The 57,671-nt window shown below is 72.3% G+C and carries 47 protein-coding genes (2 of these 47 running past the window's edge); 22 read left to right on the top strand and 25 right to left on the bottom strand.

All coding sequences use genetic code 11. The features are described from left to right. On the bottom strand, positions 1–38 hold the 5' portion of the coding sequence (locus ACZ6AA_RS18315; protein ID WP_471458918.1) for an Fpg/Nei family DNA glycosylase. Its footprint begins 793 nt before the window's first position; 38 of the gene's 831 nt are visible here — the first part of the coding sequence; it begins with the start codon at positions 36–38; its stop codon lies off the left edge, out of view. Positions 39–304: 266 nt separating this feature from the next. After that, positions 305–793, bottom strand: coding sequence for a ribose-5-phosphate isomerase (locus ACZ6AA_RS18310; RefSeq protein WP_471458916.1), 489 nt, complete (start codon positions 791–793; stop codon positions 305–307). Between the two features lie 225 nt (positions 794–1,018). Here ACZ6AA_RS18310 and ACZ6AA_RS18305 point away from each other — a divergent pair, with 225 nt between their 5' ends. Next, positions 1,019–2,500 (top strand): amino acid permease, encoded by a 1,482-nt coding sequence (locus ACZ6AA_RS18305; RefSeq protein WP_468449736.1) that lies wholly within the window; start codon positions 1,019–1,021, stop codon positions 2,498–2,500. A 201-nt stretch (positions 2,501–2,701) separates the two neighbouring features. Beyond that, the gene (locus tag ACZ6AA_RS18300) at positions 2,702–4,057 is read left to right on the top strand and encodes an FAD-binding oxidoreductase (RefSeq protein WP_471458914.1); all 1,356 of its coding nucleotides are present in this window, start codon (positions 2,702–2,704) and stop codon (positions 4,055–4,057) included. 57 nt (positions 4,058–4,114) lie between these two features. Here ACZ6AA_RS18300 and ACZ6AA_RS18295 read toward each other — a convergent pair whose 3' ends face one another. Then, on the bottom strand, positions 4,115–4,696 hold the full coding sequence (locus tag ACZ6AA_RS18295) for a biotin transporter BioY (protein ID WP_468449738.1): 582 nt from the start codon (positions 4,694–4,696) through the stop codon (positions 4,115–4,117). Between the two features lie 295 nt (positions 4,697–4,991). Between ACZ6AA_RS18295 and ACZ6AA_RS18290 the strand changes: the two genes are divergently transcribed. From ACZ6AA_RS18290 to ACZ6AA_RS18275, 4 genes are all read left to right on the top strand, one after another. Beyond that, complete coding sequence (locus ACZ6AA_RS18290; RefSeq protein ID WP_471458912.1) at positions 4,992–6,440, top strand: amino acid permease; 1,449 nt, start codon at positions 4,992–4,994, stop codon at positions 6,438–6,440. Between the two features lie 180 nt (positions 6,441–6,620). Then, entirely contained in the window at positions 6,621–8,030 is a 1,410-nt protein-coding gene (locus ACZ6AA_RS18285) for an amino acid permease (protein ID WP_468449740.1), read from the top strand. A 246-nt stretch (positions 8,031–8,276) separates the two neighbouring features. Further along, on the top strand, positions 8,277–8,927 hold the full coding sequence (locus ACZ6AA_RS18280) for a superoxide dismutase (protein WP_164325020.1): 651 nt from the start codon (positions 8,277–8,279) through the stop codon (positions 8,925–8,927). Between the two features lie 155 nt (positions 8,928–9,082). After that, on the top strand, positions 9,083–9,310 hold the full coding sequence (locus ACZ6AA_RS18275) for a hypothetical protein (protein WP_468449741.1): 228 nt from the start codon (positions 9,083–9,085) through the stop codon (positions 9,308–9,310). A 14-nt stretch (positions 9,311–9,324) separates the two neighbouring features. Here ACZ6AA_RS18275 and ACZ6AA_RS18270 read toward each other — a convergent pair whose 3' ends face one another. Beyond that, on the bottom strand, positions 9,325–9,981 hold the full coding sequence (locus ACZ6AA_RS18270; protein ID WP_468449742.1) for a mycothiol-dependent nitroreductase Rv2466c family protein: 657 nt from the start codon (positions 9,979–9,981) through the stop codon (positions 9,325–9,327). A gap of 144 nt (positions 9,982–10,125) precedes the next feature. On the opposite strand from ACZ6AA_RS18270, the gene pepN (ACZ6AA_RS18265) reads away from it, so the two are divergent. Beyond that, on the top strand, positions 10,126–12,741 hold the full coding sequence (gene pepN / locus ACZ6AA_RS18265) for an aminopeptidase N (protein WP_471458909.1): 2,616 nt from the start codon (positions 10,126–10,128) through the stop codon (positions 12,739–12,741). A gap of 216 nt (positions 12,742–12,957) precedes the next feature. On the opposite strand, the gene ACZ6AA_RS18260 is transcribed toward pepN (ACZ6AA_RS18265), so the two are convergent. Next, complete coding sequence (locus ACZ6AA_RS18260) at positions 12,958–14,034, bottom strand: S1 family peptidase (protein ID WP_471458907.1); 1,077 nt, start codon at positions 14,032–14,034, stop codon at positions 12,958–12,960. 320 nt (positions 14,035–14,354) lie between these two features. On the opposite strand from ACZ6AA_RS18260, the gene ACZ6AA_RS18255 reads away from it, so the two are divergent. Beyond that, positions 14,355–15,437, top strand: a complete 1,083-nt coding sequence (locus ACZ6AA_RS18255; RefSeq protein ID WP_471458905.1) for a hypothetical protein — start codon at positions 14,355–14,357, stop codon at positions 15,435–15,437. Positions 15,438–15,543: 106 nt separating this feature from the next. Here the strand turns inward: ACZ6AA_RS18255 and ACZ6AA_RS18250 are convergent, their stop codons facing one another. The 3 genes from ACZ6AA_RS18250 to ACZ6AA_RS18240 form a co-directional block, all read right to left on the bottom strand. Continuing rightward, positions 15,544–16,722 (bottom strand): serine hydrolase domain-containing protein, encoded by a 1,179-nt coding sequence (locus ACZ6AA_RS18250; protein ID WP_468449746.1) that lies wholly within the window; start codon positions 16,720–16,722, stop codon positions 15,544–15,546. A 53-nt stretch (positions 16,723–16,775) separates the two neighbouring features. Then, positions 16,776–18,572: a TIGR03767 family metallophosphoesterase gene (locus ACZ6AA_RS18245; protein WP_471458903.1), complete on the bottom strand. Its 1,797-nt coding sequence runs from the start codon at positions 18,570–18,572 to the stop codon at positions 16,776–16,778. 450 nt (positions 18,573–19,022) lie between these two features. Next, positions 19,023–19,469: an NUDIX hydrolase gene (locus tag ACZ6AA_RS18240; RefSeq protein WP_468449748.1), complete on the bottom strand. Its 447-nt coding sequence runs from the start codon at positions 19,467–19,469 to the stop codon at positions 19,023–19,025. A gap of 140 nt (positions 19,470–19,609) precedes the next feature. Here ACZ6AA_RS18240 and ACZ6AA_RS18235 point away from each other — a divergent pair, with 140 nt between their 5' ends. Then, entirely contained in the window at positions 19,610–20,194 is a 585-nt protein-coding gene (locus ACZ6AA_RS18235; RefSeq protein ID WP_468449749.1) for a CGNR zinc finger domain-containing protein, read from the top strand. A gap of 222 nt (positions 20,195–20,416) precedes the next feature. After that, positions 20,417–23,749 (top strand): S8 family serine peptidase, encoded by a 3,333-nt coding sequence (locus ACZ6AA_RS18230; RefSeq protein WP_471458901.1) that lies wholly within the window; start codon positions 20,417–20,419, stop codon positions 23,747–23,749. Between the two features lie 103 nt (positions 23,750–23,852). Here ACZ6AA_RS18230 and ACZ6AA_RS18225 read toward each other — a convergent pair whose 3' ends face one another. From ACZ6AA_RS18225 to ACZ6AA_RS18215, 3 genes are all read right to left on the bottom strand, one after another. Continuing rightward, positions 23,853–25,352 (bottom strand): M28 family metallopeptidase, encoded by a 1,500-nt coding sequence (locus tag ACZ6AA_RS18225; protein ID WP_468449751.1) that lies wholly within the window; start codon positions 25,350–25,352, stop codon positions 23,853–23,855. Positions 25,353–25,629: 277 nt separating this feature from the next. Beyond that, on the bottom strand, positions 25,630–26,544 hold the full coding sequence (locus ACZ6AA_RS18220) for a hypothetical protein (RefSeq protein ID WP_471458899.1): 915 nt from the start codon (positions 26,542–26,544) through the stop codon (positions 25,630–25,632). Continuing rightward, the gene (locus ACZ6AA_RS18215) at positions 26,541–27,074 is read right to left on the bottom strand and encodes an RNA polymerase sigma factor (protein ID WP_468449753.1); all 534 of its coding nucleotides are present in this window, start codon (positions 27,072–27,074) and stop codon (positions 26,541–26,543) included. Before ACZ6AA_RS18215 ends, ACZ6AA_RS18220 begins: the two co-directional genes overlap by 4 nt. A gap of 235 nt (positions 27,075–27,309) precedes the next feature. Here ACZ6AA_RS18215 and ACZ6AA_RS18210 point away from each other — a divergent pair, with 235 nt between their 5' ends. Both ACZ6AA_RS18210 and ACZ6AA_RS18205 read left to right on the top strand, forming a co-directional pair. Further along, complete coding sequence (locus ACZ6AA_RS18210; protein WP_468449754.1) at positions 27,310–28,329, top strand: aspartate-semialdehyde dehydrogenase; 1,020 nt, start codon at positions 27,310–27,312, stop codon at positions 28,327–28,329. 185 nt (positions 28,330–28,514) lie between these two features. Then, positions 28,515–28,712, top strand: coding sequence for a hypothetical protein (locus ACZ6AA_RS18205; RefSeq protein WP_468449755.1), 198 nt, complete (start codon positions 28,515–28,517; stop codon positions 28,710–28,712). Between the two features lie 78 nt (positions 28,713–28,790). Here the strand turns inward: ACZ6AA_RS18205 and ACZ6AA_RS18200 are convergent, their stop codons facing one another. Next, positions 28,791–29,975: an MFS transporter gene (locus ACZ6AA_RS18200; protein WP_471458897.1), complete on the bottom strand. Its 1,185-nt coding sequence runs from the start codon at positions 29,973–29,975 to the stop codon at positions 28,791–28,793. 98 nt (positions 29,976–30,073) lie between these two features. On the opposite strand from ACZ6AA_RS18200, the gene ACZ6AA_RS18195 reads away from it, so the two are divergent. Then, the gene (locus tag ACZ6AA_RS18195) at positions 30,074–30,967 is read left to right on the top strand and encodes a LysR family transcriptional regulator (RefSeq protein WP_471458895.1); all 894 of its coding nucleotides are present in this window, start codon (positions 30,074–30,076) and stop codon (positions 30,965–30,967) included. 17 nt (positions 30,968–30,984) lie between these two features. On the opposite strand, the gene ACZ6AA_RS18190 is transcribed toward ACZ6AA_RS18195, so the two are convergent. The 6 genes from ACZ6AA_RS18190 to ACZ6AA_RS18165 all read right to left on the bottom strand — a co-directional run bounded on the left by ACZ6AA_RS18190 (position 30,985) and on the right by ACZ6AA_RS18165 (position 37,059). Continuing rightward, complete coding sequence (locus ACZ6AA_RS18190) at positions 30,985–31,497, bottom strand: DUF1203 domain-containing protein (RefSeq protein ID WP_471458893.1); 513 nt, start codon at positions 31,495–31,497, stop codon at positions 30,985–30,987. Positions 31,498–31,863: 366 nt separating this feature from the next. Then, positions 31,864–33,156 carry a flavin-dependent oxidoreductase gene (locus ACZ6AA_RS18185; protein ID WP_468449759.1) on the bottom strand — a complete coding sequence of 431 codons (1,293 nt, stop codon included), beginning with the start codon at positions 33,154–33,156 and terminating at the stop codon, positions 31,864–31,866. After that, positions 33,153–33,980, bottom strand: a complete 828-nt coding sequence (locus tag ACZ6AA_RS18180; protein ID WP_471458891.1) for an ABC transporter ATP-binding protein — start codon at positions 33,978–33,980, stop codon at positions 33,153–33,155. Before ACZ6AA_RS18180 ends, ACZ6AA_RS18185 begins: the two co-directional genes overlap by 4 nt. A gap of 133 nt (positions 33,981–34,113) precedes the next feature. Next, positions 34,114–34,950, bottom strand: coding sequence for an ABC transporter permease (locus ACZ6AA_RS18175; protein ID WP_471458889.1), 837 nt, complete (start codon positions 34,948–34,950; stop codon positions 34,114–34,116). Continuing rightward, the gene (locus ACZ6AA_RS18170; protein WP_471458887.1) at positions 34,947–35,918 is read right to left on the bottom strand and encodes an ABC transporter permease; all 972 of its coding nucleotides are present in this window, start codon (positions 35,916–35,918) and stop codon (positions 34,947–34,949) included. The genes ACZ6AA_RS18175 and ACZ6AA_RS18170 overlap by 4 nt, the downstream gene beginning before the upstream one ends. Positions 35,919–36,018: 100 nt before the next feature. Then, positions 36,019–37,059, bottom strand: coding sequence for an ABC transporter substrate-binding protein (locus tag ACZ6AA_RS18165; protein ID WP_471458885.1), 1,041 nt, complete (start codon positions 37,057–37,059; stop codon positions 36,019–36,021). Between the two features lie 189 nt (positions 37,060–37,248). Here ACZ6AA_RS18165 and pepN (ACZ6AA_RS18160) point away from each other — a divergent pair, with 189 nt between their 5' ends. After that, positions 37,249–39,876, top strand: a complete 2,628-nt coding sequence (gene pepN / locus ACZ6AA_RS18160; protein ID WP_468449764.1) for an aminopeptidase N — start codon at positions 37,249–37,251, stop codon at positions 39,874–39,876. 319 nt (positions 39,877–40,195) lie between these two features. Here the strand turns inward: pepN (ACZ6AA_RS18160) and ACZ6AA_RS18155 are convergent, their stop codons facing one another. The 3 genes from ACZ6AA_RS18155 to ACZ6AA_RS18145 form a co-directional block, all read right to left on the bottom strand. Next, positions 40,196–41,098, bottom strand: a complete 903-nt coding sequence (locus ACZ6AA_RS18155; protein WP_471458883.1) for a LysR family transcriptional regulator — start codon at positions 41,096–41,098, stop codon at positions 40,196–40,198. 27 nt (positions 41,099–41,125) lie between these two features. Further along, the gene (locus ACZ6AA_RS18150) at positions 41,126–42,028 is read right to left on the bottom strand and encodes a DMT family transporter (RefSeq protein ID WP_468450197.1); all 903 of its coding nucleotides are present in this window, start codon (positions 42,026–42,028) and stop codon (positions 41,126–41,128) included. A gap of 114 nt (positions 42,029–42,142) precedes the next feature. Beyond that, the gene (locus ACZ6AA_RS18145; RefSeq protein WP_471458881.1) at positions 42,143–43,102 is read right to left on the bottom strand and encodes an EamA family transporter; all 960 of its coding nucleotides are present in this window, start codon (positions 43,100–43,102) and stop codon (positions 42,143–42,145) included. Positions 43,103–43,266: 164 nt separating this feature from the next. Here ACZ6AA_RS18145 and ACZ6AA_RS18140 point away from each other — a divergent pair, with 164 nt between their 5' ends. Then, complete coding sequence (locus tag ACZ6AA_RS18140) at positions 43,267–43,818, top strand: MarR family winged helix-turn-helix transcriptional regulator (RefSeq protein ID WP_468450199.1); 552 nt, start codon at positions 43,267–43,269, stop codon at positions 43,816–43,818. Positions 43,819–43,953: 135 nt separating this feature from the next. Here ACZ6AA_RS18140 and ACZ6AA_RS18135 read toward each other — a convergent pair whose 3' ends face one another. The 3 genes from ACZ6AA_RS18135 to ACZ6AA_RS18125 all read right to left on the bottom strand — a co-directional run bounded on the left by ACZ6AA_RS18135 (position 43,954) and on the right by ACZ6AA_RS18125 (position 46,970). Then, on the bottom strand, positions 43,954–44,193 hold the full coding sequence (locus ACZ6AA_RS18135) for a hypothetical protein (RefSeq protein ID WP_030363363.1): 240 nt from the start codon (positions 44,191–44,193) through the stop codon (positions 43,954–43,956). 83 nt (positions 44,194–44,276) lie between these two features. Beyond that, a complete protein-coding gene (gene malQ, locus ACZ6AA_RS18130) occupies positions 44,277–46,733 on the bottom strand; it encodes a 4-alpha-glucanotransferase (protein ID WP_471458879.1) in 2,457 nt (818 codons plus the stop codon). Further along, positions 46,734–46,970: a hypothetical protein gene (locus ACZ6AA_RS18125; protein WP_466260013.1), complete on the bottom strand. Its 237-nt coding sequence runs from the start codon at positions 46,968–46,970 to the stop codon at positions 46,734–46,736. Positions 46,971–47,514: 544 nt separating this feature from the next. On the opposite strand from ACZ6AA_RS18125, the gene ACZ6AA_RS18120 reads away from it, so the two are divergent. Then, positions 47,515–50,526, top strand: a complete 3,012-nt coding sequence (locus tag ACZ6AA_RS18120; RefSeq protein WP_471458877.1) for a beta-N-acetylglucosaminidase domain-containing protein — start codon at positions 47,515–47,517, stop codon at positions 50,524–50,526. Positions 50,527–50,610: 84 nt separating this feature from the next. Here ACZ6AA_RS18120 and ACZ6AA_RS18115 read toward each other — a convergent pair whose 3' ends face one another. Beyond that, positions 50,611–51,147 (bottom strand): HNH endonuclease, encoded by a 537-nt coding sequence (locus ACZ6AA_RS18115; RefSeq protein WP_468449769.1) that lies wholly within the window; start codon positions 51,145–51,147, stop codon positions 50,611–50,613. 267 nt (positions 51,148–51,414) lie between these two features. Here ACZ6AA_RS18115 and ACZ6AA_RS18110 point away from each other — a divergent pair, with 267 nt between their 5' ends. The 6 genes from ACZ6AA_RS18110 to ACZ6AA_RS18085 all read left to right on the top strand — a co-directional run. After that, on the top strand, positions 51,415–52,509 hold the full coding sequence (locus tag ACZ6AA_RS18110) for a mechanosensitive ion channel family protein (RefSeq protein WP_468449770.1): 1,095 nt from the start codon (positions 51,415–51,417) through the stop codon (positions 52,507–52,509). A 174-nt stretch (positions 52,510–52,683) separates the two neighbouring features. Then, a complete protein-coding gene (locus ACZ6AA_RS18105) occupies positions 52,684–53,874 on the top strand; it encodes an ROK family transcriptional regulator (RefSeq protein ID WP_471458875.1) in 1,191 nt (396 codons plus the stop codon). Between the two features lie 123 nt (positions 53,875–53,997). Next, a complete protein-coding gene (locus tag ACZ6AA_RS18100; RefSeq protein ID WP_471458873.1) occupies positions 53,998–55,338 on the top strand; it encodes an ABC transporter substrate-binding protein in 1,341 nt (446 codons plus the stop codon). Between the two features lie 13 nt (positions 55,339–55,351). Next, positions 55,352–56,287: a carbohydrate ABC transporter permease gene (locus ACZ6AA_RS18095; protein ID WP_468449773.1), complete on the top strand. Its 936-nt coding sequence runs from the start codon at positions 55,352–55,354 to the stop codon at positions 56,285–56,287. A gap of 6 nt (positions 56,288–56,293) precedes the next feature. After that, entirely contained in the window at positions 56,294–57,205 is a 912-nt protein-coding gene (locus tag ACZ6AA_RS18090; RefSeq protein WP_468449774.1) for a carbohydrate ABC transporter permease, read from the top strand. 8 nt (positions 57,206–57,213) lie between these two features. Continuing rightward, positions 57,214–57,671: the start of a 6-phospho-beta-glucosidase gene (locus tag ACZ6AA_RS18085; RefSeq protein ID WP_471458871.1), read on the top strand. Its footprint extends 808 nt past the window's final position; 458 of the gene's 1,266 nt are visible here — the first part of the coding sequence; its start codon is at positions 57,214–57,216; its stop codon lies off the right edge, out of view.

Here is a 57,671-nt window from a genome sequence, read left to right as displayed (position 1 = left end):
TCGGCCGCGAGCCGGTGGATCGTGTGGCCTTCCGGCACGGGGTGCTCCTTGTTGCGGAGGGGGTGGGCGGGGCCCTGCCGGGGGCTCCCCAACCCCGCCCCTTCCCGAAACCGGGGGCTGCCGCCCCCAGACCCCCGCTATCGGCGCTCCGCGCCTCGTCCTCGAACGCCGGACGGGCTAGAACCTTGCCGCAGCGGCGAGATATACAGCCCCTCCGGCGTTTGAGGAGCGGGGGTCTGGGGGCAGCGCCCCCAGTTACGGGAAGGGGCGGGATCGGGGAGAGCCCCCGGCAGGGCACCCCACCTCAGCCCTGCTGCGGGTGATGCGCCGGGATGGCCGGCAGCTCGCCGGTGCTCTCGTAGCGGGAGAGCATCTCGATGCGACGGGTGTGGCGGGACTCGCCGGAGTACGGCGTGGCAAGGAAGATCTCGACGAACTTCGTGGCCTCGTCCTGGCTGTGCATCCGCCCACCGATGGAGATCACGTTGGCGTCGTTGTGCTCCCGCCCGAGCGCGGCCGTCTGGTCACTCCAGGCGAGAGCGGCCCGCACCCCCTTCACCTTGTTCGCCGCGATCTGCTCCCCGTTCCCGGAGCCACCGATGACGATGCCGAGGGACTCGGGGTCCGCGGCGGTCTTCTCCGCGGCACGCAGGCAGAACGGCGGGTAGTCGTCCTGGGCGTCGTAGATGTGGGGCCCGCAGTCGACGGGCTCGTGCCCGTGCGCCTTGAGCCATTCGACGAGGTGGTTCTTCAGTTCGTAGCCGGCATGATCCGAGCCGAGGTACACGCGCATGGAGCGAAGTCTGGCATGCACGGCGGCGTGCGGCCGCCGTGGGGCGGCGGGGCACCCCTCCGGGCACCCATTGGTGCAGGCCAATCCCCTGGCCGGTCATCGTGCGTAAGCGCCCGTTCACTCAGCATTCCGCGGAATACAACGATCCGGAGACGGGCCTTTCGTCCCGTACACCCCGGCGCTTTTAATGCGGGGGCTCGTCCCCGCGAACCAAAGGATCTGCCTATGACCTCGCAACCGTCCCTTGCGAAGGAAGACAGCAAGCCCGAAGGGCCCGATGATTCCCAGTCGGGCAAGGCGGGCAACGGCCACGGGCAGGGCGGCGACGGCCTGCAGGCCGGGCTGAAGAACCGCCATCTGTCGATGATCGCCATCGGCGGCGTGATCGGTGCGGGTCTGTTCGTCGGTTCCGCGTCCGGCATCAAGGCCGCGGGCCCGGCGATCCTCGTGTCGTACGCCCTCGTCGGCACGATGGTCGTGCTCGTGATGCGGATGCTCGGCGAGATGGCCGCGGCCCGGCCGACGTCCGGCTCCTTCTCCGCGTACGCCGATCAGGCGCTCGGCCGCTGGGCGGGCTTCTCCATCGGCTGGCTGTACTGGTTCTTCTGGGTCGTCGTGCTGGCGGTGGAGGCCACCGCGGGCGCCGTGATCCTGGAAGGGTGGATACCCGCGATCCCGCAGTGGGGCTGGGCGCTCATCGTGATGGTGGTGCTCACCGCCACGAACCTGGTCTCGGTCGGCTCCTACGGCGAGTTCGAGTTCTGGTTCGCCGGGATCAAGGTCGTCGCGATCGGCGCGTTCGTGCTCATCGGCCTGCTCGCCGTCTTCGGTGTGCTGCCGGGCTCGGACAACCCGGGTGACGGCTTCGCGCATCTGACGGACGCGGGCGGCTTCATGCCCAACGGGGCGGGCGCCATCCTCACGGGTGTCCTGATGGTGGTCTTCTCCTTCATGGGCTCGGAGATCGTCACGCTCGCCGCCGGTGAGTCGGAGGACCCGCAGCGCGCCGTCACCAAGGCCACGAACAGCGTCATCTGGCGCATCGGCGTCTTCTACCTCGGTTCGATCTTCGTGGTCGTGACGCTGCTGCCCTGGAACGACAAGTCCATCGAGAAGGACGGTTCGTACGTCGCCGCGCTGAACTCGATCGGCATTCCGCACGCCGGTCAGGTGATGAACGTGATCGTGCTCACCGCGGTGCTCTCCTGCCTCAACTCCGGCCTCTACACGGCCTCCCGCATGGCGTTCTCGCTCGGCCAGCGCGGGGACGCGCCGAAGGCCTTCGCGCGCACCGACTCCAACGGCGTGCCGCGCGCGGCGATCCTCGGCTCGGTCGTCTTCGGCTTCGCCGCCGTCTGGTTCAACTACCAGTGGCCGGAGACCGTCTTCGACTTCCTGCTCAACTCCTCCGGCGCGGTCGCGCTGTTCGTCTGGCTCGTCATCTGCTTCACGCAGCTGAAGATGCGCGGCATCATCCTGCGCGAGCAGCCGGAGAAGCTGGTCGTGAAGATGTGGCTGTTCCCGTATCTGACCTGGGTCACCATCGGGATGATCTCGTTCGTGATCGTCTACATGCTGTACGACGACGCCGGGCGCAAGCAGATGGTGCTCTCGCTGCTCGTGGCGGCCCTCGTGCTCGGCTTCTCGCTGGTGCGCGAGAAGGTGCGGCCGCGGACCGCCGAGGAGGCGGCCGAGGTCGAGTCCTGAGCCGAGGCTGAGGTCTGTTCGAGGCTGAGGTCTGTTCGAGCGCGGCGGGGTGGTTCCGGGGGTCCGGAGCCACCCCGCCGTCGTGTGCGCGGCGCGGAAAACCTGACGGAAGCTGTCAAGTTATGCGGGCAGGGTGGGCCCGGCAAGGACAAGATCCTCGGCGCCGCGCACCCCGCCGCGCCCGCATGACGGAGGCAGCCCGTGAACGACACCGCCCACCCCGCGCAGCCGCTCACCTTCCGGCCGGGCCAGGACGGCTACGACGACGAGATCGCCGGATTCCAGACGGGGTACGCCCAGCGCCCCGACGTCGTCTTCGCGGCCACGAGCACCGACGACGTGGTCGCGGCCGTGGCGTACGCCGCCGACGCGGGCCTGCCGGTCGGGGTGCAGGCGACCGGGCACGGCCTGCCGGACGCCTCGCACGGCGGCGTGCTGATCAGCACCCGGCGCCTGGACGAGGTCGTCGTGGACCCCACGACGCGCACCGCGCGGATCGGGGCGGGCGTCCGCTGGGGGCAGGTCGTCGCGGCCGCCGCGGAGCACGGCCTGGCGCCCCTGAACGGCTCGGCGCCGTCCGTGGGCGCCGTGTCGTACACGCTGGGCGGCGGGCTCGGCGTCCTGGCGCGGGAGTTCGGGTACGCGGCCGACCATGTGCGGTCCCTGGACGTGGTCACGGCCGACGGCGCCGTGCGGCACGTGACGGCCGGGGGCGAGCCTGAGCTGTTCTGGGGGCTGCTCGGCGGCGGCGCGAACCTCGGCGTCGTGACGGCCCTGGAGATCGGCCTGGTGCCCGTGGTGCGGCTGTACGGGGGCGCGCTCGCCTTCGACGGGCGCGAGGTCGACCCGGCGGCGGTCCTGCGCGCGTACACGGCCTGGACGGAGACGGTGCCCGACGAGGTCACCTCGTCCCTCGCGGCGCTGGTCTACCCGGATCTGCCGATGCTCCCGGAGGCGCTTCGGGGCCGCTATCTGGTGACCGTGCGCGTCGCGTACACCGGCACCGCGGAGGAGGGCGAGCGGCTCGTGGCGCCGCTGCGCGCGATCGGGCCCGCGCACGAGGACTCCCTGCGCGAACTGCCGTACACCGAGAGCCACACCATCCACAGCGACCCCGACTTCCCGCACGCCTACTACGGGGAGAGCCGCATGCTGGACGGCCTGGACGGCGAGGGCCTGGAGCGGATCCTCACGCTCACCGGGCCCGCCGCCGACCGCATGCACGTGGTGCAGCTCAACCACCTGGGCGGCGCCCTCGCCCGGCCCGCCGCGAACGCCGTGCCGCACCGGGACGCGCGCTGGCTGCTGCGGATCCTGTCGCCCCTGAACGGCACCGACAGCACCGACGGGGCCGACCGGGCGAGCCTGCGGGAGCTGTACGCGGGCGCGTTCGGGGAGGTGGCGCCCCGGGTCCTCGGGCAGTCCCTGAACTTCACCTTCGCCGGTGGCGACCGGCCCGAGGGGCTGTACGACGCCGAGACGCACAAGAGGCTCGCCGGTCTCAAGGCCACGTACGACCCGGCGAACCTCTTCAGGCGGAACTACAGCGTCCGTTGACGTCGACGGGCCGGCGCCCGTACGGCACCGGCCCTCATGTCGGACGTGCGTGGCGCGTCAGCGCTTGTCGTGGAGGTACTTCCACGCCAGCGGCACCGCGCCCATCGCGAGCGCCGCCTTGAGCGCGTCGCCGATGAGGAACGGCGTGAGTCCGGCCGCGACCGCCTCGGTGAGCGACATGCCGGTCGAGGCAGCCAGGTACGGCACGCCGACGGCGTAGATGATCGCGGAGCCGAGGACCATCGTCCCGGCCATGCGCACCACGTTCCGGTCGGCGCCGCGGCGGGCGAGGGCGCCCACGACCATCGCGGCGAGCAGCATGCCGAAGACGTAGCCGAGGCTCGGCATGCCCATGCCCGCCTTGCCCTGCGCGAACCAGGGCATGCCCGCCATGCCGACGAGCGCGTACACCGCGAGCGAGGCCGCGCCGCGGTAGGCGCCGAGCGAGGTGCCGACGAGCAGGGCCGCGAAGGTCTGGCCCGTGACCGGGACCGGGGAGCCGGGGACCGGGACGGCGATCTGGGCCGCGATGCCGGTGAGGGCGGCGCCGCCGAGGACCAGGGTCACGTCGCGCAGGCGGGTGGCGGGGATCAGGTCGGCCAGGACCTGACCCGGACGGGAGAGGGCGGCTGTGCTCATCGGGACTCCGTGATTCTGGGGGCCATGAGGGGGCAGGCAAGCGGGACGCTGTGACCCTATCCCCGGCGGGCGCGGCGTATCAGGGGGTGCCGGTGACAAAGGCAGCGGCCCGGCCTTGGTGGGCTTCGCACAAAGAGACCGGGGCACACCTGGTTCGGCGTGACGCTCGTCACTGAGGTCAGTGCCGTGGGGGCCCCGGTTGCTTCCCGGGACGTCCAGCGGCGACACTGTGGATACCCGCCAAACCCCTTGAGCACGTCCCGCCGTACTCCTTGAGCACGAGAGCCGACGACACGTGAAGCACGACTCCCTGCCGTCCCGGTCTGCGGTGCCTCCCACGGGAGCGACGGCGGTCGACACGCCCGCCGCCACGGACACGGGGCCCGAACCCCTCGGCGCCGGCCTCAAGCAGCGCCACCTCACCATGCTCGGCCTCGGCGGCGTCATCGGCGCCGGACTCTTCGTGGGGTCGGGGGCCGGGATCGAGGTCGCGGGGCCCGGCATCGTCCTCTCCTATCTGATCGCGGGCGCGCTCGCGATGTGCGTGATGCGGATGCTCGGCGAGATGTCCGCCGCGATGCCCGCCTCCGGCGCGTTCTCCGTGCACGCGGAGCGGGCGCTCGGGCGCTGGGCCGGGTTCTCGGTGGGCTGGCTGTACTGGTTCCTGCTCGTCGTGGTGCTCGCGGTGGAGGCGACCGGCGCGGCCCGCATCGCGGGCGAGTGGGTGCCCGGGGTGCCGCAGTGGGCGTGGGTGCTCGTCTTCATGGTGTTCTTCACCGGCGCCAACCTCGCGGCCGTGAAGAACTTCGGCGAGTTCGAGTTCTGGTTCGCCGCCCTGAAGGTCTTCGCGATCGGCGCGTTCCTCGTGCTCGGGCTGCTCGCGATCTTCGGGGTGCTTCCCGACACCGACCCGGTGGGCCTCACGCATCTGACCGGCGACGGCGGCTTCCTGCCGCACGGCTGGGACGGGGTGGTCTCCGGGGTGGTCGTGGTGCTCTTCGCGTTCGGCGGTCTGGAGATCGTGACGATCGCGGCGGCGGAGTCCGACGACCCGGTGCGCTCGGTGGCGCGGGCGGTGCGCAGCGCGGTGTACCGCATCCTCTTCTTCTATGTCGGCTCGATGCTGGTCATCGTGACGGTGCTGCCGTGGACGGCGCAGCAGGCGGGTTTCAGCCCGTATGTCACGGTCCTGGACTCCATCGGCGTCCCGTCGGCCGGGACTCTCATGAACATCGTGGTGTTCGTGGCGCTCCTGTCGTCCCTGAACGCCAATCTGTACGGCTCCTCGCGCATGATCTTCTCGCTCGCCGAGCGCGGCGAGGCGCCGAAGGCGCTGCTTCGGGTGTCGGGCGGCGGGGTGCCGCGCCGGGCCGTGCTCGCCTCGGTGGCCTTCGGCTTCGTGTCCGTCCTGCTGAATCTGAAGTGGCCCGAGTCCGTCTTCCTCTACATGCTCAACTCGGTCGGCGCGGCGCTGCTGTTCGTCTGGGCGCTGATCGCGCTCTCGCAGCTGCGGCTGCGGCGGCGCATCGAGCGCGAGGCTCCCGAGCGCCTGACCCTGCGCATGTGGTTCTTCCCCTGGCTGACGTGGGCCGCGCTCGCGGCGATGGCCGTGGTGATCCTGCTGATGCTCCGGGACGACGGGGCGCGGCCGCAGCTGCTGTGGTCGGCGGGCGCGACGGCGCTGGTGATCGCGGTGGCGTGGGCCCGGGAGTGGTGGCAGCGGCGCCTGCGCACGCATTCATGACGCTTATGTGTTCGTGATGTGAACAAACCTTCACCATGTGTGAGCGTCGTGTCCGTATACCGGTCAACTGTTCCCTGTGAGCGGTACGCACGCTCAGACTGTGGCGCACTTCGCTCCCCCGCTCTGCCACTGACCCGTCTCTGCCACTGACCCGTCTCTGCTACTGAACAGGGCACGCCCATGTCTCGGACGTCCTTGCAGGACGCACCACCCAAAGCCGACGCGCCGCTCGGTCACGGACTCAAGCAGCGCCATCTGTCGATGATCGCCCTCGGCGGCGTGATCGGCGCCGGGCTCTTCGTGGGCTCCGGCACCGCCATCGCCGCGGCCGGGCCCTCGATCATCCTGGCGTACGCGATCTCCGGCGCCCTGGTCATGCTCGTCATGCGCATGCTGGGCGAGATGGCCGCGGCCAACCCCGCGTCCGGCTCCTTCTCCGTGCACGCCGAGCGGGCGATGGGCCCGTGGGCCGGGTTCACCGCGGGCTGGTCGTTCTGGTTCCTGCTGTGCGTGGCCGTCGGCCTGGAGGGCATCGGCGCCGCGAAGATCGTGCACGGCTGGGTGCCGGGGGTCCCGGAGTGGGCCTGGGTCGCCCTGTTCATGCTGGCGTTCTGCGGCACGAACCTCGCGGCCGTGAAGAACTTCGGCGAGTTCGAGTTCTGGTTCGCCGCCCTGAAGGTCGGCGCGATCGTCCTCTTCCTCGGCATCGGCGTGCTCGCGATCTTCGGCTGGCTGCCCGACACCGAGGCGCCCGGCATGACCAACCTCACCGGGCAGGGCGGGTTCATGCCCAACGGCGTGGACGGCCTGATCGTCGGACTGCTCGCCTCCGTGTTCGCGTACGGAGGCCTGGAGACCGTCACCATCGCGGCGGCCGAGTCCGAGCACCCCGTGCAGGGCGTGGCCAAGGCCGTCCGGACGGCGATGTGGCGGATCGCCCTCTTCTACGTCGGCTCGATGGCCGTCGTCGTGACGCTGCTGCCCTGGACGAAGGAAGAGGTAGCGACGAAGGGTCCCTACGTCGCCACCCTCGACCACCTCGGCATCGACGGTGCCGGCCAGATCATGAACGTCGTCGTCCTCATCGCCCTGCTCTCCGCGATGAACGCCAACATCTACGGCGCCTCGCGCATGGCCAACTCGCTGGTGCAGCGCGGCCAGGGCCCCAAGGCCCTCGGCCGGATGTTCGACGGCGTGCCCCGCATCGCCGTCCTGACCTCGTCGGCCTTCGGCTTCCTGTGCGTCCTGCTCAGCTACTGGCGGCCCGACGACATCTTCCAGTGGCTCCTGAACACCATCGGCGCGATCATCCTCGTGGTGTGGTTCTTCATCGCCACGGCCCAGCTGCGGCTGCGCTCCAAGCTGGAGCGCGAGTCGCCGGAGAAGCTGGTGGTGAAGATGTGGCTCTTCCCCTGGCTCACCTACGCGGCCCTCGCCGGGATGATCACGGTGTTCGTCCTGATGGCCCGCGAGTCGGAGACCCGCACCCAGCTCTTCTACTCGGGCGGACTGACCCTGATCCTCATGGCGATCGGCTACGCCCGCCAGAAGGTCATGGAGAACCGGGGCGCCGACGCGCCGCGCCCCTGAGACCGACAGCACCCCGAAGGCCCCGCTCCCCCCTGTGGAGCGGGGCCTTCGGCCGTCCGCGGCACGGGCGCCGGATCTCCGGCCCCCGGGTCTCCGGGGCTCCAGGCCTAGGACGAAGGGCTGATCAACTTCACCGTACTCCTGCTGCTAGCCTGCAGTTGCACATAGGTCGCAATAAAGAGGTGCGAGGCGGCGCCGCGCGACACGGCGCGGCACAGCACGCAGAGCACGTCGGAGGGCTCACTCATGGCCATTTACACGCTTCCTGAACTTCCGTACGACTACGCGGCGCTGGAGCCGGTGATCAACCCGCAGATCATCGAGCTCCACCACGACAAGCACCACGCCGCGTACGTGAAGGGTGCGAACGACACCCTGGAGCAGTTGGCGGAGGCCCGCGACAAGGAGTCGTGGGGCGCCATCAACGGCCTGGAGAAGAACCTGGCCTTCCACCTCTCCGGGCACATCCTGCACAGCATCTACTGGCACAACATGAACGGCCCGAAGGACGGCGGCGGCGGCGAGCCCACGGCCGCCGACGGTGTCGGCGAGCTCGCGGACGCCATCACCGAGTCCTTCGGCTCCTTCGCCAAGTTCAAGGCCCAGCTGACGAAGGCCTCCGCGACGACCCAGGGTTCGGGCTGGGGCGTGCTCGCCTACGAGCCGCTCAGCAACCGCCTGATCGTCGAGCAGATCTACGACCACCAGGGCAACGTCGGCCAGGGCTCGACCCCGATCCTGGTCTTCGACGCCTGGGAGCACGCCTTCTACCTGCAGTACAAGAACCAGAAGGTGGACTTCATCGAGGCCATGTGGCAGGTCGTGAACTGGCAGGACGTGGCGAAGCGTTACGAGGCCGCCAAGCAGCGCGTGAACAGCCTGCTGCTGGCTCCCTGATCTCTGGCTCGGGGGCTCCCGGGCCCCGGTGAACGTCCTGCCTCGTGATCGTCTTCTCAACCTTCATGACGGCAGGCGGATAGAGGAAAGGCCCCCGCGAGGACGTGACTCGCGGGGGCCTTTCGGTATGCCGGGTTCCGGCAGACAGTGGCTCCATGCCGCAACCTACAGAGCTGTCCTGCTGGACATGCCCGACCAGCGAGCTGCAGTTGCACCGTCCGTTGACCGAGGCGCAGAAGGTCTGGCTGCGCGCCAAGATCGACGAGACCTACGTGGAGCACTACTGGATGTGCGCCAAACCCGGCTGCCGGAACGTACGCACCTACATGACCGAGCGGAGCTTCCGGGGGACGCCCGTGAAAATACCGCCGGGCATCGACTGAGCGCCCGTCGACGGTCAGTCGAAGATCGGGCCCTGCGTCCTCGTCCTCTTGATCTCGTAGAAGCCCGGCGTGGACGCCACCAGGAGCGTGCCGTCCCACAGGCGGGCCGCTGCCTCGCCCTTGGGGGCGGGGGTGACGACCGGGCCGAAGAAGGCGACCTGTTCGCCGTCGGGGCCGGGGACGGCGATGACGGGGGTGCCCACCTCCTGGCCGACCTTGTCGATGCCCTCGTTGTGGGAGGCGCGCAGCTCGGCCTCGTAAGGCGTCGAGTCCCAGTGGTCAAGGAGCGACTCGGGCAGGCCGACCTCCTTCAGGGCACCGGCGACGGCCTCCTTCGTGGGGCCCTCGCCCTGGTTGTGAATGCGAGTCCCGAGCGCGGTGTAGAGGTCGCCGAGGACCTCCGCGCCGTGCTCCTGCTGGGCCGCGATCACGACGCGGACGGGGCCCCAGGCGTGGGTCGCGAGCATCTCGCGGTACTCCTCGGGCAGCTCGTCCAGCTTGTTCTCGTTGAGGACGGCGAGGCTCATGAGATGCCAGCGGACCTCGATGTCGCGGACCTTCTCCACTTCGAGGACCCAGCGCGAGGTCATCCAGGCCCAGGGACACAGCGGGTCGAACCAGAAGTCGACCGGGGTCTTGCCGTTGGCGGTCTGTGCGACGTTCTCAGCCATGTCTCTCCCTAAGGGATCCGTTCGGGGACTGGCAGCGGAACGTCGGGGGTGTACCGGGGCATTCCCGGATGTCCGCCGAAGGAGCCGCGTGCGAGGATCAGAGGCATTCGAACGAATCATGCGAGCCACAAGGGAGTGCCGCCCGTGCCCGGTGAGAATCTGTCCCGCGACGAGGCCCAGGAGCGGGCCGCGCTGTTGTCCGTCGAGGGGTACGAGGTCTTCCTCGACCTGCGCTCGGCGGTGGGCGACAGCGACGGCGACGCGAGCGCGCCGCGCACGTTCCGATCGGTGACGACGCTGCGCTTCCGGTGCGCCGAGCCGGGCGCCACGAGCTTCGCGGACCTGATCGCGCCGAGCGTGACAGCCGTGTCCCTCAACGGCAAGGACCTGGACCCCTCGGAGGTCTTCGACGGCTCCCGCATCGCGCTCGAGGACCTGCGCGAGGAGAACGAGCTGGTGGTGGACGCCCAGTGCGCCTACAGCCGCACCGGCGAGGGCATGCACCGCTTCGTCGACCCCGAGGACGGCGAGGTCTATCTCTACACGCAGTACGAGCCCGCGGACTCCCGCCGGGTCTTCGCCAACTTCGAGCAGCCCGACCTCAAGGCCCCCTTCCGCTTCTCCGCACAGGCGCCCGAGGGCTGGACGGTGTGGAGCAACGGGGTCGGTGAACTGGCCGACGGGGTGTGGAAGTTCGCCGAGACCAAGCCGATCTCGACGTACATCACGGCGGTCGTCGCGGGGCCCTATCACTACGTGACCGACTCCTACGAGCGCGTCTTCGAGGACGGCACGCGCCTGGAGATCCCGCTCGGCGCGATGTGCCGCAAGGGCCTCGCCAAGCACTTCGACGCGGACGACGTCTTCCTCGTCACCAAGCAGGGCCTGGACTTCTTCCACGACCACTTCGACTACCCGTACCCCTTCGGGAAGTACGACCAGGCGTTCGTCCCGGAGTACAACCTCGGGGCGATGGAGAACCCGGGCTGTGTCACCTTCCGCGAGGAGTTCATCTTCCGCGGCAAGGTCACCCAGGCGTCCTATGAACGCCGGGCCAACGTCATCCTGCACGAGATGGCGCACATGTGGTTCGGCGACCTCGTGACCATGCAGTGGTGGGACGACCTGTGGCTCAAGGAGTCCTTCGCCGACTTCATGGGCTCCTTCTCCATGGTCGAGGCGACGCGCTTCACCAGCGGCTGGATCACCTTCGCCAACAACCGCAAGGCCTGGGCGTACCGCGCCGACCAGCTCCCCTCCACCCACCCCGTCACGGCCGACATCCGCGACCTGGAGGACGCCAAGCTCAACTTCGACGGGATCACGTACGCCAAGGGCGCATCCGTCCTCAAGCAGCTCGTGGCCTACGCCGGCCGTGACGCCTTCCTTGAGGGCGCCCGGCGCTACTTCAAGCGGCACGCGTACGGCAACACCCGCCTCGGCGACCTGCTCTCCGTCCTGGAGGAGACCAGTGGCCGGGACATGACCGCCTGGTCGCGGGCGTGGCTGCAGACGGCGGGCGTCAACTCCCTCACCCCGCAGGTGACCCTGAACGCCGAGGGCCGCGTCACCGAGCTGGCCGTCGTGCAGGAGGCCGCCGCCCCCGCTCATCAGTCGGCTCCGCCGACGGGCACCCTGGAGCTGCGCCCGCACCGCGTGGCCGTCGGCCTGTACCGCAGGGAGGCGGGCGGCGACCTCGTGCGGTACGCCCGCGCGGAGGTGGACGTCGAGGGCCCCCGCACCACGGTCGCCGAGCTGGCCGGGGCCGAGGCGCCGGAGCTGGTCCTGGTCAACGACGACGACCTGACGTACTGCAAGATCCGCTTCGACGAGACGTCCCTCGCCACGCTCCGCGACCACCTCGGGGACATCACGGACCCGCTGGCCCGTGCCCTTTGCTGGTCGGCCCTGTGGAGCCTCACGCGGGACGCGCTCATGCCCGCGCGGGACTTCATCGGCCTGGTCCTTCGCTTCGCCGGGCAGGAGTCCGACATCGGCGTCCTGCAGATGCTGCACGCCTGGGCCAACACCGCCCGCACGCACTACGCCGCGCCCGACTGGCGCGAGGAGGGCGGCCGGGCGCTCGCCGAGGGCGCCCTGCGGGAGCTGCGCGTGGCCGAGCCGGGCAGCCAGCACCAGCTGACGTGGGCGCGGTTCTTCGCGTCGGTGGCGTCGTCCGAGGCCGACCTCCAGCTGCTCCAGGGCCTGTTGGACGGCACGGCCAAGGTCGACGGGCTCGATGTGGACCAGGAGCTGCGCTGGGCGTTCCTCGGCGCGCTCGCGGTGAGCGGCGCGGCGGACGAGCAGGCGCTCGCGGCCGAGCTGGCCCGCGACGACACGGCGTCCGGCAAGCGGCACCAGGTCCGCTGTCTGGCCGCGCGCCCCTCGGCGGCGGTGAAGGCGCAGGCGTGGGCCGCCGTGGTGGAGTCGGACGCGCTGTCCAACGCCCTGGTGGAGGCGACGATCGCGGGGTTCCAGCAGCCCTCGCAGCGCGAGCTGACCACGGCGTACGCGCCGGAGTACTTCGAGGTGATCGAGCGGGTGTGGGCCGAGCGGTCCATCCAGATCGGCATGGACGTGGTGCGGGGCCTGTTCCCGCACTTCCAGGACCGCCAGGAGACGCTGGACGCGGCGGACGCGTGGCTCACCGGCCACGAGCAGGCGCCGCCCGCGCTGCGCCGTCTGGTCCTTGAGGCCACGGACGATCTGGCGCGGTCGTTGCGGGCGCAGGCCTGTGATGGGGCCGCGGGCCCCGTCTGAGGGGCGTAGGTGGGCCCGGGGGCGCCGCCCCGGGTGGTGGCCCCGGGGCGGCATCCCCGGGGCCCGATCGTCGCGCTGCGCGGGTTTCCTTCGTCTTTCGCTGCGCTGTGCTTGGTGTCAGGGCATCGCGCTGCGCGCTCGTCCTCAAACGCCGGACGGGCTGTTGTGGGCCCGCCCGGCGTTTGGGGTTGCGCCCGTGGGGGGGGTGACGGTGCGTCAGCCGATCTGTGCCCCGTAGCGGGACAGGGCGTCGGTGACCGGGGCGAAGAACGTCTGGCCGCCGCTGGAGCAGTTGCCGCTGCCACCCGAGGTCAGACCGAGGGCGCTGGTGCCGGCGAACATGGCGCCGCCGCTGTCACCGGGCTCCGCGCAGACGTTGGTCTGGATGAGGCCGTTGACGGTGCCCTGCGGGTAGCTCACGGAGACGTTCAGGGCCTGGACCGAGCCGCCGTGCAGTCTGGTGGTGCTGCCGCTGCGCTGCACCTGCTCGCCGACGACGGCCGTGCGGGCGCCGGTGATCTGCTGGGCGCCGCCGTTGTAGAGGTTGACCTCGCTCGGGTGGGCCGTGTTGGCGGTGTACTTCACGATGGCGTCGTCACGGCCGGGGAAGCCGTAGTCCTCGACGGTGCCGATGGCGGAGCCGCCCTGGGTCTCCGACCAGGTGGTCCCGGCGAGCGCGGCGCAGTGGCCCGCGGTGAGGAAGTACGGCTGGCCGTTCTTCACCACGTTGAAGCCGAGCGAGCAGCGGCCGCCCGAGCTGTAGATGGCGTCGCCGCCGCGGATGAGGGGCTGGAACTTCCCCGCGGTGCGCTTGAGCACGGCCTTGCCGTCCTGGGCGGCGACGTCGGCGCGCAGCCGCTTCAGGGCCGCGCCCTTGACCGTGCTGTCGGCGGTGACGACGACCTTGTTGGCGACCGGGTCGACGGCGCGGGACGTGCCGGGGACGGCACGCTCGCCCAGCGTCTTCTGCACGGAGTTCAGCTGGGCCCGGGAGTTCTCGACGAGCCTGGCCTCGGCGCCGGCCGCGCGGGCCCTGTCGGCGGCCGCGCTGTCGAGCACGCTGACGACGAGCTTCTTGGCCGCGGCGTCGTAGTGCGTGCCCGCCAGGTCGCTCTTCAGGTCGGTGGCGAGGGAGTTCGCGAGCTTGCCCGCCGCGGTCGCGGTGAGGGTGTCCGGGGTGGGGGCGGGTGCCGCGGCGCTGGTGTTCGCCATCGTCAGGGTGCCCGCGACCAGCGCGGCGACCCCGACTCCGGTGATGGTCAGACGTCGCCTGCTCGCTCGTTGGGTGTTCACGCAGTACCTCCATGGGGGGATGGACCGCTCAAGTGGGGGGCGGTCATCGGGAGTTACCGGTGCCTGGCGCGGGCGCGCCTCAGGGATGGCCCGAATTACGTCGCGTCCATGCCAAACATCGCGCCGAGTATGACAACGGTGTCCGCCGCCCACAAGAGGGCATCACACCGCCCCGCACGCCCCCCGCATCACCGGAGCGCCCCTGGAACCGGCCATTTTCGGCTCTCGAACGCCCGTACTTTAGGACGGGGTTGTCCGGTTTTGTCGACGGGACTGTAACAGCGGTTAGCGGGCCGTCCGGGCGCGGGAAAGGCCCCGTCATGAACCACAACACCCCGCTCTCCCCCCGCCCCCTGTGCCACCTCACCGCCGTCCAGCGCCGCGTCATGAGCTCCGCGCAACTGCGCGAGCACGGCGTCTCCGGCGCCGACACCAGCGCCCACTGCCGCCCCGGCGGCCCCTGGCAGCAGTTCCTGCCCGGCGTCTTCCTGCTCCACCCGGGACCGCCCACCAGCGAGGAGCGGCTGCACGGCGTGCTCCTGTACGCGGGCCGCCCGCCCGCCAAGGAGGCCAGGTCCGTCCCCGCGCAGCCCGGCCCCGGCGAACCGCACGCCGCGTACGCGGACGCGATGATCACCGGGCTCGCCGCGCTCGCGCTGCACCGCTTCTCCTCGGCTCCCCCGCTGCTCTCCCTGGACCGCATCGACGTGCTCGTGCCCCGCACCCGGCGGCTGCGCTCCACCGGCTGCGCCCGCCTCGTCCGCGCCAACGGCCTGCCGACTCCCCAGCAGATCACCGGACTTCCCGTCGCCCCCGTGCCGCGCGCGCTCGCCGACGCCGTGGCGCAGCTCGCCGAGGCGGGCGCGGTACGGCGGCTGCTCACCGAGGCGGTGCGCGGCGGGCACTGCGAACCGGCGGCGGTGGTGCGGGAGTTGAACAACGCCCGGCTGCTCACCCGGCCGCACGTGGTGGACGCGGTGGACTCGCTCCTGGCCGAGGGCCGGGCCCTGGCGGAGGACCGGCTGTACGCGCTGGTACGGGACTTCGGCCTGCCCGACCCGCTGTGGAACGTCGACCTGCGGCTGCCCGGCGGCCCGCACCTGGGCGGCGTCGACGCCTACTGGCCCGAGCACGCCGTCGCCGTGGAGCTGGACACCCGGGCGCCGCGCCAGGGCGAGGACGGCCCCGGCTCCTCCCTCACCGAGCGCAGCCAGGAGCTCGGCGAGTGGTCCGAGTACACCCGCAAGCGCGACCACTTGGAGCGCCTCGGCATCACCGTCGTCCATGTCACCCCGAAGAAGCTGCGGGACACGGCGGAGCAGCAGGCCACGGTCGTGCGCACGGCGCTGATGGCGGCCGTCGACCGGGATCCTGCGGCGTATGTCGTGGTGCTGCCCAGATAGGCAGTCCACGGCGGACCCGCAGGAGGGGAGTGCGGGGGCGGAACTCCTGGACGGCGGGGTTCCGCCCCCGTACGCATGCCCGGCACGGGCGGCGGGCCCACGCGGGCTACTCCGCGCAGAACTCCGCCTCGACGACCGGCTTCAGCTCGCCCGTCCAGTCGCCGTTGAAGTTGAACGCCAGGGCGCGGCGGCCGTCGCCGGTGGCCATCGCCTCGGACTGGGAGCCCTGGATGCCGCCGCCGTGGCCCCACACGGCCGTTCCGCAGGAGAGGCGCACGCGCATCAGGCCCAGGCCGTAGCCGACGTCGGGGCCCAGGGCCTTCGCCGGGACCGTCTCCTTCATCTGGGCGAGCTGCTCGTCCGGCAGGAGGCGTCCGGTGAGGAGTGCCCGGTAGAAGCGGTTGAGGTCCGCCGAGCTTGAGATCATCTCGCCCGCGGCGCCCGCCTCGGACGGGTTCAGCTCGGTCACGTCGTACGTCGTGGACCGTGACCTCGACTCGACGAACAGCTTGGAGTAGGCCCGGGAGCCGGGCTGCGGCAGGGTCGGCCGGGTGCCGGGCACGGAGGTGTGCCGCAGGCCGAGGGGTTCGATGACGCGGGCGTGGATCTCGTCTCCGTAGGGGCGGCCGGTCGCCCGCTCCACGATCATTCCGGCGAGCAGGTAGTTGGTGTTGGAGTAGCCCCAGCCCGTGCCGGGGCGGAACTGCGGCCGGTGGCTCATGGCCATGCGCACCCAGTGCTCCGGGGGCCGGGTGTCGAAGCGGTGCTTCATGAACTCCGGGGTGAAGTAGGCGCGGTGGAAGCGGGGGTCGGCGAGGTAGTCGTACACGCCGCTGGTGTGGTTGAGGAGCTGCCGGACGGTGATCCTGTCGCCGTCGTGGCCGTTGCCCTCGACCACGCCCGGCAGCCACTCCCCCACGGTGTCGTCGAGGTCGAGCCTGCCCTCCGCCGCGAGCTGGAGCAGCACCACGGCGGTGAACGTCTTCGTGATGCTGCCGACGCGGAAGTGGTCGTACGCGCCGCGCGGGGTCCGCGCGCCCAGGTCGCCGAGGCCCGAGGTGCCGGTCCACGTCCCGTGCGGGTCGACGGCCTGGCCGGTGACGCCGGGGACGCCCGCCGTGACGGCCCGGTCCATGGCGCGCTGGGTGGCGCGGTGGCCGTGGTCGGCGCCGGGCGCGCCGGGCCTCGTGGGCGCGGCGGGTGCGGCGGACACCGCGGGTGCCGCGAGGACGCCCGCCGCCGCCATCACCGCGGCCACCCCCATGAACCGCTTGCGTACTGACATGCCTCGTCCCTTCTCCAGGCCGCGACCGTAGCGCAGCGGAGCAGGGCCGGGAGTCACCCCTTGCGCAGGACGAGTTCCGTGTTGCGGTCGCCGGGTTCGCCGCCGAGCGTGGGCTTCGCGCCGGGGGCGTTGAACGACAGCTCCCGGTACAGCGCGGCGAGGCCCGTCTGCGACAGGTCGGCGAAGTCGGTGCGGTGCGGGGCGGCGGACTCGATGAGGGTGGTGAACAGCGACAGCGTCCCGTCGTGGTTGTCGACCAGCTCCACGATCCGGGCGAGCTGCGGGAAGTCGATGTGGGACGCGGTGGAGACCTCCCAGAACGAGCCGTGCTCCGAGCGGTGGGGGGTGATGGCGTTCTTGTGGCTGTGGCCGTTCACCCAGGCGAGCACCGGGCGGTGCCGCCCGAGCAGCGCCGCGACCTCGTCGCCGCCGTGCCGGGACTCGCGCGGGTGGTTGGGGTCGGTGCGCAGGTTCCGCATGGACTTGCTGGTGTGGTGGCTGAAGACGATGACGTACGAGGCGTCGCCGCTCTTCTCCACCTCCGTCAGCTTCCCCTCCAGCCACCGCAGTTGGGCCGTGCCGAGGGAGCCCTCGTAGTGGCCGCCCGGGTCGGTGGTGTCCAGGCTGATGCCGAGGACGTCGTCGGTGATGCGGAAGGAGTAGTACTGGGTGCGCTCCGCCAGGTTCTCCTGGGTGTAGCCGTGGCCGACCGGGCCCCGGCCGGCGTGCGCCGGGTCCAGGTGGGCCTTGACGTACTCGGCGGGGGTGAAGGGGGCACGGGACTCGTCCGGCGTGACCGAACGCATGTGCCGGGCCTCGGACTTGAGCAGGTCGCGGAAGGCGGCGCCCTTCGGGTCGTGCCCCTTCTTGACGTTCTTCCACAGGGCCGCGCCGCGCGCCTCGTCCAGGGACATCAGCTTCCTGCCGCCGACGGCGAACTCGGTGAAGTACGAGTCGCCGGGGGCGTAGCAGCCGCCGGGCAGGCCGTCGTGGTTGCCGACCGTGGAGTACCACGGCAGGTTCAGGCCCGGGCTGTTGACCTCGCGGATCGCGGCGTCCAGGAAGCCGTCCAGGCGAGGGAAGCCGACGCCCTTGTCGGCGTCGCGCAGGGCCGCTTCCGGGTGCCAGTAGAGCTTCAGACCGCTGTCCTGTACGCCCTCGTAGCGGCGCGGGTCGCCGGAGTTCGGCCGGACGCGGCCGCCGCTCATCACCTTCAGGAACCAGTCCAGCTCGTTGCGGGAGTTGTTGTCCGTGTTGTCGCCCGTCGTCATCACGAAGTGCAGCGGCGCGCCGGTGGCGGGCGCCCCGCGCAGGCCGTTGACCTGCTCGACCAGCGAGACGGCTCCGGCCACGGACAGCGCCTCCTGCGGGCGCCAGGCGCTGGCCGTCTGCGCCCGCAGGTACTCGTAGCGCAGCGGGTGTTGTACGTCCACCAGATGCAGGTCGGTGAACTGGACGAACGCCGCCAGCGGGGTGCGGCGGGACTCGCGGCCCCGCTCCGCCGGGGCCAGGTCCGTACGGACGACGCGGTCCCAGGCCGGGCCGTCGCCGAGGCGGCGGTAGCCGGAGGTGCCGCGGGGCGCCGAGACCGTGGCCAGGGTGGTGCCCGAGCGGTACGGGGCCAGGGGGGCGGACGGGGCCCTGCGGGACATCGGCACCGGGGCCGCGGCCGCGGGGGCCGCCGAGCCGGAGCCCGCTCCCGGGCCCAGGGCGTACCCGATGCCCGCCGAGAGGGAGACGGCGCCCGTCGCCGCGAGGAACGCGCGGCGGTTCACCGTGGAGACGACGGACGTGGTGGCGGAGGCGGTGGCGGTGGCGGCCGTGGTGGCGACAGAGCGTATGCGCGACATGGCGCGGTCTCCCCGAGTGCGAACGCGTCGGCAGTGGTCGCGGGAGGTCCGGGCTCTTTCGCCGGCGGACTTCCCGCTCGTACTGGATCGTTGGCAGTGGGGGTGGCCTGCGCGTTAACGTCGCCACAACGCGCAGCGCCGATCACCGTAAGTGGATCTGGGCGTACTTTGCGTGTGCACGGGGTGCTCGTTGGGGGGTGGGGTGGGGGTTACTCCGTGTTCATCTGCGGGGGAAGGTGGGGCCTTGCCGGGGGCTCCCCAATCCCACCCCTTCCCGGAACTGGGGCTCCGCCCCAGACCCCGCTCCTCAAACGCCGGAGGGGCTGAAATACAACAGCAGCACATATCCAGCCCGTCCGGCGATTGAGGACGAGGCGCGAAGCGCCGACAGCGGGGGTCCGGGGGCGCAGCCCCCGGGTTCGGGAAGGGGTGGGATTGGGGAGCCTCCGGCTACGGCAAGTGCCCGTCCGCCGGGCGCCTGTGCCAGAGCGTGAGGCCGATGTCGACCAGGCTCACGCGGTCGAGGGCGGCGACGTCGTCCAGGGGATGCCACGCCGCCAGGTCCGTCGACCCCGACGTCTCGTGGCGGAGGGACCCCCCGGTGACCCGCGCCTCGTACACGATCCGCACCCCGTGGAAGTCCGCCACCGCCCCGAGCCGCCTCGGATAGCGACGCCGCAGCGAGTCCACCCCGAGCAGAGCGACCGGCTCCACGGTGTACCCGGTCTCCTCGTCGGCCTCCCGGATCACCGTGTCGTACGGATCCTCGCCGTGGTCCATGCCACCCCCGGGCAGCGTCCAGCGCTTGCTGCCGTCGCCCGCCACCCAGCGGGCGAGCAGCACGGACCCGTCGCGTACGCATACGGCGTAGGCCGCCACCCGCAGTTCTTTGTGCACGGGCCGACGTTAGACCCCGTACACCGGATAGGCACGTCCCGTTCCCCGATGTCCCGGCCCGCTCCAGGGAACCGGTCACGTACGCTTGAGGGGTTAGTGAGCCGCCGCGGCACCGGCCCCGGTACCGAAGGGAGCCCCCCTTGCCCACCCCCACCGCACCGCCCGACCCCCGCCCCCTCACCGGCGAACCCCTCTCCCTGGACCTGCTCAACACCCGGTGGGTCCAGGACGGCGTGCGCGCGGACCTGCTCGCCGGCGCGGGCGGGCTCACCGACGCCGAAGGGCTCGCCGTCTGGCTCGGGGCGAACGGGCTCGACGGGCGGTTCGCCGCCGACCGCCGCACCCTGGAGCGGCTGCTGCGGGCCCGCGACGCCCTCGCCGGGCTCGTCGACCTGCCGGGCAAGCCGGGTGGCGCCCCGGACGCCGTGGCCCGCGTCGACGCGGTCCTCGCGCACGGCCGTGTCCGGGCGACGCTGACGCCGGACGGGCCGGGCGAGGAGGCCGAGTTCGAGGATCCGGCGTGGGGGCCCGCGTGGCTGGCCGCGCGGGACTACCTGGAGCTGCTCACCGCCGCCCCGGACCGGATCCGCGGCTGCGCCCACGAGGCGTGCGTCCTGCACTTCTTCGACACCTCACGCAACGGCACCCGGCGCTGGTGCTCGATGGCCGTGTGCGGCAACCGCGCGAAGGCGTCCCGTCACTACGCGCGTTCGCGGGACAGCTAGCGGGGGTCGCGGAGGACGCCCGGCCGCGCCCGCCCGGGCGTCAGATCCCGTTATGCGGCGCCTTGTTCCCGATGGCGTATGGCGGAAGTACGCCACCGGGCATTCCAGCCCCGGGCAACTCTCCCCAAACAGGCACCCCTTACGTAAAGCTGAGCGGTCATCCGGCCCCGTATTCCGGACTCTCACTGCACCGGCTCGACCAGCCGGTCTTTACGTACAGGGATGCTGATGACCCTCGATTCACACGGCGCGCCCGAGCAGGGCGCGAGACGTGGCGACCGCGCAAGACGCACGGCCCGCCTCGCCACCGCGATAGGCGTGGCCGCCGCTCTCTGCGCGGCGGCCCCGCTCCCCCTCGCCCTCGCCGCCGACGGCCCCTCCCCCGCCCCGGCCGCCCCCGCGCCCAAGGACGCCGCCGCGAAGCTCGGCGCCCAGGACGCCGAACTGCTCGCCGACGCCAAGGCGGAGGGCGAGAAGACCGTCACGATGATGGTCGCCACCGCGCCCGGCGCGACCGAGCAGGTCGCCAAGGAGCTGGACGCCGTCAAGGGCGGCTCCGTCGGCCGCACCTACGACAAGCTCGGCTACGTCCGCGCCGCCGTCCCGACCGCGCGCGCCGACGCCGCGATCAAGGCCGCGTCGAAGCTGACCTCCGTGCACGCCATCGACCTGCGGCACGAGATCGAACTCGACGACCCGAAGCCGCAGAGCCCCAAGGGCGCCAAGGGCCCGCAGGGCCGGGCCGCGTACCCGGCGCCGGACAAGAACACGCCCGCCAAGAACCCGTACAACCCGTCCTTCGAGACGGGCGCCGTCGACTTCGTGAAGAAGAACCCGAAGGCGGACGGCCGCGGCATCACCATCGGCATCCTCGACTCGGGCGTCGACCTCGGCCACCCGGCGCTGCAGAAGACCACGACCGGCGAGCGCAAGATCACCGACTGGGTGACGGCGACCGACCCGATCGTCGACGCCGACGCGACCTGGCGCCGGATGACCAACCCGGTGTCCGGGCCCACGTTCACCTTCGACGGCGACTCCTGGAAGGCCCCTTCGGGCTCGTACCAGATCAGCCGCTTCCGCGAGGCCGCGACGACCGGTGGCGACGCCAAGGGCGACCTCAACCGGGACGGCGACACCACCGACACCTGGGGCGTCCTCTACGACCCGGCCGCCGGGACCGTCCGCGTCGACCTGAACGACAACAAGGACTTCGGCGACGACGCGCCGATGAAGCCCTACGGCAAGAACCACCAGGTCGGCTACTTCGGCAAGGACGACCCCGCGACCGACGTCGCCGAGCGCGTGCCGTTCGTCGTCGAGATCCGCAAGGACGTCCCGACGGACCCCTACGGCGGCGACTGGGTCGGCAAGAAGGCCGACTTCGTGAACATCGGCCTCATCGAGTCCGAGCACGGCACGCACGTCGCGGGCATCACGGCCGCCAACAAGCTGTTCGGCGGCAAGATGAACGGCGCCGCCCCCGGCGCCAAGCTGGTGTCCTCGCGCGCCTGCACCTGGACCGGCGGCTGCACCAACGTCGCGCTCACCGAGGGCATGATCGACCTCGTGACGAAGCGCGGCGTCGACATCGTCAACATGTCGATCGGCGGCCTGCCCGCGCTCAACGACGGCAACAACGCGCGCGCCGAGCTGTACAAGCGCCTCATCGACACCTACGGCGTACAGCTGGTGATCTCCGCGGGCAACTCAGGACCCGGCGCCAACACCATCGGCGACCCCTCCCTCGCCGACCACGTCGTCTCCGTGGGCGCCTCGGTCTCCAAGGAGACCTGGGCCGCCAACTACGGCTCCGAGGTGACGAAGAAGAACGCCATGTTCAACTTCTCCTCGCGCGGCCCGCGTGAGGACGGCGGCTTCCAGCCCCTGGTGACCGCGCCGGGCTCGGCCATCAACACCACGCAGACCTGGCTGCCGGGCGGCCCCGCCGCCGAGGCCGGGTACCAGCTGCCCGCCGGTTACTCGATGCTGCAGGGTACGTCGATGGCGTCGCCGCAGGCCGCGGGCGCCTCCGCGCTCCTGCTGAGCGCCGCCAAGCAGCAGCGCGTCGACCTCACCCCGGCGAAGCTGCGCACCGCGCTCACCTCGACCACCCACCGCATCCCGGGTGTGCAGGCCTACGCGCAGGGCACCGGCCTGATCGACGTCGTGGACGCCTGGAGCGCGATCAAGGGCGGCGCCAAGGCCCATGAGTACACGGTCAAGGCGCCCGTCGACACGGCCCTGGAGCAGGAGCTGAAGAAGCCCGGCACCGGCCTGTACGACCGTGAGGGCGGCCTGAAGAAGGGCCAGAAGAAGACGTACAGCGTCACCATCAAGCGGACGACGGGCCCGGCCCGTCCCGTGCTGCACAAGCTGGCGTTCGCCAACAACCACGGCGGCACCTTCCGCCTGGTCGGCGACGACGACGTGCTGCTGCCCCTGAACACGGCCGTGACCGTGAAGGTGCAGGCCAAGCCGGAGTCCTACGGCGTCTCCAGCGCCGTGCTCACCGTGAACGACAAGCGCACCCGCGGCATCGACCACCAGATCATGACGACGGTCGTCGTGGCCAAGGACCTCGCCAAGCCCTCCTTCACCACCTCGTCGAGCAGCTCGGTGCAGCGCAACGGCACCAAGTCCCTCTTCGTGACGGTGCCGAAGGGCGCCAAGACCCTGGAGGTCGCGCTCGGCGGCCTGAAGGACAAGAGCCAGACGCGGTTCATCGCCATCCACCCGTACGGCGTCCCGGTCGAGTCGACGTCCTCGCTCGTCTGCTACCCGGACTTCCCGAACCCGGACAACACCTGCCGCCCCGACCTGCGTTCGTACGCGAACCCGACGCCGGGCGTCTGGGAGATCGAGATCGAGTCCCGCCGTACGTCGCCGGTGCTCGACAACCCGTACAAGCTGAGCGTCGCCGCGCTCGGCGTGTCCTTCGCCCCGGCGCCGCAGAAGCTCGCTGAGGCCAAGTCCGGTCAGGCCACGCCCGTCACCTGGAAGGCGACGAACAACTACGCCGCCGTCGAGGGCAAGCTGAAGGGCAGCACGCTCGGCTCGGCCGCTACCACGCGTCCCACCATCAAGCAGGGTGAGAAGCAGACCACGACGGTCGAGGTGCCCGCGGGCGCCGAGCGGCTCGACGTGGCGATCGGCGGCACCGCCGACGCCGCCGCCGACCTGGACCTGGCGGTCCTCAAGGACGGCGTGCCGGTGGGCAGTTCGGCGGACGGCGACTCCGAGGAGTCGGTGAGCCTGACCAAGCCCGCCGCGGGCAAGTACACCATCGAGGTCGCGGGCTACTCCATCCCGTCGGGCTCGACCGCGTACGACTACCGTGACGTGTTCTTCTCCGGCTCGCTCGGCCAGATCAAGGTCGACGAGACGAAGGCGGTCAAGCTCGCGAACGGGGCGACCGCGGACGTCTCCGCCGAGGTCGTCGCGAGCGGGCCCGCGGCCTCGGGCCGCGTCCTGTTCGGTGAGGTCAGCCTCCTGAACGCGCGCGGGACCGTCGCGGGCACGGGCAGCGTGACGGTGGAGAAGGTCACGCCGTAGCGCGTCGCTGATTGCGGCATGACGGCATGACGATGGGGGCGGGCACCAAGTGCCCGCCCCCATCTGTGTGTTCAGGCGGTCCGCCCGTTCAGGCGGGCCCCGCTCAGCGCTTGAGGGAGCTGAGGTCGTGGGCGTAGGTGCCCACCGCGTGCGCAATGACGTCGATGTTCGTCGCGAACGCCTTGCGGTTGATGTTCTTCAGGTCGTCGCCCGCGCCGTGGTAGTTCGGGTCGTACGGCTGACCGGCCTTGCCGCCCGCCTTCGCCGCCTGCTCCTCGGTCTTGAGGCCCTCGGCGCCGGTGAAGGTGCCGCCGGCCGGGATGCCGTTGGCGATGAACGCCCCGTAGTCCGAGCGGCCGTCGAAGTCGGTGCCCCAGTGCGGGACCTTCTTCTTGTCGAGGAAGCCGTTGATCAGCTTCTCGATCTGGGCGGACCCCGCCGGGCCCGCGCCCTCGCCGACCTTGTCGGAGTCGTCGCCGTCGTAGACCAGCTCCGCCGCGTTCGGCGAGGCGATCATGTCGAAGTTCAGGTACAGCTTGATGTTCTTCTTCTGCTTCGCCGACAGCGACTTGACGTAGTGGTCCGAGCCGAGCAGGCCCAGCTCCTCGGCCGACCACCAGGCGAAGCGGACCTTGTTGGTCAGCTTCTTGCCGCCCTTGGTCTCCTTGGCGAGCTTCTCGGCGACCTCGATCAGACCGGCCGAGCCGGAGCCGTTGTCGTTGATGCCGGGGCCCTCGGGCACGGAGTCCAGGTGCGCGCCGAGGCCGACGACGCGGTCGGCGCGGCCGCCGCGGGTCTCGGCGACGACGTTGCGGGTCTTGTGCGGGACGGCCTTGGTGGCGACGTCCACGGAGACCTTGACCTCGCCCTTGGCGAGGTCCGCGGCCAGCTTCTCGCCCTCGGCCTTGGTGATGCCGACGGACGGGATGTGCGCGTTCGCCGGGACCTCCAGGTTGCCCTTCACGGGCTGGTCGCCGGAGTGGTTGTACAGGACGAGGCCGATGGCGCCCGCCTTGGCCGCGGCGGCCTCCTTCTCGGCGAAGGTGCAGGTGCCGCGCTTCACCAGGGCGATCTTGCCGGTGAAGGTGTCGGACGTGTAGTCGTCGGCCTCGCAGCCCGGCGTGTCGTCGACGCGGGCGGCGGCGAGGGGCGCCTGGATGCCGCCCTCGGGCGTGGACTTGCTGAAGTCGAACGCCAGGGCGTTCAGCTTGCGGGCGTCGGGCGTGAGCACGGCGGCGCTCTCGCGCAGGGTCTCGGACTCGTAGAACGTGAAGTCCTGGTACGAGACCTTGTAACCGGCCTTCTTCAGGCGGTCGTACACGTACTTCGTGGACGCCTTGTGGCCCTTGGTGCCCGCGGCGCGGTTGCCGCCGTTGGCCTCGGCTATCTCCTGGAACTTCTCCAGGTGGCGGTAGGCGCTCTTGCCGGTGGACTTCTGCACCAGCTTCTTGGCGAGCTTCTTCGCCTGCGCGGACTGCGTCGTGTGGTGCCCGGCGCCGCGGGGCGCGTCCTGGGCGCCCGCCGGGGCGGCGGCGAGCAGGAGGGGGGCGGCGACGGCCGCGGAGACGAGAGCGGCCGTGGTCCGGCTGCGGGGTGCGCGCACGGAGGTCCTTCCTTGCGTGGTCGGAGTTCGGCGCCGATGACCTCCGTGGTCGGGCACGCGGTCGGTACTGGTCGGGTACGCGACCGGCGTGCGGCGGTGATCACCGGCGAGCGGTGGAAGGACGTTAGCCCGGCGAAACCGCAGTTCAGAGGATTCGCGGGGTTCGCAACCGCGCCTTCACGCAGTTGTCACCGGAACTCAGTACTCCGGGTGCCATCACCCCGGAATGCGAGGTTCCGGCCCACTTTCTCCCTTCGGCGGCACCGGAACGTGTCGCTCAGCACGTCAGCCCGCGCGACCCGGGCAGCGCCTTCTCGATCCACGCGCGGTCCCTGGCGATCCGCTTGCCCGTCGTCCACAGGTCGGGCGTGGCCTCCCCCTTGGTGATCCCGATCAGCGCGCGGTCGCCCGTCCGCAGCCGCGGGTCCACGTCCACGTCCATCACGAACGTGATCCTCGGCTTGCCCTTGGCAGGCTTGTAGTAGCGGGACACATCGAGCGTGATCCGGTCCCGGGTGCCGCCGGGCAGCGCCTCGACGCGGCGCACGGTGCCCTCGACGACGAGCCGCGCGCAGGCGACGTAGCCCTCGGGCGACCGGCCGTCCGCCGCGCCGCCCTCGTCTTCCTGGGAGGCGTCCGGGGCCTTCGAGGCGTCCGGGACCGGCTCCCGTCCGTCGGTGAGGCTCGGCGCCGCGTCCTTCGCGTCGCCGCCGCCCGCCATGTCGCCGTCCCCGGTCCCGGCGTTCGCCCCGAGCCAGACCAGCCCGCCGAACAGTCCGGCGGCGAGCGCGGCCGCGAGGGCGAGCACGGCACGGCGGCGGGCGGCGCCGGGCTGCCGGAAGGGGGTGGCGGGCGGCAGGACGGGGGCGGGGGCGGGGAGGGGGGCCGTCGGGGGCCGCCCTTCCGAGCGGGCCCGCGGCCGCTCCTCCGGACGGGCTCGGGTCCGCCCCTGCGTACCGCGGTCCCGGCCCTGCCCCTCCGCGCGGGCCCGCGCCTCCCCCTCGGGCCCCCGCGCCAGCGTCTCCCCCACGACCCGCAGCTGCTCGCGCAGCACCGCGACATCGGCGAGCGCCGCCGCGTGCTCGGCCATGAACCGCTCGTCGTCGCGCACGGCGTCGGGCACCGGTGTGTCCGTGACCGCCAGCGTCAGCGCGTCGACGGCGTCGTGATTGTCCTCGTGCGCCACGGTCACACCACCTCTCCCTCGTGCAGCCGCGTCCGCAGCATCCGTACGGCAGCGTGCAGCCTGCTCTTGACCGTGCCCTCCGGGATGCCCAGCTCGGCCGCGATGTCCCGGACCGGCAGATCGGCGTAGAAGCGCAGCACGACGACCTGGCGCTGGCTGTCCGGCAGCGCGTCCAGCCCCTGCGCCACGGCCAGCGAGAGGACCCGCGACTCGGCGCCGTCCTCCCCGGCCTCCGCGGGGCGCAGCGCGGCGAGCCGCTCCCCGAGCCGTTCCTGGCGGCGCCGGGCCCGGTGGAAGTCCATCGCCCAGTTCGAGGCGACGACCGCGGCCCACGCCGACACGTCGCGCGGCGCCTGCTCCCCCTTCGCCGCCCGCTCCAGGAGCCGCAGCCTGACCTGCTGCACCCCGTCCTGCAGCTCGCCGTGCGGCACCCCGCCCAGGGACAGGACGGCCCGGACCCGGTCCTCCTGGGCCGGGTCGAGCGGGTCGGCGGCCTGTTGTCCCCGTGGTCCGCGGCGCGTGATCCTGCGCAGCAATGGCCCTCCCCCTTTGTCGCCCCTTCGGCGCGCGCGTTCCCGCGTTTCCCCTAGGACGCCGGAGCGGCCCGAAACGTTCGCGCGGATGTGGCGTCCCGCACCTCGGACAATGGATTGGACAAAGCGGCCGTGGACAGACGCATCATGGAGCGGCGGCGGCAGCGCCCCTGGCCGGACGGCCGCACGCCCGGCAGGAGACTGCCGCAGCCAGGCACGCAACTACGGAGGGACCCCTGTGAAGGTCGGAATCGTCGGAGCCACCGGTCAGGTCGGCACGGTCATGCGCAAGATCCTCGTCGAGCGGAAGTTCCCGATCGACGAGCTGCGCCTGTTCGCCTCGGCCCGCTCGGCCGGTTCGGTCCTGGACGGGGTGACGGTCGAGGACGCCTCGACGGCCGACTACTCGGGCCTGGACATCGTGCTGTTCTCCGCGGGCGGCGCCACCTCCAAGGCGCTCGCCGAGAAGGTCGCCTCGCAGGGCGCCGTGGTGATCGACAACTCCTCCGCCTGGCGCCGCGACCCCGAGGTGCCGCTGGTCGTCTCCGAGGTGAACCCGCACGCCATCGCGGACCGCCCCAAGGGCATCATCGCGAACCCGAACTGCACGACGATGGCCGCGATGCCGGTCCTGAAGCCGCTGCACCGGGAGGCGGAGCTGACCTCGCTGGTCGTCGCCACCTACCAGGCCGTGTCCGGCTCCGGGCTCGCGGGCGTCGAGGAGCTGTTCGAGCAGGTCAAGAAGGTCGGCGACGACGCGCCGAAGCTGACCCACGGCGGCGACCAGGCCGAGTTCCCCGAGCCGGACAAGTACGTCGCGCCGATCGCGTACAACGTCCTGCCGCTGGCGGGCTCGGTCGTCGACGACGGTCTGAACGAGACCGACGAGGAGCAGAAGCTGCGCCACGAGTCCCGCAAGATCCTGGAGATCCCGGGTCTGAAGGTCTCCGGCACCTGTGTCCGCGTGCCCGTCTTCACCGGCCACTCCCTCCAGATCAACGCCCGCTTCGCGCGTCCCCTTTCGCCCGAGCGGGCCACCGAGATCCTCGGGGCCGCGGAGGGCGTCGTCCTCACCGACGTGCCGACGCCGCTGGTCGCCGCCGGCCGCGACGAGTCCTTCGTGGGCCGTATCCGCGGCGACGAGACCGTCGAGAACGGCCTCGCGTTCTTCGTCTCCGACGACAACCTCCGCAAGGGCGCCGCGCTGAACGCGGTGCAGATCGCGGAGCTGGTGGCGGCGGAGCTCTCGGGTTCCTGAGGCGCCGGGGCGCCGCGGTCACGGCGGCTCGGGGGAACCGGGCCGCCGGACTTCCGGGCGACGGTAAACCCGCTGGTCGCGGGGGATCGTTTCATCACCCACGGATGAGTGAAACGGCGCATGCCTCCCGGGCGGGTCCGGGCAGGACCTCGGTGCACCAACCGCACCACTCACAAGGGAAGTTCATGCGCCGTATCACCGCCGTCGCCACCATGGCCGTCGGAACCCTCGCCCTCGCCGGTGCGCTCGCCGCCCCGGCGAACGCCGTCCCGGACCCCGTAGCCACCGTCGACTGTGCCGTGCAGGACGTCACCGGCCTCGTCGACCTCGCCAGCCCCGGCGTGCCCGCCGAGGTCCCCGCCACGGGTTGCCTGGCCCCGTGACCTGACGATCTCAGGCCCGGGACACCACCGCGCCCGTACGGACCCCGACCAGGTCCGTGCGGGCGCGGTGCCGTGACGTCACGCCTTGCCCTTCCGCGCGACCGCCACCACCCCGAGCGCCACCACCGCGAGCCCGCCGCCGACCAGCAGGACATCGGTCACGCCGATCCCGTCGGCGACCCGGCCCCCGGTCAGCGCGCCCACCGCGATGGCCACGTTGAACACCCCCGCGAACAGCGCGGACGCCGCTTCCCGCGCTCCCGGCGCGGCCGCCATCACCCAGTTCTGCGAGGACACCGACACGCCTCCGTAGGCGAGACCCCACGCGATCAGGAGCACCACGGACGCGGCGAGCGAGCCCCCTGCCGGGACCAGCAGGAGCATCACGGCGCCGAGCGCCGCCGAGATCAGCAGGAGCGCGCGGCGCGGGTCGCGGGCGGCCAGGGAGCCGCCGAGGAAGTTCCCCGCGATCCCGGCGACGCCGTAGACGAGCAGCAGCCCGCTGACGAGGCCCGCGCCGAGGTCCGGCACCCGCTCCAGGACGGGTCGCACATAGGTGTACGCGGTGAAGTGGCCGACGACGAGCAGCGCCACCGCGATCAGGCCGACCCGCAGCCGCGGCAGGCGCAGCAGCTCAGGGAAGACGCCGAGGCGCACCGGCTCGGTGGGCGGGAGCGGGGGCAGGACGACGGCGAGCAGCACGGCGACGGCGACGCCGAGCACGGCGACGGCGCCGAAGGCCCAGCGCCAGCCCGCGAGCTCGCCGAGGAAGGTGCCGGCGGGCACACCGAGCACCGACGCCACGGCTATCCCGCTGAAGATCACGGCGGTCGCCCGCCCGACGGACTCGGTGCGCACCAGGCGTACCGCGAGGGAGGCGGCGACGGCCCAGACGCCGCCGATGCACAGGCCGACGACGATGCGGGCGCCGAGGAGCACCGCGAAGGACGGCGCGAGCGCGGACAGCAGGTTCACGGCGCCGAGCAGCAGCATCAGCCCGCACAGCACGGCGCGCCGGTCCGCGCGGCGGGCGGCGACGGGCAGCAGCAAGGCGGCGAGGGCCGCGACGAGGCCGGGCAGGGTGACGGTGAGCCCCGCGGTGCCGTCGCTGACGTGCAGGCCCGAGGACAGGGAGGTGAGCAGTCCCACGGGCAGCATTTCCGTGGTGACGACGGAGAAGGTGGCGGCCGCGACGGCGACGACGGACAGCGGCAGGGACCGTCGTCCGGTGGGGACCGGCGCGGTTTCAGTCACGGTTTTCATGGGCACCAGCCAACGCCCGAGCGGTCACCGGGAACAACGTCGGACCTCTCATCCTTGAATGAGCGTGGCTCATCGATCGAGGGACGGGGCGAACGTTTATGAGTGGGCTCGAAGTCCGGGAGCTGGAGTGTTTTCTGGCGCTGGCCGAGGAACTGCACTTCGGCCGGGCGGGCGAGCGGCTCTACGTCTCCCAGAGCCGGGTCAGTCAGCTGCTGGCCGCGCTCGAACAGCGGATCGGCGCGCGCCTCGTGGAGCGTACTAGCCGACGGGTGCGGCTGACCCCGCTCGGCGAGCGGTTCCACGCGGAACTGCGTCCGGCGTACGCGGAGTTGGCGGGTGTGGTGGGGCGGGCGCGGGAGTCGGCGCGGGGGGTGGCGGGGCGGATCAGGCTCGGCTTCCAGGGGACGGCGGACGCACGTCTGATGGAGGCGATCACGACGTTCCAGAAGCGGCATCCGGGCTGTGTGACGGAGATCGTGGAGGTGCCGTTCGCGGACCCGTTCGGGGCGGTGCGCGGCGGTGATGTGGACGCGGCGATCGTGCTGCTTCCGGTGGCGGAGCCCGAGCTGGTGCTCGGTCCGCTGTTCTCGCGCCAGCAGCAGACGGTGGCGGTGTCGGTACGGCATCCGTTCGCGTCCCGTACGTCACTGGCCGCGGCCGAGCTCGCGGACGTCCCGCTGATCTCGGCGGCGGCGCCCGCCCCCGCGTACTGGCGTGAGGCGCAGGCGCCGTCGGCCGTGCCCGCGCCCGCCGTGCGCACCCTCCAGGAGGGGCTGACGCTGGTGGCCGCGGACCGGGGCGCGATGCTGCTCTGCCGTCCGACGGCGGAGTACCACGGGCGGCGGGACGTGGTGTTCGTGCCGGTGGAGGGGGTGCCGGACTCCGTCCTCGGGCTGGTGTGGCATCGGGACGGGGAGACGGCGCGGGTGCGGGCGTTCGCGCGGGCGGTGGCCGGGGCGGGGGCGGCCGACGGGTCGGCGTCGGCCGCCTGAGGTTCCGCGGCGGGCGCTCAGGCCGGGCGGCGGACCTCGAAGTGGAAGCAGCCGTACTCCACGGCGCGGACGTGCACCAGGGCGACCTGGGGGTCGGCGAACGCCTCGGTGAGGGCCTCGTCGAAGGCCGCCGTGGTGTTCTCGGGGGCCTCCAGGAAGCGGCCGCCGACGATCTTTCCGGCCGCGTCGTAGCGGCGGAACGTGCGCAGGGCGCCGGGCCGGACGTACGGGTACTCCGCTCGTGTCGCCGCGGGTTCCGGCCCTTCGCAGGGGTCCGCGTGGATGAACACGGGGCCCTGCTCGTCGTAGGCGCCCGGGTCGGCGCCGGTGTCCGCCGCCCAGCGGCGCAGGGGGGCGTACGCGACGAGGGCGATGCGTTCGCCCTCGCGGGCGGGGCGCAGGCAGCAGCGCAGGGGGTCGCCGCCCTCCGGGTCGGTGAACGGTACGCAGGGGTTGCCCGCGTCGTCCGTCTCGCGGAGCTGCTTGAGGGCGTCGGGGGTGATGGGGTGCGGGGTGAATGTTGTGCTCATGGGGCCAGGTTCGCCCCTGCGGTACGTTCCGACCGGCGGTTTCCGGACGTCTACCTTGCCCTGTTCCCGGGGCGCCCCCGATATCGGCGCTCCGCGCCTCGTCCTCAATCGCCGGACAGGCTATCCCCCACCCACCCGCCCAACCTTCCCCCGGGCCAGCCCGAAAGCCCGGCACCCTCGGGCCCGAAACACCTCGCCCAGCTGGGCACCCCTGAGCCCGCCCCGCTGTACCTTCCAGCCCGCCCCGGCGAAGTATTCAGCCCGTCCGGCGCTTGAGGACGAGCCGCGAAGCGGCGACAAGCGGGGGTCCAGGGGCGCAGCCCCGGTTTCGGGAAAGGGGCGGGACTGGGGCGCCCCCGCGAGGGCCTACACCCCCCACGACCCCCTCCCGTTCAGCTCCGCCACATCCGTGCCCGTCGTCCACCGATACGCCGCGTCGAGCTCGGCCAACTCCTCGGGGGTCAGCACGTCCTCGACCCGCTCGAACCCGTCGGGAGCGCGCTCGGCGACGACTTGGAGGAGCCGGTCGGCGGGCATCCGCCGGTTGGCGAGGACGAGCGCCGCCGTGGCCTCCCGCCGCACCTCCTCGTACGCCCGCAGCCCCGCGACCCGGTCGGGCTCGTTCACGGCGAGGCTGCGCGCGAGCACCCGCGCGTCGAGGACGGCCTGCGAACCACCGTTGGAGCCGACGGGGTACATCGGGTGGGCGGCGTCGCCGAGGAGGGTGACGGGCCCGCGCCCCCACTGCGGCAGCGGCTCCCGGTCGACCATCGGGTACTCCAGGATGCGCCGGGTGGCGGAGAACAGCGCGGGCACGTCCAGGTCCCCGATCCGCCACCCGGCGAAGTACGGGAGGACGTCGGAGAGGCGACCGCTGCGGTTCCAGTCGGCAGCCCCGGAGATCGCCCCGTGCTCGACGGGGAACCGCACCTCCGCAACCCAGTTGAGCAGCGCGCGCCCACGCCGCTCGGCCTCCCCCGAGATGGGGTAGACGACGAGCTTGGCGTGCGCGTTGCTGCCCGCGATGGCGACGGTGCGGCCGCCGAGCACGGGGTCCCACTCGGCGACGCCGCGCCACATCCGGATGCCGTTCCACAGCGGCGGCCCCTCCCCGGGGTGCAGCCGGGCGCGCACGGTCGAGTAGAGCCCGTCGGCGCCGACGAGGGCCCGCACCCGCACGGCGTGCTCCCGCCCGCGCGCCAGGTCCCGCAGGATGACCCGCAGCAACTGCCCCTCGGTCTCGGCGCACCGCACGAACGACGTGCCGGTGACGACGGCCCGTTCGCCGAGGCGTTCGCGCACCGCGTCGAGCAGGATCATCTGCAGGGCGCCGCGGTGGATGGAGTACTGCGGCCAGTGGTAGCCGAGGGCGTGGCCGCGCGGCTCGCCCCAGATGCGGTTGCCGTGCCGGTCGTAGTGGACCATCTCGGCGGTCGCCACGCCGGTCGCGGCGAGTTGCTCGCCGAGGCCGAGCTCGGTCAGTTCGCGGACGGCGTGCGGCAGCAGGTTGATGCCGACGCCGACGGGCCGAAGGACCTGCACCGGTTCGACGACGCGCACGCCGATCCCCGCCGCGTGCAGGCTCAGCGCCGCCGTGAGCCCGCCGATGCCCGCGCCCGCGACCAGGACGTCGGCGTTCGCGGCGTTCATGGCGCTCATGGCCGCCGCACCGCCCGCCCGACCTCGGCCCGCAGCCGCACGAACTCCGGCAGGCCGCGGGTGCCGATCTGGTCGCGCGGCGCGGGCAGTTCGACGCGCAGCTCGCTGTGGACGCGGCCGGGGGCGCCGGTGAGGACGACGACGCGGTCGCCGACGTACACGCTCTCGTCGATGTCGTGGGTGACGAGCAGGATGGTCATCCCGCGCCCGTCACGCCCGCCGCGAGCGCCGTCCGACTCCCCGCCCGCTCCCCCGCCGGACCCTCCGCCCGAGCCCCCGCCCCCTCCCCCGCGCACCGCGAGCAGCAGGTCCTCCAGGTCCTCCCTGGTCTGGGCGTCGACGGAGCCGAACGGCTCGTCCATCAGGAGCAGCGCGGGCCGGTAGGCGAGCGCGCGGGCGATGGCGACGCGCTGCTGCATGCCGCCGGAGAGCTGCCACGGATATCTGCCGGCGGTGCCGTCGAGGCCGACCTGTGCGAGGGCTTCCTCGGCGCGGGCGCGGCGCTCGGCGCGGGCGAGGCCGCGGCGGCGCAGCGGCAGTGCGACGTTGTCGCGGACGGTCAGCCACGGGAAGAGCGAGCGTGTGTAGTCCTGGAAGACGACGGCGAGGTCGTCCGGTACGCCGTCGACGTCCCGGCCGCCGACGGCGATCCGGCCCTCGCTCGGCCGCTGCAGCCCCGCGACGCACCGAAGGAGCGTGGACTTGCCGCAGCCGGACGGCCCGACGATGCTCACCAACTCGCCGCGAGCGACGTGCAGTTCGACCCCTTCGACGGCCCGGTGCCCGTCGGCGTAGCGATGACTGAGCCCAGCGATCTCCAGCATCCCCTGTTCCCCCTGTCCCCCTGCTGCCAACTGCCTTGCGGTCTACGTGATGTGAGGGTCCGTAGGGCCCTCGCGTTCCCCGTGCGCCCCCGTGGATCGCGGCCGGTCCGCCGCCCCCGCGGGGCCGGGTGGTCTAGGTGTCCGCCCGCCGTGCGCCCCGGTGCCAGGCCAGGGCCCTGCGCTCGACGAGCAGGAACAGTCCGTTCAGTACGCAGCCGACGGCGCCGAGCAGCACGATCCCGGCCCACAGCCGGTCCGGCCTGAACTCCCGCTCGGCGGCGTTGAGCCGGGAGCCGATGCCCTCGCCGGAGCCCATCAGCTCGGCGACGACCATGAGGATCAGCGCGAACCCGAGCGCGACCCGGAGCCCCGCGAAGATCTTCGGCGCGGCTCCCGGCAGGACGACGTACCGCAGCCGCGCGAGGCGGCCGAGGCCGAGCACGCGGGCGGTGTCGAGCTGCAGCGGCTCCACGGAGCGCACGCCGTCGGCGGTGTTGAGCAGCACCGGCCAGACGACGCCGAAGACGATGGCCGCCAGTTGCATGGACGTGCCGAGCCCGAAGGCGACCATGAAGAACGGGATGAGCGTGGGCGGCGGCACGGCACGCCCGAACTGCAGCACCGGGTCGAGCACGTGGAAGGCCACCCGGGAGAGCCCGATCCCGACGCCCACGCAGATCCCGACGGCCCCGGCGACGGCCCAGCCGAGCAGCAGATGGCTGAGACTCGGCACGAAGTCGTCGACGGCGAGGTCACTCAGCCACAGTCGCGACGGCGGTCCCGACCACCACAGTTCCCGCATGGTCCGTACGATCCGTGTGGGCGGCGGGAAGTACAGGTCCCCGGCCCGCCGGGCGGCCAACTCCCAGACGAGGACGAGGAGTACGAGCAGCCACCCCCGGGCGAGCAGCCCGAGAACGCCCCGCCGCACCGGTCCGCCGCCGCCCGGTCGCACCCCTGCCCCACTCATCGGCCCGCCCCGGACTTGTCGAGCCCGTCCGGCGCTTGAGGACGAGCGCGCAGCGCGACACGGGGGGTCCGGGAGGCGGAGCCCCCTGGGCGGAGGAAGGGGCGCCCGCGCGCCGATCGGGCGCTGTGGGGAAACAGGACCCTCCCCACCCCCACGAGCCCCGCGTTGGCCGCAACCCCCAGCACCCCCGCCCAACACGCCCCCGCCACCATCAGATCCGGCCGCCCGCCCCCGGACTGCGAGTCGAGCAGATGGACGCCGAGTCCCCCGTCGCCCCCGGCCCGCAACTCCGCGCTGACCGCCACGATCAGCCCGACGGACGCCGCGATCCGCACTCCCGTGACGACGAAGGGCCCGGCGCTCGGCAGCGACACCCGCCACACCACCCCGAGCGGCCCGAACCCGAAGGACCGCAGGGTCTCCTTGGCGACGGGGTCGACGTCGCGGAGCCCGTACAGGGTGTTGAGGAGGATGGGCCACAGCGCGGCGTAGCAGACCAGGGACCGCTCCACCCGGTCGGGCTCGACGAAGACGAGGATCGCGAGCGGGATGAGGGCGACGGAGGGGATGGGGCGGGCCAGCTCGACGACGGCTAGGGCGGCGGCGCGCAGGCGGGGCAGGGAGCCGAGCAGGAGCCCGGCGGGAACGGCGAGGGCGACGGCGAGGGCGAGTCCGCCGAGCCAGGCGGAGACGGTGGTCCAGAGGTCGTCGAGGAACCCGTCGTCGACGGCCATCTCGGCGGCGCGGGCGAGCACGGAGGAGGCGGGCGGCAGCGCCTGGTCGTCGAAAACCCCGCTGCGGGCGAGGAGTTCGACGACGAGGAAGGCGCCGCAGAGGCCGAGCGCCCCCAGCAGAACCCGCCCCGACCTGCGCTCGACCAGACCCCCGGAGCGCGCACCGGCGCGCGGGCGAGCGCGCGCCCCGAATCCCGGGCCGAGGCCCGGACCGGAGCGCGCGTCCCGTTTCACCGCATCGCCCGCTTCACCGGATCACCCACGCGGTCCGCGTCGCTCGTGCCGTCCGCGTGACCCACATGGCCCGCCTGGCCCCCCTCACCGCGCAGCCCCCTCAAGGCCCCGCGCGCACGAGGAGCGGCTCCACGTCGAGCTTGCGCTTCAGGTAGCCGAACTCCCGCATCAGGTCGACCACCCGTTCAAGGCGGGCCGGGTCGAGTGCCGCGGGGTAGCCGCCGAGGTTCAGCTGGGCGGCCTGGTCGGTGGTGATCCTGGTGTAGTCGGGGAGGGTGTCGACGACGGCCGAGCGGTTGGCGGCCTGGCGCTGGGCGCGGGCCATGGCCCGCTGGAAGGCGGCGACCGTCTTGGGGTTGTCCTCGGCGAAGGCCGCCGTGGCCGCGTACCCGGCGATCGGGAAGCCCGCGGTCGGCGGCTTGCCGAGGTCGGCGACGACCCGGCCGGTGCCGGACCGCTCGATCGCGGAGACGAAGGGCTCGACGGCCTGCACGGCGTCGACGCTGCCGGACTTCAGGGCGGTCTCCATGTTCGGCATGTCGACCTCGACGAAGTTCTTGTCGTCGTCGAAGGCGGCGCCCTCGGCCCGTCCGGCCTTCTTGACGAGCAGGGCGCTGATGTTCCGCTTGGTGTTGACGCCGATCCTCTTGTCCTGGAGGTCCTTGAGGGACTTGACCGGCGAGTCCTTGCGGACGAGGACCGCGTGCGTGCGGGGCGCGGACTGGAAGGCGTCGGAGACGATGCGGACGTCGATGGCCTTGTTGGCGTGGGCGAGGAAGTACGAGACGTAGTTGCCGAAGGAGATGTCGAGGGCGCCCGCCCGCAGCCGGCTGACGGACTCCGCGCCGCCGCTGAGCGTGGTCGTGCGCACGGTCAGGCCCTCCGCCTTGAAGAAGCCCTTGCGCTGGGCCATCTCCAGGGGCGCGGTGTCGGCGACGGGCATGGTGCCGACGGTGATCCGGGTCTTCTCCGGGCCCTTGCCGTCACCACCGTCGGAGCCGTCGGAGCCGCCGGACGAGCCGCAGCCCGCGGTGGCGGCCAGCAGGAGCAGGGCGAGGGCGGGCGCGCCGCGTAACCGTGCCCGGCTCCGTGACCGCCGCGGCCCGCGCGGACCCTGCGCACCGCGTGCACCCCTTGCCATATACATCTGCTCCCGACCGTTTCAGCCCGCTTCAGCCCGCTTCAGGCCGCTCCTCGACCTGAGCCGACGCGCGGATGCTAACGGCCGCGCGACCTGAGAACAATGGCCCGGAGCGGGTGGCGACGGCACATGGAAGGATGGCGGGAAACATCGCAAAAAGTTCGCAAGTCGTACCGAGGAGATGACCGCGTGCCCGGCACCAATCTGACCCGCGAAGAGGCGCAGCAGCGGGCGAAGCTGCTCACCGTTGACTCGTACGAGATCGATCTCGACCTCTCCGGAGCGCAGAGTGGGGGCATCTCCCCCTCTGGCGACGCCGGGAGCGCCGAGAGTGCCGAGAGCGGGGGAGGGACGTACCGGTCGGTGACCACGGTGCGTTTCGACTGCGCCGAGGCGAACGCCGAGACCTTCATCGACCTCGTCGCCCCCGCCGTCCACGAGGTCGTCCTGAACGGGCACGCGCTGGAGGTGGCGGCGGTCTTCCGGGACTCCCGCATCGCGCTGCGGCACCTGGCGCAGGGCGCCAACGAGCTGAAGGTCGTCGCGGACTGCGAGTACACCAACACCGGTGAGGGCCTGCACCGCTTCGTCGACCCGGTCGACCAGCAGGCCTATCTGTACACCCAGTTCGAGGTCCCGGACGCGCGCCGCGTGTTCGCCTCCTTCGAGCAGCCCGACCTGAAGGCCACCTTCCAGTTCACCGTGAAGGCGCCCTCCGGCTGGACGGTCATCTCGAACTCGCCGACGCCGGAGCCCAAGGACGACGTCTGGACCTTCGCGCCGACGCCCCGGATGTCCACGTATGTGACGGCGCTCATCGTCGGCCCGTACCACTCGGTGCACAGCGTGTACGAGAAGGACGGGCAGTCGGTCCCGCTCGGCATCTACTGCCGTCCCTCGCTCGCCGAGTTCCTGGACGCGGACGCGATCTTCGAGGTCACCCGGCAGGGCTTCGACTGGTTCCAGGAGAAGTTCGACTACGCCTACCCGTTCGCCAAGTACGACCAGCTGTTCGTGCCGGAGTTCAACGCGGGCGCGATGGAGAACGCGGGCGCGGTGACGATCCGCGACCAGTACGTGTTCCGCTCCAAGGTGACGGACGCGGCGTACGAGGTGCGGGCCGCGACGATCCTGCACGAGCTGGCGCACATGTGGTTCGGCGACCTCGTGACCATGGAGTGGTGGAACGACCTGTGGCTGAACGAGTCGTTCGCGACGTTCGCCGAGGCGGCCTGCCAGGCCTACGCGCCCGGGTCGAAGTGGCCGCACTCCTGGACCACGTTCGCGAACTCCATGAAGACCTGGGCGTACCGGCAGGACCAGCTGCCGTCCACGCACCCGATCATGGCGGACATCCGCGACCTGGACGACGTGCTCGTCAACTTCGACGGCATCACGTACGCCAAGGGCGCGAGCGTCCTCAAGCAGCTCGTGGCGTACGTCGGCATGGACGAGTTCTTCAGCGGCGTGCAGACGTACTTCAAGCGGCACGCGTTCGGCAACACGCGCCTGTCCGACCTGCTCGGCGCCCTGGAGGAGACCAGCGGGCGCGACCTGAAGACCTGGTCGAAGAAGTGGCTGGAGACGGCCGGCATCAATGTGCTGCGCCCCGTCGTGGACGTCGACTCCGCCGGGAACATCACCTCCTTCGCCATCAAGCAGGAGGCCCCGGCGCTGCCCGAGGGCGCGAGGGGCGAGCCGACGCTGCGCCCGCACCGCATCGCCATCGGCCTGTACGACCTGGACGACTCGGCGGGCGGCTCCGGCAAGCTGGTGCGCACCGACCGCGTCGAGCTGGACGTCGACGGTGAGCTGACCGCGGTGGAGGAGCTCGTGGGCCGGGCCCGGCCTGACGTGATCCTGCTCAACGACGACGACCTGTCGTACGCCAAGGTCCGGCTCGACACCGAGTCCCTCGCGTTCGTCACCGAGCACCTGGGCGACTTCGAGGCCTCGCTGCCGCGGGCGCTGTGCTGGGCCTCCGCGTGGGACATGACGCGCGACGCCGAGCTGCCGACGCGGGACTACCTCTCCCTCGTCCTGTCCGGCATCGGCAAGGAGTCCGACATCGGCGTCGTGCAGTCGCTGCACCGGCAGGTGAAGCTGGCGCTCGACCTGTACGCCGCCCCGGCGGGCCGCGAGGCCGCGCTCGCGCGGTGGACCGAGGCGACCCTGGAGCACCTGCGGGCGGCCGAGCCCGGCGGGGACCACCAGCTGGCGTGGGCGCGCGCGTTCGCCGCGACCGCCCGCACGGAGTCCGACCTGGCGCTCCTGGAGGGGCTCCTTGACGGCTCGGAGTCCATCGAGGGCCTGGCCGTCGACACCGAGCTGCGGTGGGCGTTCGTGGCGCGGCTCGCCGCGACCGGGCGGCTCGACGAGGCGGGGATCGCCGCCGAGTTCGAGCGGGACAAGACCGCCGCGGGTGAGCGGCACGCCGCCGCGGCGCGGGCCGCGCGGCCCACCGCCGCCGCGAAGGCCGAGGCGTGGGCGTCCGTCGTCGAGTCGGACAAGCTGCCCAACGCCGTGCAGGAGGCGGTGATCTCCGGCTTCGTCCAGACCGAGCAGCGGGAGCTTCTCGCCCCGTACACCCAGAAGTACTTCGACGCCGTGAAGTCCGTCTGGGAGTCCCGGTCCCACGAGATGGCCCAGCAGGTCGCGGTCGGCCTGTACCCGGCCGTCCAGGTGTCCCAGGCGACGCTGGACGCGACGGACGCGTGGCTCGGGGCCGCGGAGCCCACGGCGGCGCTGCACCGTCTGATCACCGAGTCCCGGGCGGGCGTGGAGCGGGCGCTGCGGGCGCAGGGCGCCGACGCGTAGCCCTGGCCGGGCGATTCGGGGACGCCGGGGGTCGGGCTGATCGCGCCCGCCCCCGGCGCCGGATCGCCGTCTCTCCGCCGCTCCGCGGCGGGTCTCCCACCCGCCCGCCCGTGACTCCTCACCACGGACGCGGCCGAACCGGGCGACCTCGCCCCTCCGCGACGGCCCCACCCGCCCCGTGGCTGCCTCTGTGGCCGAGCCCGCCCGGCGTCTGCGGCTGGTGCCACTGCGCCCTCACGGGCGCCCGTTTCCGCCTTCTCCCGCTGTGGGCATCCGGGCCGCCAGGGGGGCACAGCCCCGTCCGACGGCGCCCCTGACGTCAAGGCGAAGTAGCCCCACGCAGCGCCGCCAGGACATGGCTCACCGTCGGGGAACCCTCCGCCCCGCGCCGTACCGCGGCCACCACATGCCGATGTGGGCGCTCCGCCAGCTCCCGCATGGCCACGCCTCCCCGGCCGGAGGCCCCCGCCCCGGCCATCCGCGGCACCAGCGCCACCCCCATGCCCGCCTCCACCATCGCCAGGATCGCCTCCCACCCGGCCGCGCTGTGCGCCTGCTCGGGGACGAAACCGGCGGCCTCGCACGCGGCACGCGTGATCTCCGACCAGGGGCCGGAGCCGCCGAAGATCCAGGGCTCGTCGGCGAGGTCGGCGAGGAGCAGGGCGTCGGTGCGGGCGAGCGGGTGGTCGAGGGGGAGCGCCACGTCGAGCGGATCGGCGAGGAGCGTGACGCGGGTGAACCGGCCGTCGCGCCCCCGGGGCGCCTGCGCGGCGAGGGACAGGGCGAGGTCGACGTCCCCGGCGGCGAGGAGTTCATAGGCGGCGCCCGCCTCGGCCTCCCGCACCCGCACCGAGATCCCGGGATGCGCCACCCGCAGGGCCTTGACGGCGGGCACCACGAGCGCGGGCACGGCGGTGGCGAAGGCCCCGACCCGCACCTCCCCGGCCTCCCCCTTGGCGTACGCCGCCAACTCGGCGTCGGCCCGCTCCAGTTGGGCGAGGACGGCGTCGGCGTGGACGAGCAGGAGCCGGGCGGCGCCGGTGAGCCGCACCCGGCGTCCGTGGGCCTCCAGGAGCGGCACGCCGACCTGCTTGGCGAGGTTGGAGAGCTGCTGCGACACCGCGGAGGGGGTCATCAGGAGGGCCCGCGCGGTCGCGGTGACGGTCCCGCGCTCGTCTAGGGTGCGCAGGATCTGCAGCTTCTTGATGTCCCACTCGGTCATGGCGTCAACGTACCCGCGCACCGGCCGCTACTTCCGGCCCGCCGAGCCCAGCACCACGCCGCCGAGGATCAGCCCCATGCACATCACCTGGAGCCGGCCCATGCCCTCGCCGAGGACGGCGAAGGACAGCAGGGCCACGCACACCGGCTGGAGGTAGTAGACGACGCCCGCGCGGGCCGCGCCGATGACGGAGATCGCCTTGTTCCAGGCGAAGAAGGCGACCGCGGAGGAGACGACGCCGACGTACAGGAGCGGGGACACCGTCGCGGCCGTCGGTTCGAAGCCGCCCTGCACGGCGAGGCTGACGAGGAACGCGGGCAGCAGCATCAGCGCGCCCAGGACGAAGGTGCCGAAGAGGAAGGGCAGTCCGGAGATCTCGGCGGGCTTGCGGCGCAGGAGCGCGCTGTACGAGCCGAAGGCGACGGCGCCGCCGATCACCCACAGGTCGCCCGCCGCGAGGTCCATGGCGAGGGAGCCGCCGCTGACCAGGAGCAGCACGCCGACGCAGGCGATGAGCATGCCCGTGACGCGCCGCGCGCCGAGGCGGGCCCCGCCGAGGCGTTCGTACACCGCCATCAGGACGGGCGACGCGGCCATGATCATGCCCATGTTGCCCGCGGTGGTGGTCACTCCGGCCTGGTTCACCAGGGTGTTGTAGACGGTGACGCCGAGGAAGGAGGCGGCGAGGAGGAAGCCGAAGTGCCGGCGGAGCAGGGCGCGTTGGCGCCAGGTCTCGCGGACCGCGAACGGCGCGACGGCCGCGATGGCGATGAGCCAGCGCCAGAACGCGTGCTGGATCGGCGGGACGCTGTCGGCGAGGGCGCGGGAGGTGACGAAGCTGCCCGACCAGACGACGGTGGCGAGCGCGGCGAGGGCGAGCCCGACGCCGAGCCCCGCGGCGGCGGTGCGCCCACCTCCCGCACCCCGCACGCTCGTGTCGCCGCTGCCGCTCCGGTCCAGGTCCAGGACGCTCGCCACTGGTATCTCCTTGCCTCTCTCCCCGCTCCGGGGCGCTCGCGCGGCCCCGCTCCGGGGCCGGCCGGGCTACCGTCGCAGTCCGGGACCACCCAGGTCCATCGAATCTTTCCGATCGTTCTTTGAAGCTGAGCTGAACGATTCCTCGGCGAGCATCTGCGGCTCCGGCTGCGGCTTCGCCTTCGGGCGCAGCTGGCCGAACACCGTCGCCCCGAACGCGAGCGCCATCCCCGCCACCTGCACCGCCGTCAGCGACTGGCCGAGCGCCGCCCACCCGATGACCGCGGCCGTCAGCGGCGAGAGCGGGCCGAGGAGGCTGGCCTGGGTGGCGCTGAGGCGGCCGATGCCGCGGAACCACAGCCAGTACGCGACGGCCGTACCGGCGAGGGACAGGTAGAGGTAGCCCGCGATGTTCCGCCCGTCGAGGGCGGGCGGCGCGCCCTCGACCAGGAACGCGACCGGGGCGATGAGCAGGCCGCCGACCGTCAGCTGCCAGGCCGTGAGCGCGAGCGGTCCGACGCCGTCCGGGCGGCCCCAGCGCTTGGTGAGCACCGTGCCCGTCGACATCGAGGCCGTCGACCCCACGGCCGCGAGCAGCCCGACCGCGTCCAGCGCCCCGGTGGCCTTCAGGACGACCAGGCTGACGCCGAGGGCCGCCGCGGCCCCGGTGAGCAGGGTGCGCGGGGTCGGCCGGTCGGCGAGGAGCAGGGCCGCGAGTCCGGCGACGAAGAGCGGGCCGACGGAGCCGACGACCGCGGCCATGCCGCCGGGCAGGCGGTAGGCGGACAGGAAGAGCAGCGGGAAGAAGGCGCCGATGTTGAGGGCGCCGAGGACCGCCGACTTCCACCACCACTCCCCTCTGGGCAGGCGTCTGGCGAGCAGGAGCAGCAGCAGCCCGGCGGGCAGGGCACGCATGAGGGCCGTGAACAGGGGGCGGTCCGCCGGGAGGAACTCGGTGGTGATGGCGTAGGTGGAGCCCCAGGTGAGGGGGGCGTAGGCGGTGAGGAGGATGGCGGTGGCGCGGTTCATGGCGGATGTCTCCCGAGGGCTCACGGAGGAAGCTGAGTAATAAGTAGCTTAGTCGTAAGTTACTTATCGTCAACCCACTTGGAGGAAAGCAACTCAGTTTCGACCCACTTACTTGCAAGCGTCCGTGTCTCGTGGATACTTCCCCCATGAACGCGAGCAACGTGATGTCCTCCCCGAGCGCCACGCACTCCGGAGAAGCGGCGGCCGCCGCGCCCGACGGCGTCGACGCGATCATCGAGCAGTGGGCCGCCGTGCGGCCGGACCTGGAGACCACGCCCATGGAAGTCTTCGGCCGCGTCTACCGCACCACGCAGGCCATGGGCGACCGCATCGAGAAGGCATACCGCCGCCTCGGCACCACGCGCGGCGAGTTCGACGTGCTCGCGACGCTGCGCCGGCACGGCGAGCCGTACACGCTCTCGCCGCGCCAGCTCTCCTCGACGCTGATGCTGACGACGGGCGGCATGACGGGGCGCCTGGACAAGCTGGAGCGGGCCGGGCTGCTGCGCCGCTCCCCCGACCCGCACGACCGGCGGGGCCTTCAGGTGACGCTGACCGAGGAGGGCCGGGAGCTGGTCGACCGGGCCGTCGCGGCGGGCCTGGAGGTGCAGCACGCGGCGCTCAGGGCCGCCGGGCTCGACGAGGCGGAGACGGCGCAGCTCGCGGCCCTGCTGCGCAAGCTGCTCGCGGGCTCGGTGCCCGGCGACGGCTCATGACGGCGGGCGGCGCCGGGGGTTCGTGAAACACCGAGGGCGCCCTCCGGCCTCGTACGAAGACGTCAACAGCCGTCCGTGTACGTGGCCGAGGGGCGCCCTCGGCGGAGAAAAGCGTGAAGGGGCGGACCCGCGTCGTCAGCTCTGCTTCTGCTGCTTGCGGGACTTGTCGCCGACCATCACCAGACCGGCGATCACCAGGAACAGCACGATCGGCGCGGCGACATACAGGCCGAGCGTCTCCATCACGCTCAGGCCCGGGCCCGGGTCGTCGCCGTCGTCGCGGTTGAGCGCGAGCGCGGGGGACGACATGAGCAGCATCATCAGCGTCGTACCGGCCGTCAGTGCACCGGCGCGCAGGGCGTTCTTCTTGTCCACGGTGCCCAACGTAGCGAACCGCCGCGCGGCCCGCGCGCCCGGGGTGCCGTACGGGCGCCCCACCCGGTGCGCGGCGGGCGCGGTCAGGGCGTCCGGAACGCGCGGAACACCTCCATGAGGGCGTGCAGGCGCGGGGCGGCGGCCAGGTCCTCCAGGGTGACGGGGCGGCCTGCTGCGTCGGCGATCGGCAGGCGCCAGTTGGGGTACTGGTCCCAGGTGCCCGGCAGGTTCTGCGGGCGGCGGTCGCCGACCGTGTCGGGCAGCCAGACGCCGACCATGCGGGCGGGCGTCGCGAGCAGGAACCGGTGCACGGCGCGGACCTCGTCCTCCTCGTTCCCGGCGCCGCCCGGCAGCAGGCCGAGCCGGGACAGCAGGCCGAGCCATTCGCGGACGTCGGCGGCGGCCTCGGAGCGCTCGGCGGCCAGCGGGCGGGTGAGCAGGCCCAGGTCGTGCCGGAGGCGTACGTGCGCGCCGGTGACGCGGGCGGCCGTGGACGGCAGGTCGTGGGTGGTGGCGGTGGCCAGGCAGTCGGCGCGCCAGTCGGCGGGCGCGAGCGGCTGGCCCGTGCCCTCCCAGTCCCGCTCGAACCACAGCACGGACGTGCCGAGCACCCCGTGCGCGCGCAGCGCGTCGCGCACACCCGGCTCCACGGTGCCGAGGTCCTCGCCGATGACGAGGGCGCCCGCCCGGTGCGCTTCCAGGACGAGGACGGCGAGCATGGCCTCGGCGTCGTAGCGCACATACGTCCCGTCGCCGGGGGTACGTCCTTCCGGCACCCACCAGAGCCGGAAGAGCCCCATGACGTGGTCGACGCGGACGGCGCCCGCGTGCCGCAGGGTCGCGCGCAGCAGGGCGCGGAACGGGGCGTAGCCGGACTCGGCGAGCCGGTCCGGGCGCCACGGCGGCAGGCCCCAGTCCTGGCCGCGTTCGTTGAAGGCGTCCGGGGGCGCGCCCACCGACATGCCCGCGGCGAAGTACCGCTGCCGCGCCCAGGCGTCGGCGCCGTCCGGATGCACGCCCACGGCCAGGTCGTGGATGAGGCCGACGGCCATCCCGGCGTCCCGCGCGGCCCGCTGCGCGGCGGCGAGTTGCTCGTCCGTGAGCCAGGCGAGGCGCTCGTGGAAGTCGACGCGCTCCATCAACTCGGTGCGGGCGCGGGCGGTTTCGGGCGACGCCGGGTCCCGCAGCGGCTCGGGCCAGGCGCGCCAGTTCGGCCCGTGCCGCTCGGCGAGCGCGCACCACGTCGCGTGGTCCTCCAGGTCCTCGCCGTGCTCGGCGAGGAAGTCGCTGTAGGCGGCGCACCGGCCGGGCCCCAGCGGCACGCCCCGGATCAACTCCAGCGCGGCCGCCTTCACTTCCCACACGGCGTCCCGGTCGATGAGCCCGCCCTCCCCCACGACCGCGCGGCGCAGCGCCTCCCCCTTCTCCCCGAACGCACCCGCCCTCGCGCGCGCCTCGCCCCGCAGGTGCGCGAACTCCGGGACGTTCTCGACCCGCAGGTGCACGGGGTCCGGAAAGCGGCGCGACGACGGGCGGTACGGCGAGGGGTCCCCGACACCGCCCGGTGCCCTCGGCACCGCCGCGTGCAACGGATTCACCTGCACGAACCCCGCCCCCAACACCCGCCCCGCCCAACCCGCCAGCTCCGCGAGGTCACCCAGGTCCCCCATCCCCCAGGAGTGCCGACTGAGCAGCGAGTACAGCTGCACGAGAAAGCCATGGACCCGGGGCGGCGGCGCGGGGGCGCGGCGCGGGGCGACGATCAGATGCGCCTGGGCGGTGAGGCCGTCGGGGGTGGTGGCGGTGAGGCGGTGGACGCCTGGGGGGAGGTGGGGGGTTGTGGGGGTGGAGGGGGTTGCGGGGGTCCCGGAAGTTGCAGGAGCCCCGGAGGTTGCGGGGGTCCCGGAGGTTGCGGGGGTCCCGGAGGTTGCGGGGGTCCCGCTGAGCTTGATGAGGGTTCCGTCCCGCTCCGTTTCCACGGTGAGGTGGGTGCCTGGGGGGAGGGAGGCGAGGAGGTCTGGGAGGTGGGGGGCTTGGTGGGGGTGTGAGGGGTGTGGGGGGCGCGGGGAGGGTGGGGGCTGTGCGGCTCGGGGAGGCTGTGGGGCTTGCGGGGCTTGTGGTGGTGGTGAGGCTGGTGGGGCCTGCTGGGCTTGTCGGCCCTGATGGGCTTGCTCGGCCTGTGGTGCCTGGGGTGCCTGCGATGCCTGGGGAGTCGGGGTCTGCGGTGGCTGTAAGGCCTGGGTCGTCTGTGGGAGGTCCCGTGGTGTGGCGTGCGCGTCGTCCTCGCGTCGGGGGGACGCGTCCTCGGCTGCGGGCCACTCGTCGATCCAGAGCACCACAGTGGGCGGTAACAGCCTCTCCCGTAACTCCCGTTCGCGCGCCGCCACCGCGTCCCGTATCGCCTCCGGAGTGCTCGCGTCGACATCGAGTGCGGCGAGGGCCGCGACGACCGCGGCCTCGGAGGCCTGGACCGTGCGGCCCGGGGACGGTGCGTAGGAGGTGGCCACGCCGTGCAGGGCGGCCAGCCGGGCAAGGGTCATCTATACGCCCATGGGGTCCAGGCCCGCGGCCGTGCCCGTCGACGTGGGCTCGCTGGTCAGCGGGGCGGCGTCCATCAGGGGCGGCTCGCTGGTCAGGGGGGAGGCGTCGGCCAGCGGGGGCTCGCTGGTCAGGGGCGGCTCGAGGCAGCCGCAGGAGCAGGAGCCGTCGAGGCCGGAGTCGGGGTGCGAGACCTGTTTGGACAGGGCGGAGAGGAGGAGGTTCGCGGAGGCGGGCATGGGGTGCTCCCTTGGTCGCGGATGCCGGTTCCGAAGCCCTACCCACTGCCGTCGGGGGCATCCGTATACGGTCGGGGAACGTGGCGGTGGTCACACCCGGGCCCTCGCGGGGCGCCCCAGTCCCGCCCCTTCCCGAAACCGGGGCTGCGCCCCTGGAACCCGGGGGTGGGTGTCCCCTCCGGGTGGGCCGGGGGCGCCGCCGAATCGGCGCTCCGCGCCTCGTCCTCAAACGCCGGACGGGCTGAAGACTTCGCCGGGGCGGGCCGTTCAGGGCAGGCAGTGCGGACCGCTCCGACCAAAGTGATGGCGGGGGCGGGCGGGTGGGAAAAAGCCCGTCCGGCGTTTGAGGACGAGGCCGAAGGCCGATCGGCGGCGACCCCTCCCACCCGAAGGGAACGTCGGCGGTCCAGGGGCCGCACATTGACACCCTCCCCACCCCAGTGATGGGCTTCCGGCACCCTGTGTGACCACGCGAGTGGGCACAGTGACGGGGGTGGCGGGGCGGACCCCGCCGCACCACTGCCGAGCGGCAAGGGAGAAGCACGTGCAGCGGCGACGCACCAGAAGCGCAGCCACCCTCGCCCTGGCCGCCCTCGCCGGCACCTTCACCCCCACCCCGAACGCCCTGGCCACCCCGCCCCCACCCACGGGCGGCCCCCCGCCGACCACCCCGGACGACGCCCACCGCTCGGCCCCCGCGCCGAAGGTATGGCCGAGGCCGCAGTCCCTGGAGGCCACGGGCCGAGGGAGCACGGCCACCGTGGGCGACGACGTGGTCCTCGTGACGGGAGCGCCGGACGAGCCCACCGACCCGTACGCCGTAGAAGCGCTGCGCACACTGCTTCGTACGACCGGCGCCCGCCGGATCAGCGAAGCCCCCGCGGCCAGCCCCCTCCCCCCGGCTCCCCACCTCGTGGTGCACGCGGGAGGCGCGAGCGCCGCCAAGGCGCTGCGCGCGCTCGGCGCGAAGCCCCGCGCCGACCTTCCCCCGGGCGGCTACCGCCTCGCCGTCGGCCGGGTCGACGGCCGCGACACCGTGGCGCTGGACGGCGTGGGCCCGGACGGCCTGTTCCACGCCGTCCAGACCCTGCGTCAGCTCGCCGACCCGACGACCCGGACGATCCCGGGCGTTCGGGTCCGTGACTGGCCCGCGACAGCGGTACGCGGCCTGACCGAGGGCTTCTACGGCACCCCGTGGACCCACGACCAGCGCCTCGCCCACCTCGACTTCATGGGCCGCACGAAGCAGAACCGCTACCTGTACGCGCCGGGCGACGACCTGTACCGCCAGGCGCGCTGGCGCGAGCCCTACCCGGCGGCGCGGCGCGCCGAGTTCCGCGCCCTCGCCGCGCGGGCGGCCCGCAACCACGTGACGCTCGCCTGGGCCGTGGCCCCCGGCCAGTCGATGTGCCTGTCGTCGGACGCCGACGTACGGGCCCTGACGCGGAAGGCCGACGCGATGTGGGCGCTGGGCGTGCGGGCGTTCCAACTGCAGTTCCAGGACGTGAGTTACAGCGAGTGGCACTGCGAGGGGGACGCGGACGCGTTCGGTTCGGGGCCGCGCGCCGCAGCGCGCGCGCAGGCGCGCGTGGCGAACGCCGTCGCGCGGCATCTCGCGGCACGACACCCGGGCGCCCTGCCGCTGTCCCTCATGCCCACGGAGTACTTCCAGGACGGCGCCACGGACTATCGCGCGGCCCTGTCCGCCGCGCTCCACGACTCCGTCGAGGTGACGTGGACGGGAGTCGGCGTCGTACCGCGCACCATCACGGGCCGTGAACTGGCGGGCGCGCGACGGGCGTTCGGGGAGCAGCCGCTGGTCACGGCGGACAACTACCCCGTGAACGACTTCGCCCGGGACAGGATCTTCCTCGGGCCGTACCTGGGCCGTGAGCCCGCCGTCGCCCAGGGGTCGGCCGCTCTGCTCGGCAACGCGATGGCGCAGTCGGCGGCGTCCCGCATCCCGCTGTTCACGGTGGCCGACTTCGCCTGGAATCCCCGGGGTTACCGCCCCCGGGAGTCCTGGCACGCCGCGATCGACGATCTCGCGGGCGGCGACACGAAGGCGCGTGCCGCGCTGGCGGCGCTCGCCGGGAACGACGCGTCGTCGGTCCTCGGCGCCACCGAGTCGGCGTATCTGCGGCCGCTGCTGCGGGAGTTCTGGCATGCGCGCACGACGGCCGACCGGGGCCGCGTCGACGCCGCCGCGCGGGCCCTGGGCGACGCCTTCCGGGTGATGCGGGACGCGCCGGGGCGGCTGGCCGACAGCGAGGTGGAGGGCGTGGGCGCGCTCGCGGTGGAGGTGCGGCCGTGGACGGAGCGGTTGGCGCGTTACGGCGAGGCGGGCGGGACGGCCGTCCGGATGCTGAGCGCGGCGGCGCACGGGGACGCCGAGGGCGCGTGGCGGGCCGCGCGCGCCCTGCACGCGCAACGTGCTGATGGGGAGAGGGAGGACAAGGGAGGGGGGCGGGTCACCGTCGGGGAGGGGGTGCTCGGTCCGTTCGTGGAGCGGGCCCGGGAGGCGTACGAGAGGTGGGCGGGCCTCGACGGGGAGCACGTCGGGTCGGGTCCGGGCGCCCGCTGGCAGGGGGCGCGGCCGCTCGCCGGGGTCACGGTCCTGGCCGAGCCCGGCACCCGCGGCACCCTGGAGGCCCACGTCCCCGGCGAGGGCTGGCGCCGACTCGCGGCGGCCCTGTCCCCCGCGGGCTGCACGGAGCTGACGCCCCGGGGGACGGCCCCCGCGGGCGCCCCACTCGGCGCAGCCCTCCCGGAAGGCCTGCGCGCCGACGCCCTCCGTGTCGTCCTCGACCACGGCACCGTGCGGCACGTCGTGCCGTGGTTCGCCGACACGGCCGTCGCGCGCCTCGGGCGGATCCCGGCGGACGTGGACGTCGAGATCGGTGGCGGCCCGCGCCGGGTCACGGTGGAGCTGTCGTCCCGGCGGCCCGGTGACGTACGGGGCGAGGTCACGGTGCGGGCGCCGAGGGGTGTGCGGGTGCGGGCCCCGCGGGCGGTGACGCTGCCGCGCGGCACGGAGGTCGGGGTGCCGCTCGACGTGACCGTGCCCAGGGGCACGCGCGCGGGGACGTACGAGGTGTCCGTCACGTTCGCGGGCCGGACGCGGACCGTGTCGGTGCGGGCGGTCCCGCCGACCGGCGGCCCCGATCTCGCGCGCGGCGGACGGGCCAGGTCCTCGGGGGACGAGACGGCGGACTTCCCCGCGTCGGCCGCGCTCGACGGCGACGCCACGACCCGCTGGTCCTCCCCCGCCGACGACGACGCGTGGTGGCAGGTCGAGCTGGCCGAGCCGGTGCGCCTGGGACAGGTGGTGCTGCGCTGGCAGGAGGCGTACGCCGCCGGGTACCGGATCCAGACGTCGGCCGACGGCAGGACCTGGCGGACCGCCGCCGTCGTGCGCGACGGCGCGGGCGGCCGCGAGTCCGTCCGCATGGACGCCCCGGACACCCGCTTCGTGCGCGTGCGCGGCGAGCGCCGTGCGACCCGGTTCGGATACTCGCTGTGGTCGGTCGCGGCCTACGCGGTGGCGGAGGACTGAGCCCGCCTCCGGCACCGCGTGCAACCGCGCCTCCGGCACCGCGTGCAAACAAGGCCCGGAGTACAACAAGGCCCGGATCGGTTCCTAGGCGGAAATGCCGTCGATCCGGGCCATCACGTCGTCCGCGCCGAACGGCTGCAAGTACGGCAGCCAGCGCGGATCCCTATGCCCGGTGCCGATGATGCGCCAGGCGAGTCCCGAGGGCGGGGCGGGTTTGTGCCGCAGGCGCCAGCCGAGCTCCAGCAGGTGCCGGTCGGCCTTGACGTGATTGCAGCGGCGGCACGAGGCCACCACGTTGTCCCAGGCGTGCTGGCCGCCCCGGCTGCGCGGAATGACGTGGTCGACGCTGGTTGCGACGCCACCGCAGTACATGCACCGGCCGCCGTCGCGGGCGAACAGGGCACGGCGGGTCAGTGGAACGGGCCCCCGGTAAGGGACCCGCACGAAGCGCTTGAGCCGGACCACGCTGGGTGCGGGGATGGTGCGGGTCGCGCTGTGCATGAAGGCGCCGGACTCCTCGAGGCAGAGGGCCTTGTTCTCGAGGACGAGGACGAGCGCGCGGCGGAGCGGTACGACGCCGAGCGGCTCGTACGACGCGTTGAGGACCAGGACATGCGGCACGGATGCCTCCTTGTACGCCGGCGGCGCGTGGCTCGCGCCGGGACGATCTGTAGCCAGTCTCCCCTCATGCCTGGTCGTAGCGCCACCATCAGCCGGTAACGGCCCTGAAGTGTTTTCGACCACACCTGCGACGGAGACACGTTTCCTCGCTGGTGAGCACCGCCTCTCCTTAGAACATGACAACGATCCCCACACAATGCCCCGTTAGTGTGGTGAGTCTGCCCGGTGCATCTCCTGGGCAGGCCGCTATGCCTGGAGGTACCAGCCGTGTTCCTGTCCGCCCTGTCGGCCGCCGGGGCCGACCCGGACCCGACACCGACGCCGACGCGCAAGCCCGTGACGCTCGACGACGCCCAGGAGAGCGCGACCAACGCCGCCAGTTGGGTGGAGGAGAACTGGTCGACGTGGCTCGCCATCGGCCTGCGCATCCTGCTGATCGTGGTGATCGCGATGGTGCTGCGCGTGATCGTGCGGCGCGCCATCACCAAGCTGATAGAGCGGATGAACCGCACGGCGCAGGCCGTGGACGGCACCGCGCTGGGCGGGCTGCTCGTCAATGTGGAGCGGCGGCGGCAGCGTTCGCAGGCCATCGGGTCGGTGCTGCGGTCGGTGGCGTCGTTCCTGATCCTCGGCACGGCCGCGCTGATGATCCTCGGCACGTTCCAGATCAATCTGGCGCCGCTGCTCGCGTCCGCGGGTGTCGCGGGTGTCGCGATCGGTTTCGGCGCCCGCAACCTGGTCACGGACTTCCTGTCCGGCGTCTTCATGATCCTGGAGGACCAGTACGGCGTCGGTGACTCCATCGACGCCGGGGTGGCCTCCGGCGAGGTCATCGAGGTGGGGCTGCGCGTGACCAAGCTGCGCGGCGACGACGGCGAGATCTGGTACGTCCGCAACGGCGAGGTCAAGCGCATCGGCAACCTCTCCCAGGGCTGGTCGACGGCCGGTGTCGATGTGACGGTGCGCCCGGACGAGGACCTGGACAAGGTCAAGCGCGTCCTCGGCGAGGTCGGCGAGCGGCTCGGCAAGGACGAGCCGTGGAACGAGCAGTTGTGGGGTCCGGTCGAGGTGCTCGGCCTGGACAGCGTGCTGATCGACCAGATGGTGGTGCGGGTGTCCGCCAAGACCATGCCGGGCAAGTCGCTCGGCGTGGAGCGGGAGCTGCGCTGGCGCATCAAGCGGGCCTTCGACGCGGAGGGCATCCGTCTGGTGGGCGGCCTGCCGATGCTGCCGGACGGCGGCGTGGCCCAGGCCCCGGACCCGACGGCGGGCATGGCGGCCCCGTCCGCGTACGCCTCCTCGACGTCCCCGCAGTCCCTGGCGGCGTCGCCGATAGTCCCGCCGCCGAACCTGTCGAAGTAGCCGCCCGTCAGCACCCCGTACGACAGCGCCCCCGCAGGTAACGAGTTGGTTGCCTCGGGGGCGCTCTCTCTTGACGCCCCCTTCATGGGCCTTTACGTTCCTCGCATCAAATAGGAAGCCTTCCTAACAGTGAAGTGGGGAAGGCGGGCCGCCGAAGGGCAGGTGTCGTCAGCGATGGCTGGAACCACCCCATCCAATGGGTCTCCCGGCGTGCCGGGCACGCCCCGCGTGCTCCGCGCCATGAACGACCGCGCCGCGCTCGACCTGCTCGCCGCCCACGGCCCGCTCACCCGTACCCGCATCGGCGAGCTGACCGGCCTGTCCAAGCCCACCACCTCGCAGCTGCTGAGCCGCCTGGAGTCGGCGGGGCTCGTCCGCACCACCGGCCGCCAGAGCGGCCGCCCTGGCCCCAACGCCGTCCTGTACGAGATCGACCCGGCCGTCGGCCACGTCGCCGCCCTGTCCGCCGACCCCACCGGCATCACCGCCCTGGTCGCCGACATCACCGGGCGCGAGGTGGGCCGGCAGCGCATCGAGGCCTACCCCGAGAAGCCGGTCGCCGAGGACGTGCGCCACCGCACCGCCCAGCTGGTCGTGGAGGCCGTGGACGGCGCCCTCGCCAAGGCCGGGCTCGGCCACCACGACCTGCGCGCCACCGTCATCGGCACACCCGGCGCCATCGACCCGCACAGCGGCCAGCTCCGCTACGCCCCGCACCTGCCCGGCTGGCACTCGCGCACCCTGCGCGCCGAGCTGGCCGAGGTCCTCGGCACCCCGGTGACCATCGAGAACGACGTGAACCTCGCCGCCATCGCCGAGCAGTACGAGGGCGCGGCGCAGGACAACGACAACTTCGTGCTCGCCTGGCTGGACGAGGGCGTGGGCGCGGCGATCGTGCTCGGCGGCGTGCTCCTTCGCGGCGCGACCGGCGGCGCGGGCGAGATCGGCTACATGCCGGTGCCGGGCGCCCCGCTGCTGCGCGGCGGCCCGGAGGCGGCGCCGGACGCGTACCGGGGCGGCTTCGAGAGCCTCGTCTCCGGTGCCGTGGTCCGCGAGCGCGCGGGCGGCAAGCCGCTCACCGAGGCGCTCGCCGACCCCGCCGCGCGCGACGAGCTCGCCGGGCACATCGCCACCGGCCTCGCCGCGGTCGTGGCGGTCGTCGACCCCGAACTCGTCGTCCTGTCCGGCCAGGTGGCCCAGGCGGGCGGCGAGGAGCTGCGCCTGCGCGTCAAGGAGGAGATGACCGGCCTCGCCCTGCCGCGCCCGCTCCTGCGCATCAGCGAGCTGGACGGCGACCCGATCCTCACCGGCGCCCTGCGCACCGCCCTCACCCAGGCCCGCGACACCCTTTTCGACACCGCCTGAGCGCTCGCCACAGCGAGTCCCACCGCCCGCACCCCGCCCCGTCCACTCCCCGTCCCCTCTCCGTCTTCTCCCCGTCCCCTCCCGTCTTCTCCCCGACACCGCCTCCCGCAAAGGACGTCCGCCATGCCGCGATGGCGAATACCCGCACGTGTGCCGGTCGCGCTCGCCGCCGCCGGACTGCTCCTGTCCGGCTGCGCCAACCCGAGCACCGGCAGCGCCGACGACGACCCGACCAAGCCCGTGACGCTGAAGTTCTGGCACGGCTGGTCGGCCCCCGGTGAAGTCAAGGCGATCAACGCGAGCATCGAGCGGTTCGAGAAGCTGCACCCGAACATCAATGTGAAGGCGATCGGGAACGTCACCGACGAGACCATCAACCAGGCCCTCAGGGCGGGCGGCGGCGAGGCCCCCGACGTGGTGTCGTCCTTCACGACGAACAACGTCGGCCAGTACTGCGACTCCGGGATGTGGGTCAACCTCGACCCGTTCATGAAGAAGACCGGCCTCGACAAGAAGAAGACGTTCCCCAAGACCCTCCTCGACTACACGAGTTACGAGGGCAACCAGTGCGCGCTGCCGTTCCTCGCGGACGCGTTCGGCATGTACTACAACAAGGACGCCTTCAAGGAGGCGGGCATCGCGCGCCCGCCGCGCACCATGTCGGAGTTCAAGGAGGCCGCGGCGAAGCTGACCGTGCGCAGCGGCAAGGACTCGTACAAGCGCGTCGGTTTCATGCCGAACTTCCGGCTCTACCAGAACGCCCCCGACCGGCTCTTCGCGCAGTGGGGCCCGCGGTACTTCGACGCCGACGGCAAGTCGAACCTCGCCGACGAGCCCAAGACGTACGACTACTTCAAGACGACCAACGAGCTGATCGCGGCGCAGGGCGGCTACGCCGACCTGGAGAAGTTCCGGGCCACGTTCGGCGAGGAGATGTCCAGCCAGAACGGCTTCCTCACCGGGAAGCTGGCGATGCACCTCGACGGCGAGTGGCGCGGTCTGATGCTGGACGAGAAGAAGGCGAAGTTCGACTGGGGCGTGGCGCCGCTGCCGGTCCCCGACGACCAGGCCGACAGCTACGGCCGCGGGTTCATCACCGGCACCGTCCTCGGCATCGCGCACAGCAGCAAGAAGCAGAACGCCGCCTGGGAACTGGTCAGGTTCCTGACGGCGAACACCAACCAGGTCGTGGACCTCGCCAACGACATCCACAACGTGCCGTCCACCTTCGCGGCCCTCAAGTCGCCCCGCCTGGACGCCGACAAGCGCTTCCGCACCTTCTTCAAGATCCTGGAGAACGAGCACAGCACGGCGCTCCCGCAGTCCACGAACGGCGGCTCCTACATCGTCTCGCTCGCGGACCTCGCGTACTCCGTCGAAGCCGGCGGCAAGAAGAACCTGCGCGAGGCGCTGAAGAAGCTCGACGAGCAGATCGACGCCGACAACCTCCAGGCAGAGAACTGAGGAGCGCCCCGCCATGGCCCTGTCACTCTCCCGCCCCGCGCGCCGCAGACTGCGCGTCCTCGGCTTCCTCTCCCCCTGGCTGATCGGCTTCAGCGTCTTCTTCGCGTACCCGCTGATCGCCACCGTCTACTTCTCGTTCATGCACTACAACCAGATCAAGGAGCCCACGTTCGTGGGCCTGAAGAACTGGCGGTACGTGTTCGAGCAGATGCCGCTGTTCGGCCCGGCGCTGTGGAACACGCTGTGGCTGGTCGTGGTGATGGTGGCGCTGCGGGTGGTCTTCGGGCTCTCGCTCGGGCTGCTCATCACGAAGATCAAGTCGGGGGTCGGGTTCTTCCGGACCGCCTTCTACATCCCCTATCTCGCCCCGCCGGTGGCGGCCACGGTCGCCTTCGTCTTCCTCCTGAACCCGGGCACGGGGCCGGTCAACGAGCTCCTCTCCAAGATCGGCATCACGGCGCCCACCTGGTTCAACGATCCGACGTGGTCGAAACCGTCCCTTGTGATGCTCTCCCTGTGGGGCATCGGCGACCTGATGGTGATCTTCATGGCGGCGCTGCTCGACGTACCGAAGGAGCAGTACGAGGCGGCCGAGCTCGACGGCGCGGGCGCCTGGGCGAAGTTCCGGTACGTGACCTGGCCGTCCATCACCCCGATCGTGATGTTCGCCGTGGTCACGGGTGTCGTCCAGACCATGCAGTACTACACGCAGGCCCTGGTCGCGGGGAAGATCGCCTCCGGTGTCTCCATCGGACCCGGCTCGGTGATCCAGCCCGGCTATCCGGACCACTCGACCCTCACGGTCCCGCAGCTCGTCTACCAGATGGGCTTCCAGAACTTCAACACCGGTGCGGCGTGCGTCCTCTCGCTCGTCCTCTTCGTCATCGCCATGGCCGTGACGATGCTGCTGATGCGCAAGCGCTCCGGTCTGCTCTCGGCGGAGGACTGATCCCCGATGACTTCCACGACACTCAGCGCGCCCGCCACGGCGTCCTCCGCCGCACCCGTCAAGCCGCGCGGACCGGAGGCCGCCCGCGCCCGCCGCAAGCGGATCCTGCACTGGATCGCGGTGCACAGCGTCGCCATAGCCGTGGCCCTGCTGTTCGTCCTGCCGTTCGTGTTCGTCTTCCTGACGTCCGTGATGAGCGACTCGCAGGCGATGAGCGGCGACCTGTGGCCGTCCTCCTGGCACTGGGAGAACTACAAGGCCGTCTTCGAGACGGACGGCTTCCTCACCTGGTGGCGCAACTCCCTGATGTACGCGGGCCTCGGCACGCTCTTCACGGTGTGCTCGGCGATCCCCGTGGCGTACGCGCTCGCCAAGTTCCGCTTCCGCGGCCGCCGCACCGCGATGCTGCTCGTCATCTCGACGATGATGCTGCCGCCGCAGGTCATCGTGATCCCCATGTACCTGGTGTGGGCGCAGCAGTTCCATCTGTCGGGCACACTGTGGCCGCTGATCATCCCGATGGCGTTCGGCGACGCGTACTCGATCTTCCTCCTTCGCCAGTTCCTCCTGACGATTCCCCAGGAGTACATCGAGTCGGCGCGCGTCGACGGCTGCGGCGAGGTCAAGACCCTGCTGAAGATCATCGTTCCGATGGCCAAGCCGGGCATCGCGGCGATCGCGCTGTTCCAGTTCTTCTACTGCTGGAACGACTACTTCGGCCCGCAGATCTACGCGGCGCAGGACCCGGGCTCCTGGACCCTCAGCTACGGCCTGGAGTCCTTCAAGAGCGCCCACATGGTGAACTGGAACATGACCATGGCGGCGACGCTGCTGGTCATGGCCCCGGTCATCGTCGTCTTCTTCTTCGCACAGAAGGCCTTCGTCGAAGGCGTCACCCTCACCGGAGTAAAGGGCTGATTCAGCACATGAAGCTCGCAGTGGTCGGCGGAGGCTCGACCTACACACCCGAACTCATCGACGGATTCGCGCGGTTGAGGGACACCCTGCCGATCGAGGAACTCGTCCTCGTCGACCCGGCGGCCGACCGCCTGGAGCTGGTCGGCGGCCTCGCCCGCCGCATCTTCGCCAAGCAGGGCCACCCCGGCCGCATCGTCACCACGTCCGACGTGGACGCGGGCGTCGCCGACGCCGACGCGGTCCTGCTCCAGCTCCGCGTGGGCGGCCAGGCGGCCCGCCAGCAGGACGAGACGTGGCCCCTGGAGTGCGGCTGCGTCGGCCAGGAGACGACCGGAGCGGGCGGCCTCGCCAAGGCCCTGCGCACCGTCCCCGTCGTCCTCGACATCGCCGAGCGCGTCCGCCGCACCAACCCGAACGCCTGGATCATCGACTTCACCAACCCCGTCGGCATCGTCACCCGCGCCCT

This window comes from Streptomyces sp. NPDC040610 (genome assembly GCF_055594065.1).
This window is presented reverse-complemented; position numbering and strand designations above follow the sequence as displayed.

Coding starts and splice junctions, on each gene's coding strand:
- ACZ6AA_RS18310 (WP_471458916.1), bottom strand. CDS start 793: ATGCGCGTGTACCTCGGCTCGGATCATGCCGGCTACGAACTGAAGAAC.
- ACZ6AA_RS18305 (WP_468449736.1), top strand. CDS start 1,019: ATGACCTCGCAACCGTCCCTTGCGAAGGAAGACAGCAAGCCCGAAGGG.
- ACZ6AA_RS18295 (WP_468449738.1), bottom strand. CDS start 4,696: ATGAGCACAGCCGCCCTCTCCCGTCCGGGTCAGGTCCTGGCCGACCTG.
- ACZ6AA_RS18285 (WP_468449740.1), top strand. CDS start 6,621: ATGTCTCGGACGTCCTTGCAGGACGCACCACCCAAAGCCGACGCGCCG.
- ACZ6AA_RS18280 (WP_164325020.1), top strand. CDS start 8,277: ATGGCCATTTACACGCTTCCTGAACTTCCGTACGACTACGCGGCGCTG.
- ACZ6AA_RS18275 (WP_468449741.1), top strand. CDS start 9,083: ATGCCGCAACCTACAGAGCTGTCCTGCTGGACATGCCCGACCAGCGAG.
- ACZ6AA_RS18270 (WP_468449742.1), bottom strand. CDS start 9,981: ATGGCTGAGAACGTCGCACAGACCGCCAACGGCAAGACCCCGGTCGAC.
- ACZ6AA_RS18255 (WP_471458905.1), top strand. CDS start 14,355: ATGAACCACAACACCCCGCTCTCCCCCCGCCCCCTGTGCCACCTCACC.
- ACZ6AA_RS18250 (WP_468449746.1), bottom strand. CDS start 16,722: ATGTCAGTACGCAAGCGGTTCATGGGGGTGGCCGCGGTGATGGCGGCG.
- ACZ6AA_RS18245 (WP_471458903.1), bottom strand. CDS start 18,572: ATGTCGCGCATACGCTCTGTCGCCACCACGGCCGCCACCGCCACCGCC.
- ACZ6AA_RS18230 (WP_471458901.1), top strand. CDS start 20,417: ATGCTGATGACCCTCGATTCACACGGCGCGCCCGAGCAGGGCGCGAGA.
- ACZ6AA_RS18205 (WP_468449755.1), top strand. CDS start 28,515: ATGCGCCGTATCACCGCCGTCGCCACCATGGCCGTCGGAACCCTCGCC.
- ACZ6AA_RS18200 (WP_471458897.1), bottom strand. CDS start 29,975: ATGAAAACCGTGACTGAAACCGCGCCGGTCCCCACCGGACGACGGTCC.
- ACZ6AA_RS18195 (WP_471458895.1), top strand. CDS start 30,074: ATGAGTGGGCTCGAAGTCCGGGAGCTGGAGTGTTTTCTGGCGCTGGCC.
- ACZ6AA_RS18190 (WP_471458893.1), bottom strand. CDS start 31,497: ATGAGCACAACATTCACCCCGCACCCCATCACCCCCGACGCCCTCAAG.
- ACZ6AA_RS18185 (WP_468449759.1), bottom strand. CDS start 33,156: ATGAGCGCCATGAACGCCGCGAACGCCGACGTCCTGGTCGCGGGCGCG.
- ACZ6AA_RS18180 (WP_471458891.1), bottom strand. CDS start 33,980: ATGCTGGAGATCGCTGGGCTCAGTCATCGCTACGCCGACGGGCACCGG.
- ACZ6AA_RS18175 (WP_471458889.1), bottom strand. CDS start 34,950: ATGAGTGGGGCAGGGGTGCGACCGGGCGGCGGCGGACCGGTGCGGCGG.
- ACZ6AA_RS18165 (WP_471458885.1), bottom strand. CDS start 37,059: ATGGCAAGGGGTGCACGCGGTGCGCAGGGTCCGCGCGGGCCGCGGCGG.
- ACZ6AA_RS18155 (WP_471458883.1), bottom strand. CDS start 41,098: ATGACCGAGTGGGACATCAAGAAGCTGCAGATCCTGCGCACCCTAGAC.
- ACZ6AA_RS18145 (WP_471458881.1), bottom strand. CDS start 43,102: ATGAACCGCGCCACCGCCATCCTCCTCACCGCCTACGCCCCCCTCACC.
- ACZ6AA_RS18140 (WP_468450199.1), top strand. CDS start 43,267: ATGTCCTCCCCGAGCGCCACGCACTCCGGAGAAGCGGCGGCCGCCGCG.
- malQ (WP_471458879.1), bottom strand. CDS start 46,733: ATGACCCTTGCCCGGCTGGCCGCCCTGCACGGCGTGGCCACCTCCTAC.
- ACZ6AA_RS18125 (WP_466260013.1), bottom strand. CDS start 46,970: ATGCCCGCCTCCGCGAACCTCCTCCTCTCCGCCCTGTCCAAACAGGTC.
- ACZ6AA_RS18105 (WP_471458875.1), top strand. CDS start 52,684: ATGGCTGGAACCACCCCATCCAATGGGTCTCCCGGCGTGCCGGGCACG.
- ACZ6AA_RS18100 (WP_471458873.1), top strand. CDS start 53,998: ATGCCGCGATGGCGAATACCCGCACGTGTGCCGGTCGCGCTCGCCGCC.
- ACZ6AA_RS18095 (WP_468449773.1), top strand. CDS start 55,352: ATGGCCCTGTCACTCTCCCGCCCCGCGCGCCGCAGACTGCGCGTCCTC.
- ACZ6AA_RS18090 (WP_468449774.1), top strand. CDS start 56,294: ATGACTTCCACGACACTCAGCGCGCCCGCCACGGCGTCCTCCGCCGCA.